49 protein-coding genes and 1 tRNA gene (2 of these 50 running past the window's edge) are annotated in these 57671 nt (G+C 64.7%); 32 read left to right on the top strand and 18 right to left on the bottom strand.

Translation table 11 applies throughout. From position 1 onward, the window contains the following. The 4 genes from AC1DCF_RS01015 to AC1DCF_RS01000 all read left to right on the top strand — a co-directional run. A protein-coding gene (locus AC1DCF_RS01015; protein ID WP_477209392.1) for an HNH endonuclease signature motif containing protein crosses the window boundary here: on the top strand, window positions 1-1519 show its 3' portion. The gene continues 173 nt to the left of window position 1, outside the view; 1519 of the gene's 1692 nt are visible here — the last part of the coding sequence; its start codon lies off the left edge, out of view; its stop codon occupies window positions 1517-1519. 199 nt (window positions 1520-1718) lie between these two features. After that, window positions 1719-1790: transfer RNA gene (locus AC1DCF_RS01010), tRNA-Gln, on the top strand. Between the two features lie 775 nt (window positions 1791-2565). Beyond that, complete coding sequence (locus AC1DCF_RS01005; RefSeq protein ID WP_477209391.1) at window positions 2566-3090, top strand: nitroreductase family deazaflavin-dependent oxidoreductase; 525 nt, start codon at window positions 2566-2568, stop codon at window positions 3088-3090. Between the two features lie 910 nt (window positions 3091-4000). Further along, entirely contained in the window at window positions 4001-4648 is a 648-nt protein-coding gene (locus tag AC1DCF_RS01000) for a trimeric intracellular cation channel family protein (RefSeq protein WP_477209390.1), read from the top strand. Between the two features lie 28 nt (window positions 4649-4676). Here the strand turns inward: AC1DCF_RS01000 and AC1DCF_RS00995 are convergent, their stop codons facing one another. The 3 genes from AC1DCF_RS00995 to pdxR all read right to left on the bottom strand — a co-directional run bounded on the left by AC1DCF_RS00995 (window position 4677) and on the right by pdxR (window position 8459). Further along, window positions 4677-5948: an amidohydrolase gene (locus AC1DCF_RS00995; protein WP_477209389.1), complete on the bottom strand. Its 1272-nt coding sequence runs from the start codon at window positions 5946-5948 to the stop codon at window positions 4677-4679. A 310-nt stretch (window positions 5949-6258) separates the two neighbouring features. Beyond that, entirely contained in the window at window positions 6259-6867 is a 609-nt protein-coding gene (locus tag AC1DCF_RS00990) for a pyridoxamine 5'-phosphate oxidase family protein (RefSeq protein ID WP_477209814.1), read from the bottom strand. A gap of 143 nt (window positions 6868-7010) precedes the next feature. Further along, window positions 7011-8459, bottom strand: a complete 1449-nt coding sequence (gene pdxR / locus AC1DCF_RS00985) for a MocR-like pyridoxine biosynthesis transcription factor PdxR (RefSeq protein WP_477209388.1) — start codon at window positions 8457-8459, stop codon at window positions 7011-7013. A 391-nt stretch (window positions 8460-8850) separates the two neighbouring features. Between pdxR and AC1DCF_RS00980 the strand changes: the two genes are divergently transcribed. Beyond that, window positions 8851-10311, top strand: a complete 1461-nt coding sequence (locus tag AC1DCF_RS00980) for an APC family permease (protein WP_477209387.1) — start codon at window positions 8851-8853, stop codon at window positions 10309-10311. Between the two features lie 268 nt (window positions 10312-10579). Here the strand turns inward: AC1DCF_RS00980 and AC1DCF_RS00975 are convergent, their stop codons facing one another. From AC1DCF_RS00975 to AC1DCF_RS00965, 3 genes are all read right to left on the bottom strand, one after another. Next, window positions 10580-11182, bottom strand: coding sequence for a TetR/AcrR family transcriptional regulator (locus tag AC1DCF_RS00975; protein ID WP_477209386.1), 603 nt, complete (start codon window positions 11180-11182; stop codon window positions 10580-10582). A gap of 193 nt (window positions 11183-11375) precedes the next feature. Then, on the bottom strand, window positions 11376-12236 hold the full coding sequence (locus tag AC1DCF_RS00970; protein WP_477209385.1) for an alpha/beta fold hydrolase: 861 nt from the start codon (window positions 12234-12236) through the stop codon (window positions 11376-11378). Window positions 12237-12294: 58 nt separating this feature from the next. Further along, complete coding sequence (locus AC1DCF_RS00965) at window positions 12295-13290, bottom strand: NADP-dependent oxidoreductase (protein WP_477209384.1); 996 nt, start codon at window positions 13288-13290, stop codon at window positions 12295-12297. Window positions 13291-13723: 433 nt separating this feature from the next. Between AC1DCF_RS00965 and lpdA the strand changes: the two genes are divergently transcribed. The 7 genes from lpdA to AC1DCF_RS00930 all read left to right on the top strand — a co-directional run bounded on the left by lpdA (window position 13724) and on the right by AC1DCF_RS00930 (window position 24280). After that, complete coding sequence (lpdA, locus tag AC1DCF_RS00960) at window positions 13724-15127, top strand: dihydrolipoyl dehydrogenase (RefSeq protein WP_477209813.1); 1404 nt, start codon at window positions 13724-13726, stop codon at window positions 15125-15127. Between the two features lie 185 nt (window positions 15128-15312). Continuing rightward, window positions 15313-15897, top strand: coding sequence for a hypothetical protein (locus tag AC1DCF_RS00955; RefSeq protein WP_477209383.1), 585 nt, complete (start codon window positions 15313-15315; stop codon window positions 15895-15897). A 103-nt stretch (window positions 15898-16000) separates the two neighbouring features. Further along, window positions 16001-19963: a Pls/PosA family non-ribosomal peptide synthetase gene (locus AC1DCF_RS00950; RefSeq protein WP_477209382.1), complete on the top strand. Its 3963-nt coding sequence runs from the start codon at window positions 16001-16003 to the stop codon at window positions 19961-19963. Continuing rightward, complete coding sequence (locus AC1DCF_RS00945) at window positions 19963-21309, top strand: M1 family metallopeptidase (protein ID WP_477209381.1); 1347 nt, start codon at window positions 19963-19965, stop codon at window positions 21307-21309. Before AC1DCF_RS00950 ends, AC1DCF_RS00945 begins: the two co-directional genes overlap by 1 nt. A 64-nt stretch (window positions 21310-21373) precedes the next feature. Further along, window positions 21374-21745 (top strand): hypothetical protein, encoded by a 372-nt coding sequence (locus AC1DCF_RS00940; RefSeq protein ID WP_477209380.1) that lies wholly within the window; start codon window positions 21374-21376, stop codon window positions 21743-21745. Window positions 21746-22012: 267 nt separating this feature from the next. Next, window positions 22013-23191: a peptidoglycan-binding domain-containing protein gene (locus AC1DCF_RS00935; RefSeq protein ID WP_477209379.1), complete on the top strand. Its 1179-nt coding sequence runs from the start codon at window positions 22013-22015 to the stop codon at window positions 23189-23191. A 102-nt stretch (window positions 23192-23293) separates the two neighbouring features. Further along, the gene (locus AC1DCF_RS00930) at window positions 23294-24280 is read left to right on the top strand and encodes a type II asparaginase (RefSeq protein ID WP_477209378.1); all 987 of its coding nucleotides are present in this window, start codon (window positions 23294-23296) and stop codon (window positions 24278-24280) included. Between the two features lie 363 nt (window positions 24281-24643). On the opposite strand, the gene AC1DCF_RS00925 is transcribed toward AC1DCF_RS00930, so the two are convergent. Next, on the bottom strand, window positions 24644-24733 hold the full coding sequence (locus AC1DCF_RS00925; protein WP_477209377.1) for a universal stress protein: 90 nt from the start codon (window positions 24731-24733) through the stop codon (window positions 24644-24646). A 139-nt stretch (window positions 24734-24872) separates the two neighbouring features. Here AC1DCF_RS00925 and mgtA point away from each other — a divergent pair, with 139 nt between their 5' ends. After that, entirely contained in the window at window positions 24873-27569 is a 2697-nt protein-coding gene (gene mgtA / locus AC1DCF_RS00920; protein ID WP_477209376.1) for a magnesium-translocating P-type ATPase, read from the top strand. On the opposite strand, the gene AC1DCF_RS00915 is transcribed toward mgtA, so the two are convergent. The 3 genes from AC1DCF_RS00915 to AC1DCF_RS00905 all read right to left on the bottom strand — a co-directional run bounded on the left by AC1DCF_RS00915 (window position 27546) and on the right by AC1DCF_RS00905 (window position 30621). Beyond that, window positions 27546-28091 carry a flavodoxin family protein gene (locus AC1DCF_RS00915; protein ID WP_477209375.1) on the bottom strand — a complete coding sequence of 182 codons (546 nt, stop codon included), beginning with the start codon at window positions 28089-28091 and terminating at the stop codon, window positions 27546-27548. The two genes, mgtA and AC1DCF_RS00915, sit on opposite strands and share 24 nt — an antisense overlap. 275 nt (window positions 28092-28366) lie before the next feature. Further along, the gene (locus tag AC1DCF_RS00910) at window positions 28367-30022 is read right to left on the bottom strand and encodes an ABC1 kinase family protein (RefSeq protein ID WP_477209374.1); all 1656 of its coding nucleotides are present in this window, start codon (window positions 30020-30022) and stop codon (window positions 28367-28369) included. A gap of 140 nt (window positions 30023-30162) precedes the next feature. Then, window positions 30163-30621 carry a hypothetical protein gene (locus AC1DCF_RS00905; protein WP_477209373.1) on the bottom strand — a complete coding sequence of 153 codons (459 nt, stop codon included), beginning with the start codon at window positions 30619-30621 and terminating at the stop codon, window positions 30163-30165. 214 nt (window positions 30622-30835) lie between these two features. Here AC1DCF_RS00905 and AC1DCF_RS00900 point away from each other — a divergent pair, with 214 nt between their 5' ends. From AC1DCF_RS00900 to AC1DCF_RS00865, 8 genes are all read left to right on the top strand, one after another. Then, a complete protein-coding gene (locus AC1DCF_RS00900; protein WP_477209372.1) occupies window positions 30836-31867 on the top strand; it encodes an alpha/beta fold hydrolase in 1032 nt (343 codons plus the stop codon). 249 nt (window positions 31868-32116) lie between these two features. After that, complete coding sequence (locus tag AC1DCF_RS00895; protein WP_477209371.1) at window positions 32117-32602, top strand: hotdog fold thioesterase; 486 nt, start codon at window positions 32117-32119, stop codon at window positions 32600-32602. A gap of 133 nt (window positions 32603-32735) precedes the next feature. Next, window positions 32736-33140 carry a TOBE domain-containing protein gene (locus AC1DCF_RS00890; protein WP_477209370.1) on the top strand — a complete coding sequence of 135 codons (405 nt, stop codon included), beginning with the start codon at window positions 32736-32738 and terminating at the stop codon, window positions 33138-33140. Beyond that, entirely contained in the window at window positions 33137-33964 is an 828-nt protein-coding gene (gene modA, locus AC1DCF_RS00885; RefSeq protein WP_477209369.1) for a molybdate ABC transporter substrate-binding protein, read from the top strand. The genes AC1DCF_RS00890 and modA overlap by 4 nt, the downstream gene beginning before the upstream one ends. A gap of 155 nt (window positions 33965-34119) precedes the next feature. After that, the gene (locus AC1DCF_RS00880; RefSeq protein ID WP_477209812.1) at window positions 34120-34875 is read left to right on the top strand and encodes an ABC transporter permease; all 756 of its coding nucleotides are present in this window, start codon (window positions 34120-34122) and stop codon (window positions 34873-34875) included. Then, window positions 34872-35972, top strand: coding sequence for a sulfate/molybdate ABC transporter ATP-binding protein (locus tag AC1DCF_RS00875; protein WP_477209368.1), 1101 nt, complete (start codon window positions 34872-34874; stop codon window positions 35970-35972). Before AC1DCF_RS00880 ends, AC1DCF_RS00875 begins: the two co-directional genes overlap by 4 nt. A gap of 55 nt (window positions 35973-36027) precedes the next feature. Next, the gene (gene moaA, locus AC1DCF_RS00870) at window positions 36028-37146 is read left to right on the top strand and encodes a GTP 3',8-cyclase MoaA (protein ID WP_477209367.1); all 1119 of its coding nucleotides are present in this window, start codon (window positions 36028-36030) and stop codon (window positions 37144-37146) included. A 6-nt stretch (window positions 37147-37152) separates the two neighbouring features. After that, window positions 37153-37398, top strand: coding sequence for a MoaD/ThiS family protein (locus AC1DCF_RS00865; RefSeq protein ID WP_477209366.1), 246 nt, complete (start codon window positions 37153-37155; stop codon window positions 37396-37398). A gap of 47 nt (window positions 37399-37445) precedes the next feature. Here AC1DCF_RS00865 and AC1DCF_RS00860 read toward each other — a convergent pair whose 3' ends face one another. The 5 genes from AC1DCF_RS00860 to AC1DCF_RS00840 form a co-directional block, all read right to left on the bottom strand. Continuing rightward, window positions 37446-38669 carry a ThiF family adenylyltransferase gene (locus tag AC1DCF_RS00860; protein WP_477209365.1) on the bottom strand — a complete coding sequence of 408 codons (1224 nt, stop codon included), beginning with the start codon at window positions 38667-38669 and terminating at the stop codon, window positions 37446-37448. 99 nt (window positions 38670-38768) lie between these two features. Continuing rightward, window positions 38769-39197, bottom strand: a complete 429-nt coding sequence (locus AC1DCF_RS00855) for a molybdenum cofactor biosynthesis protein MoaE (RefSeq protein ID WP_477209364.1) — start codon at window positions 39195-39197, stop codon at window positions 38769-38771. Further along, on the bottom strand, window positions 39190-40260 hold the full coding sequence (moaCB, locus tag AC1DCF_RS00850) for a bifunctional molybdenum cofactor biosynthesis protein MoaC/MoaB (protein ID WP_477209363.1): 1071 nt from the start codon (window positions 40258-40260) through the stop codon (window positions 39190-39192). Before moaCB ends, AC1DCF_RS00855 begins: the two co-directional genes overlap by 8 nt. Beyond that, window positions 40257-41513: a molybdopterin molybdotransferase MoeA gene (locus AC1DCF_RS00845; protein WP_477209362.1), complete on the bottom strand. Its 1257-nt coding sequence runs from the start codon at window positions 41511-41513 to the stop codon at window positions 40257-40259. The genes moaCB and AC1DCF_RS00845 overlap by 4 nt, the downstream gene beginning before the upstream one ends. A 57-nt stretch (window positions 41514-41570) precedes the next feature. After that, window positions 41571-42215, bottom strand: a complete 645-nt coding sequence (locus AC1DCF_RS00840) for a hypothetical protein (RefSeq protein WP_477209361.1) — start codon at window positions 42213-42215, stop codon at window positions 41571-41573. 121 nt (window positions 42216-42336) lie between these two features. Between AC1DCF_RS00840 and AC1DCF_RS00835 the strand changes: the two genes are divergently transcribed. Genes AC1DCF_RS00835 through AC1DCF_RS00795 form a run of 9 tightly spaced genes read left to right on the top strand, consistent with a single transcriptional unit; the run spans window position 42337 to window position 51995 of the window. Next, a complete protein-coding gene (locus tag AC1DCF_RS00835; protein WP_477209360.1) occupies window positions 42337-43200 on the top strand; it encodes an FAD binding domain-containing protein in 864 nt (287 codons plus the stop codon). Between the two features lie 49 nt (window positions 43201-43249). Further along, window positions 43250-43822, top strand: coding sequence for a (2Fe-2S)-binding protein (locus AC1DCF_RS00830; protein ID WP_477209359.1), 573 nt, complete (start codon window positions 43250-43252; stop codon window positions 43820-43822). After that, window positions 43819-46212: an aerobic carbon-monoxide dehydrogenase large subunit gene (locus AC1DCF_RS00825; RefSeq protein ID WP_477209358.1), complete on the top strand. Its 2394-nt coding sequence runs from the start codon at window positions 43819-43821 to the stop codon at window positions 46210-46212. The genes AC1DCF_RS00830 and AC1DCF_RS00825 overlap by 4 nt, the downstream gene beginning before the upstream one ends. Before the next feature lie 36 nt (window positions 46213-46248). Further along, on the top strand, window positions 46249-47160 hold the full coding sequence (locus AC1DCF_RS00820) for an XdhC family protein (protein ID WP_477209357.1): 912 nt from the start codon (window positions 46249-46251) through the stop codon (window positions 47158-47160). Beyond that, window positions 47144-47764 (top strand): nucleotidyltransferase family protein, encoded by a 621-nt coding sequence (locus AC1DCF_RS00815; protein ID WP_477209356.1) that lies wholly within the window; start codon window positions 47144-47146, stop codon window positions 47762-47764. Before AC1DCF_RS00820 ends, AC1DCF_RS00815 begins: the two co-directional genes overlap by 17 nt. Continuing rightward, a complete protein-coding gene (locus AC1DCF_RS00810) occupies window positions 47761-48684 on the top strand; it encodes an AAA family ATPase (protein WP_477209355.1) in 924 nt (307 codons plus the stop codon). The genes AC1DCF_RS00815 and AC1DCF_RS00810 overlap by 4 nt, the downstream gene beginning before the upstream one ends. Then, entirely contained in the window at window positions 48623-49996 is a 1374-nt protein-coding gene (locus AC1DCF_RS00805) for a vWA domain-containing protein (RefSeq protein WP_477209354.1), read from the top strand. Before AC1DCF_RS00810 ends, AC1DCF_RS00805 begins: the two co-directional genes overlap by 62 nt. Before the next feature lie 22 nt (window positions 49997-50018). Next, window positions 50019-50828, top strand: a complete 810-nt coding sequence (locus AC1DCF_RS00800) for an SRPBCC family protein (RefSeq protein ID WP_477209353.1) — start codon at window positions 50019-50021, stop codon at window positions 50826-50828. A gap of 21 nt (window positions 50829-50849) precedes the next feature. After that, on the top strand, window positions 50850-51995 hold the full coding sequence (locus AC1DCF_RS00795; protein WP_477209352.1) for an XdhC family protein: 1146 nt from the start codon (window positions 50850-50852) through the stop codon (window positions 51993-51995). Between the two features lie 44 nt (window positions 51996-52039). On the opposite strand, the gene AC1DCF_RS00790 is transcribed toward AC1DCF_RS00795, so the two are convergent. Next, window positions 52040-52336 (bottom strand): putative quinol monooxygenase, encoded by a 297-nt coding sequence (locus AC1DCF_RS00790; protein WP_441790365.1) that lies wholly within the window; start codon window positions 52334-52336, stop codon window positions 52040-52042. Between the two features lie 178 nt (window positions 52337-52514). Beyond that, window positions 52515-52925 (bottom strand): nitroreductase family deazaflavin-dependent oxidoreductase, encoded by a 411-nt coding sequence (locus AC1DCF_RS00785; RefSeq protein ID WP_477209351.1) that lies wholly within the window; start codon window positions 52923-52925, stop codon window positions 52515-52517. A gap of 205 nt (window positions 52926-53130) precedes the next feature. Here AC1DCF_RS00785 and AC1DCF_RS00780 point away from each other — a divergent pair, with 205 nt between their 5' ends. Beyond that, a complete protein-coding gene (locus AC1DCF_RS00780) occupies window positions 53131-56646 on the top strand; it encodes a right-handed parallel beta-helix repeat-containing protein (RefSeq protein ID WP_477209350.1) in 3516 nt (1171 codons plus the stop codon). A gap of 132 nt (window positions 56647-56778) precedes the next feature. On the opposite strand, the gene AC1DCF_RS00775 is transcribed toward AC1DCF_RS00780, so the two are convergent. After that, on the bottom strand, window positions 56779-57177 hold the full coding sequence (locus tag AC1DCF_RS00775) for a protein-tyrosine phosphatase family protein (RefSeq protein WP_477209811.1): 399 nt from the start codon (window positions 57175-57177) through the stop codon (window positions 56779-56781). Between the two features lie 270 nt (window positions 57178-57447). On the opposite strand from AC1DCF_RS00775, the gene AC1DCF_RS00770 reads away from it, so the two are divergent. Continuing rightward, on the top strand, window positions 57448-57671 hold the beginning of the coding sequence (locus AC1DCF_RS00770) for a DUF2254 family protein (protein ID WP_477209349.1). Its footprint extends 976 nt past the window's final position; the window shows 224 of its 1200 coding nt (coding positions 1-224); it begins with the start codon at window positions 57448-57450; its stop codon lies beyond the right edge, outside the window.

Below are 57671 nucleotides of genomic sequence, written 5' to 3'. Positions count from 1 at the left end.
GGAGGCCTGCTACAAGGCCCGGCTGAACCAGTATTTGGATGTCGTCGCGGATGATCAGAAACAGTTGGCAATGCGCACCGCACACCAAGCACGCTCGATCGATGCCGCCCGGATGTGGTCGCTCGTGTCGGACGAGTACGTGCTGTGCAATCCAGGGATGTCCGACACGGAACGGGCTGAGTGGGCACACCGCGCCTTCGTCACGGAGATCGGCGCGCTGCGGCACGAGCCCGATCCGACCGCGGCCCGCCTGATCGACGAGAGTCACTCGCTCGTGCAGGAGCTGCCCGCAACGTTGGCGGCGTTGGAGACGGGGTCAATCAGCTACCGGCACGCGCAGGTCATCCTCAACCAAGCGGGCACGCTGCCGGCCGACGTGCGCGCGGACTTCGAAGAGGCGCTGCTCCCGCACGCGCTCCGGCTGCCGACCACCCAGTTGCGCCGCAAGGCGGTCGCGCTACGGGAACGCCTGCATCCGGACTCGATCCTCGCCCGGAAGCGGGTCGCCATGGCGGAACGCCGATTGGCGTTCGAGGCCGCTCCCGACGGAATGGCCTGGTTGAACCTGTTCGGCCCAGCCGCCGACGTACTGGCGGCAATCACACGGGTCGACGAGGTGGCCAGACTGCGGCAGGATCCGACCGAACCACGCACTCTCGCGCAACTGCGCGCGGATGTCGCCATCGAGCTGCTGCACGACGGGGAATTGTTCGAGCCCGGTGAGCTCACCGCGGAGCTGCAAGGGATCCACGATGATGTCGTCGGCGGTTCCGGTGGAGACCCGGCCGCAACCCGCAAGCCGGCGAGGAAGCGAAGCCGGAAGTCGCTGCGCGGCATCCGGCCGACTGTGATCGTGACGGTGCCGGCATTCACCCTGATGGGCCTCAGTGAAGAACCCGCCAGCCTGGACGGCTACGGGCCAATCGACCCGGACACCGCGCGCACGTTGTGCGCGAAAGCGCCATCGTTTCTGCGGTTGATGGTGCATCCGGAGACCGGTGTGCCGTTGTCGCTCGGAACAGAGCACTACCGGGTACCCAAAGACTTGAAGATCTGGTTGCAGATGCGCGACGGAACCTGCCGCCGACCGAACTGTGGCCAACCGGCCGTGACCTCCGAGATCGATCACACCATCGCTCGAGCCTTCGGCGGCCCGACCGATGCGATCAACCTCGCCCACCTCTGCAAGGCCTGCCACCGGCTCAAACACGCCACCACCTGGCATCCGGTGCAACGTGGTGACGGCGTCATCAACTGGACCTCACCCACCGGACGCGTCTTCACGACCTGGCCCGCGCTCGACCTGCCCGGCACCAGCCTGCCCGAACTCGGCCTTCGAAACACCGAACAGCCCGAATTGAGGTCGATCGATTCCGTGCCTCCCGCTCGATATCGGGCCGATGCAACGCCTCCGGGTGCTCGCCTCAACAAGGGTGCTGCCGGCGTCAGCGCAGCCGAAGTGCCGAACGCCCCGCCTTTTCCCTCTCGGCAATGCGAAGCCGGACTGCCGCCATTCTGAGAGTGGTCATTCTGGTTCGCGCGGGGGGACAAGCCGCCAGCCTCGAGCGCAAGCCATTGCTTCCCGCGATGTTCGAGGCCCGGAATCTGGTTGCCCTCGTGTACATCCCGAACCAAGACACGCCCGAGTGTTCTCGGTTTGTCGACTCCCTGCACCCTGGGATAGAGTTACTCCCGGCCCGATCTTCGGAAAAGGCCATTGGGGTATGGTGTAATTGGCAACACGGCTGATTCTGGTTCAGTTGTTCTTGGTTCGAGTCCAGGTACCCCAGCAGTAAAAGGCGCAGGATTCCGCGGCGAAATCATCTATCGCCCATCCTGGCCACGAGGCCCGTAACAGGCCCGGTGACCAGAAACGACACCAAAAACCCCGGGCGGGGTGGCCGGTGTGTTCTGTTGCCCGGGCTGATACGGAGTCGTCACGAGTCAAGCGGGCTCGGTACGGCTCCGGTCGTGCACCTGGTGGGTATGGACCCGACGACGCAGATCGCTCCGACCTACCTCACGCAGCACGAGCTCGCGGAGATGCTCCGACTGCCCGAGCGTACGCTGGAGGACTGGCGTCTGACGCACACCGGTCCGCCGTATCGGTGTTCGGTGCCAAACCCAGGTCGCTCGCCAACTTGCGCACCGTCGGAAGCCGTGCCTGCGGAGCAAGGTCCCCGCTTCGCACAAGCTCCAGGATTTGGACTCGTATTTGCTCGAAGGGCGGTACGGCGGAACGGGGGTCTACGACGAGCATGGTCAGTTGCTGCCCAGGGCGGGTCTGGATGTGGCCCGGCCAGGTTTGGCCAGAGCCAGCGGCGGAAGTGCGTCTGCGCGCGTCCATAGCCGAAAATGGCGATGACAACGAAGAATCCCACAGTGAACACCTGCGGACCCACGCCGGTGCCCCAGTCGGTTTCGGCAATCGCGTCAAGTCCTTTCAGTATCCCGATCCCGCCTGCGCCCACAGCGAGCCAAGGCCGCAATCGCAGTGGCTCGAGGCCATGGACGTAGACTGTTCGGGAACTTGCTCCTGGTCGTTTCAGAGAGAAGGTGATCGTCATGAAAGATGGTCGTTCTCGACATTCGGAGCCCGATCTGCGCGTACGGTCCGCGCTGCGTATGTTCCGGTTGGTCAACCCGCTGGCCCGACGGATGATCCCCGCCGGAGTGCCCACGGGTGCACCGAACGTTCTTCTGACCGTTCGGGGTCGCCGGTCCGGCATCGAGCGGACCGTGCCCGTCACCCTGCTGGACCTCGACGGAAGCTGGTACGTCCAGGCCACCTACGGTGCAGACGGTTGGGCTCGAAACCTTCGCGCAGCCGGCGAGGCGATCGTGATCCACCCTGGCGGTCGTCGCAGTCCCGTCCGCGCCACCGAAGTCCCGGTCGACGACGCGGCAGCGATTCTTCGTCGCGTGCTCGAGCCGTTCCGCTCGCCGCGACTGCTACGAAGATTACTTGGCCCGAACATGCGGCCACCCGTCGGCCTTCTGCGCCGATACCGAATACGCATCGACAACACACCCGAGGATTACCTCGCCGAAGCAGGACGCCATCCCCTTTTCGAGCTCCAACCCACCTAGAGCAACCAGCCGGCCGCGAAAGGCTCTGACAAGAAACGAACTCCAGATCGTCGAGAATATATGGCTCACAGTGCCTCGGTAGGACTCCTGCCAAGAAAGAACGTGCAACCGAGCCATCGCGTCTGCGCCCGAGGCGCGGGTTGGCAAACGGTGAACACCGAAGTCATCATCCGATCGTACAAGTCGCCCATGCACATCACAGCCCGCAGGCGGTTCCGCTTTTGGGCGGCGGCCGAAGCGATAAACGAGCTCAAATCTGTCGCGGCAAGTGCAGCAAATTGCGGCCCTCTGAACGTCCGGCTTGCGGACGGATCCTCACGGTCTGCGGCCGGGATGCCGGGAGCCACGTGGCCACTTTGTTTCGGTGAGCGAATTCGGTTTGGCTCGGATGCGTCGCTGAGGGCGGCGGGATCCCGCGTTTGTTCGTACTTGCCAGGGCGGCGATTGGCCTGACCGGCGCTGATATTCGAGGCTTCGACGTCGTCGTCGATGCCTTCTCGGGACGCGTTGCTGCTCGCACCCGACGGATCTTCGCAGATGACGACCGGGACGATGGCAGCCGCGATCCGCGACGAGATCGAACATCCCGTCCACGTTCAAGAAGGTTTCACTGTGCGTGACGCATAGCTCTGACTAAGCGAGACGAGATGTCGTTGATGTCGATATTGCTCCGACGCCGGGGTGAACAATCGTTGTCTTGGATACCCGCTCGTCCGAGGGCTGGTCGTTCGTTGCTTCTGCACCGACGGCGCGACAAGAATGGTGTGATGAGCAAGGTGCATCGCCGAGCCGGGGCAGTCATGCGGAATCGACTCATCTGCTGGTCCGGACTCCGTGTTGCTCGCCAGCTGTTCCAGCGCGGGCCCCCCTTGTCGTTGCCGGTTGAGCGCACCTCGCCGGAGGACTGCAGATGAGCGGCGAACTTCGTCTCCTGCTTGTCCTCGATCTGATGGGGACATTCGTGTTCGGCCTCAACGGAGCCTTGACGGCGCTCCGTGCGGCCCGGCTAGACATCGTGGGTGTGATCACGCTCGGGATGATCACCGCGCTGGGTGGTGGCATCATCCGCGACACGCTGTTGGATGACCTGCCCCCGGCCGCGTTCCGCGGCTGGGGGTACCTGGCGGTTGCCGCGACGGGCGCGCTGATCGCGTTTCTGTTCTCGTGGGGCCTCGATCGGCTCGCCGTCCCGATCGAGGTGCTCGACGCTGTGGGGCTGAGCGTGTTTGCCGTCACTGGGGCGGCCAAAGCCATGGAATTTGGGATCGGTCCGGTACAAGCCGTAATTCTCGGCGTCGTCACTGCGGTGGGTGGCGGCACCCTGCGCGATGTACTCGTTGGCCGAGTTCCTTCCGTGCTGCGCGAGGGGCTCTATGCGATCCCGGCACTCGTCGGTGCCGCACTGACCGTCATCGCCATTCTGACCGGAATCTATGGGTTGCCTGCCGCTCTCGTCGCGATCGCCGCCTGCCTGGTCATCCGGCTTCTCGGCCTGCATTTCAAACTCAATGCGCCGAGGCCGCCGGGATCACCGAGCCACACGAATCCGTCGGAGTAACACGGATCTGACGGGGCTTCATCCAGGGTCAGTGGGCGCTACCCAGCCACGCCAGCGCGGCCACGACGGCCGCGGCCGTTCCGGTCTGGATCGTCGGTTCGATGACGGGCGCGAAGTTCGGCGAGTGGTTGGCCGGGATGTCGGTGGAGACGGTTCCGGCGGCCTCCGCTTTGGCATAGATGGCCGGGTCGATACAGCCCACCCCCCAGTAGGTGTACGGCACCCCGAGCGCATGGGGAATCTCGCTGAAGTCTTCGCTGGCCGACTGCCGGTCGATGGTGAACGCCTGGTCGCCGAAATAGCGCTGAAAGGCGTTGGCAACCGTGGCGGTCGCCTCGGGGTTGTTGTCGGTGACCGGATAGTGGTCGTAGAGCTCGAAGCTGGGCGGTGTGGGGGAGCCGGATGCGGCGCATTCACCCTCCACGACGCGATGGATCGCATTGACGATCGTCATGCGCGTCGACTCGCTGAACGTGCGGATGTTCAGCTCGAGCACCGCATGGTCGGAGATGATGTTGCTCTTCGACCCGGCCTGGATGCGCCCAACCGTCAGCACGGCGAACTCCCCGGGTATGATCTCACGGGCGACGATGAACTGCAGCCGCACGACGATCATCGCCGCGAGCACGACCGGATCGACGGCGAGCTGAGGCATCGAGCCGTGGCTGCCGCGGCCCCATACGGTCACGCGCATACTGTCGCCGCTGGAGAGGAACGCGCCCGGCCGCGTGCCGACCCGGCCGGCAGGAAATGGCAATATGTGCTGGGCGAGCGCGACATCGGGTCGGGGGATCAGCGTGGCTAGCCCGGCGCCCAGCATCACGTCGGCGCCATCGGCGAGTTCCTCCGCCGGCTGGAACAGGGCGATGTAGGTGCCGTGCCAGGCATCCGTCTTCTCGGCGAGCAATCGTGCGGCGCCGAGCAGACACGCCACGTGTGCGTCGTGTCCACAGGCGTGCATGACAGGCACATCGTTGCCGGCGCCATCGGTCGCGCGATCGGTGCTCGCATACGGCAGCCCAGTCGTCTCAGCGAGGGGCAACGCGTCCATGTCGGCGCGCATGAGCACAACCGGCCCGTCACCGTTCTTCAGGATGCCGATGACTCCTGTCGTGCCGATCTTCTCCTGCACGTCGTACCCGAAGTCGCGCAGCGCCTGGGCGACCGCGGCAGCGGTCTTGACCTCCTGGTGGCCAAGTTCCGGATGTTGGTGCACGGTCGTGTAGAAATCTTCCTGCCAGGCTGCGATCCCCGGTTGGGCCGCCAGCACGGCAGCCTCGTCGCTGTTGCTCCCGTTCATTGTCGACCTCTCCCATCGGAGCGCCGCGCCCACCTACTTGCCGGAATCTCGTCGATCATGCACAGGCGGCTCCCGGGCCAGCTCCTCGGCCATCGTACGTCCGACGCTGCCTCGCCAGAAGGATCAAGGCACGGACAAGTCTCGGAGCCTTATCTACTTGTAGCCGGGGAGGGTCAGCGTTGTTTCTCTCCACCGGAGGATTCAAGCTGGGTCTTCTCCACGCGTAGACCCCTCCGCGACCGCGACCACGATCTCCAAGTGGCACAGTAGTGCCACATTGGTCTCTTCAACGCCGTACTCTTCCCTGAGGCTAGATGATGCCTCGTGGATCCTCCAAGAATTTGATCACTGAGTCCGGCACCACGATGCCGGGGTTCAAATCAGGGGAAGGCGCCGCTGAGGCGTTCACGTGGTCGAAAGTGACGATGCCTCCCCACGCTGATGAGGCAACATCGTCGACGTCATCGTCCGGCATGCCGTCGGAGATCCGCAGCGACCATTCCGAGATGGGCATCTCCAAAAGCAATGTCGCCGCGAGTTCTTTCCGCTTGGAGGCCCGTGTTTCATGTGACCTACCCGGGAGTATCCGGTCGGTGAAGCTGGCCAGCACCGTCTCATGCTGATCGGGTTCAACGGGTGTGAAACGTCCGAATAGAACCGCGCTCTGATAGAGGATCGATGATTCGAACATGGACCGTGCGACGACGATGCCCGATACACGCGTGATCGCGACCGAGGTTTCCTGTTCTTGAATCGCCCGCATCCATCGCGAACCAGTTGACCCGTGAATCACGATTTTGTCGTTGGCGACCGCGAACGCCGTGGGCATGGCCACAGCACGCCCGCCGACGATGACCCCGACGTGAGCGAGAACCGTTCGAGCGAACAGCTCATCAAGGAGATCTCGGTCTGTCGACATGAGCTCCGGAAGGCGCCGCGGATGAAGCGTCGCAGGATTAAGTTGGTGAGGCATGCTCCACTTTCTTGGCCCGCTGTCTGGAATCGGGTCGCTCCATCGTCGAATGAGTGAGGCACTTGGTGAAGGCCAAAATCTACTGTGGTCTACAGACCAATTTCGTGGGTCGCTTTTCGTATGGTTTTGCAGACCTGCTCAATCCCGGTGACAAGGCGCGGTATCGATTCCGCGCCGTAGCCAATGACGAGCGCCCCGGATGACTCTGTTCCCGTTGTTAGCTCAGCGACTCCCTCCACGTGCACTCCGATTTCGCGCAGATTGGCCACGATTGTGCCCTCCGAGAGTTCACCCGTAAGTGGCACCACGACATGCAGGCCGCCGTCGATTCCCTGAACGTCGATCCCATTCTCATGAAACACACGGAGCACCACATTTCGGCGGTGCCGATACTCGCGACCTATTCGTGCCACAGCCCGCTTGAATCCGCCGCCTTCTAAGAATTCGATGAGCGCGGTTTGGGCGAATCCCGGCACGCTGGATCCCATCGCGTTACGCGCGCCGAGCAATGCCGTGCGCAGTGTGCTCGAGCTCTGCGGAAGAACGATCATGCCGGTCCGGAGCGTGGGCGAGAGCACCTTGTTGAGGCTCGCAATAAACACTGTGTTGCCGTACGGATCCATCGACGCGACCGCAGGAAGCACCGCGCCGGCATGACGGAATTCGCTGTCGTAATCGTCCTCGATGACGATGACGGCATGCGCGTGAGCCCAATCCAGGATTGCGAGTCGCTCGCTCGCAGGAAGCCGTCCGCCGAGCGGAAACTGATGGCTCGGGGTTAGCATCACCGCATCGAGGCGGATGCGAGCGTTCAATTCCTGAAGGTCTCTGCACCTCATTCCGTTCTCGCCGACACTGACTGGGTGGATGCGGGCGCCAGTGGCCACAAGTGAGGCGGCACCCTCCGGGTAGCCCGGGTCTTCGATTGCAACGGTGATCACGCCGGAGGTGCTGAGTTGGCGGAGCGCCAGACCGATGAGGACTAGGGCTTCGGAGGTGCCGGAGGTCAGGATGACGTCGACAGCGGAGCACGGAATCCCACGTGAGATTCGAGTATGCGCGGCGAGGAGTCGCCGAAGCGGCAACTCGCCCTGGGGAGGCGGCGAATCGCTCTGCCACGGCATCCGAGCAGCGCGCGACAGCGCTCGAACCCAATCGTGGTGCGGGGTCCGAGCAACGTACGGTCGACCAGGGCGAAGATCGATGTAGTCGGTGTGTCGTGCGGCAACGGATGCCGAGTTCTCTGTCGGACAATCCGAGTCCGGAACACGACCGAGCCAGGCGGGCAAGTCCGCTGAAACTCGGGTGCCCGATCCTTGCACGCTCTCGAGGAAGCCCTCTCCGATGAGATGTTCGTAGGCGGCCACCACGACGGAACGCGAGACCCCCAACGACGCTGCGAGACGACGCGACGCGGGCAGGCCGTCGCCGGCGAGCAGACGTCCGATGAGGATTGCGGATCGAATCTGGAGGACAAGCTGATCTGTCAGCGAATTCGACGCACTGCGTTGGACCGTCAGGTTCGGCAGCAGTTCCATTCGCAACTCTCATTGTTTCGTCGATTGGTCTGGATGACACTAGTCGATCTCGCCTGAAACGAGGAGCCATTCTGCCGTAAGTGCGGATTCGAGCCCCGCCGAATCCGAACTTGAGCATCATTCTCACTGCCGAAGTGAGGGCGCGACCAAGAGGCGAGTAAATGAGCGATGCGATCAAGACGAGTCGGCGTCTCAATATGTGTCACGGTTTCGCGCCGCATTCGTAAGCCCGCGACACCCATACAACCTTCGGTTTTCGAGGCAAATTTCCCGATAGGCGACGCATTCCGGTGAATAGTTGAGGCTTGTCAACGGAATTCGTATTCTTATCTTCGGTCGCACGTGCTAACGTCCATCTGTCGTATTCCCTCGAACGACACTTGGAGATGCAATGACGCATGAAAACCTCGAGACCGAGACCTCGCACCTGCGAGCGGTCGAATACGAACAGCACCAGCTGCAGGCCGATGGCGTGAGCCCGGCTGGATCGATTGTGATGGCCGTAGCCGGCAGTGCGCCCGCCTACTCGATCGCCGCCACCACCGCGACCCTCGTGGGTGTCGCGGGTCTCGGTGCCCCGGGTGCCCTGCTCTGGTGCGGGTTGCCAATGCTCGGTATCGCGTGGGCATTCCTTTACCTCGGCCGTGTTGACGTCCACGCGGGCGCCTCCTACTCGTGGGTTGCCCGCGGCCTGCACCCGATCCTCGGATTCCTCTCGGGTTGGGCGCTCGTGGTCTCGGCAACGATCTTCATGGTCGCCGGCGCTCTTCCTGCCGGGGCCATGACCGTGTCGCTCTTTGCGCCCGAGCAGGCGAACAATGTGCCCCTCATCACCGGCGTCGGCGCGCTCTGGTTCCTCGTCATGGCCGCCTGCGTGATCTTCGGCGTGACCGTCACAGCACGCGCGCAGTGGATTATGTCGATCGCTGAGGTCGGCATCCTTGTCGTCTTCGCCGCCATCGCAATTTTCCGCGCATCGACGAGCCCACATGCCGGTCCGAATTTCTCGTGGGATTGGCTTGGCTTCTCGCACCTCTCGGGAGCCGGCGTCTTCGTCGCAGCCGCCCTGATCGCCGCCTTCTACTACTGGGGGTGGGATGTTGCCGCCAACCTGAACGAAGAGACCAAGGATGGCCACAAGTCGGCCGGCTCGGCGGGGATCATCGGTGTTGTGATCGTGTTCCTCCTCTTCGAAATCTTCACGATCGCGACCCTTGTCATGCTCCCGACCAAGACCATCGAAGACAACAGTGCCAATATTCTCTCTGTGCTCGGCGACGTCGTCTGGCCGGGCATCGGCGGCAAGCTGCTGATCATCGCAGTCGCCCTGTCGACCATCGCAACCCTCGAGACCACGCTTATCCAGGTCACTCGTACCCTGTTCGCGATGGGCCGCGACCGCACCATCCCGTTCGCCTTCGGCAAAATCAACCGTCGCTGGAAGACGCCGGTCTTCGCGACCGTCGTCATCATTGGCGTTTCGCTCGTGCTGTTCATCGGCTCGAATTTTCTCGGTAGCGTCGGCGAAATCCTCTCGAATGCGATCCTCTCGATCGGGCTCCAGATTGCCTTCTACTACGCGTTGGCCGGACTCGCGGTGGTCATTGGATTCCGAAAGGTGATTTTCAAGTCGGTGAAGAACTTCATCTTCATCGGACTGTGGCCGTTGATTGGCGCAGGCTTCATGATTTTCATCTTCTTCAGCTCGATCCCGAACAATTCCCAGATCGTCAACATCCTGGGGATCGGCCTGATCGCGCTCGGCATCGTGCCGATGGTGGTCTATTACCCCAAGGCGCGCGCGTATTACACGCGCCGCCCACTCGAGGTTCCCGAGGACTTCGAGGCGTAGTCCTCGGCTCGTGACCCTCGGCAGCGGCGCTGCTGAGGGTCACGTTTCTCCTCGTCAGCTTCCCTTCGACATCGCGCTAGTTGTCCGCCCACACCTCGTCGATCGGGATGTCTCGCTGCAGGATTTTCGATGCCGCGCGGTGGCCGGAGTCAGGCACATGCCCCAGCAATAGCCCCTGAGCTACTTCGGAAGTCGGGGGGTCTCCGCCTCCCTCACCTACGAAGTGTGAACCCGACTAGGGCCGCGTGTGCGGACGGTCCCACTGGGATCAGCGGGGCAAGATCACGCTGATCTGGCCGCGGATGTTCTCGATAATCTCTTCGGCTCCGGTGTGCGCGGTCACGGCGCTGGCCATGGTCACGTACGTGATCGACGAGACAACACGGGCAAGGGTGGCGGCATCGAGTTCGGTGATGCCCTCGTCGCGCCTGAGAATGTCGGTGACGGCTTGTTCTGTCTGAGAGACAATGTTCAGGGCTTCGGCGTGATGCGGCTCATTGGGATCTCCGAAGACCATCTCGCGCAGGTAGGTGCGCCCGTTGTCGACCTGGACCCGGTTGCACTCCACGATTGGCCTGACGATCGCAAGTATGGCGTCGGGAACACCGGGCGTCGTCTCGGCATCAGCCTGGCCTTTGGCAAGCGCCGCGGCGTAGTGAGTGTTCTGTACGAGCAGCAAAAGCTCGCCCTTGGTTTTGGCATACAAGAACAAGGTGCCGGCGCCGATGTCGGCCTTGTCGGCGATCTGCTGGGTGGTGACCTCATCGACGCCCTGTTCGGCGAAGAGTTCACTGGCTGCTGCAATGATGCGTTCGAGCTTGGCCCGCTTGTTCCGCTCGCGCCGACCGAGTGACTGGGCTGCGAGTGACATGGTGACTCTCCTCGAATGAACTCTGACTGTACTTAGTTATGAGTGAAGTCGCTGTCGTTTGGGCTCGGATGTGCCTGGACTCATTCTCTCACGGTGGCTCGAGATGAGTTCAAGGCCGGCCTAGGTGCGCGTCTTTCGTCGTGATGGTTGTTTCGCTCATGATCGATCCTTCCTCGCGTGACGGTGAGAGTGGCTACCGGGCGAGGAACTTCACGGCGATAGGGGCGAACTTTTCGTGGAACTGGAAGATGCCGCCGTGGCCGGAGTCGGGGTAGATGATCAGCTCACTGCCTGTGATCCGCTGGTGCAGGTCTTCGGAGAGAATCGAGGGAACCATACGGTCGTTGTCGCCGTTGGCGACGAGCGTCGGCTGGGTGATGATCGACAGATCCGACGGCGTGGCGCGGCCGAACCGTTGGATGGCTTTCAATTGGGTCTGGAATGCCTTGGTCTTGATCGGCTTGTCCCGGTCGACAGGGCGTTCTTTGAGACGTTCGATGAACGCCTTCCCCGCCGCTTTACCCGTGGCATTCCGGTTGAAGAAGAGAAACTGCTTCGGGTCCGACCGAGTCAGAGCGGCGCGCAGAATGTCGTAATAGGTGGTGCCGACGACTTTGTCCATGTCCTTCCCGCCGCGCGGCCCGGTGCCGGTGAGGACGAGCTTGCGGACCAGCTCCGGATGTTTCACGGTGAGGTCCTGGGCGATCATGCCGCCCATGGAGAAGGAGAAGATGTCGATCAGGTTGTAGCCAAGGGCTCTGATGAATGTGTAGGCCTGGTCCGCGGCTTGTTCCAGGGTGTCGGGGAAGGTGCCGGAGGATGCCCCGACGCCGGGCTGGTCGAACGTGATCACGTGACGGTTCGCGGCGATCGGGTCGATGATGCGGGGGTCCCAGTTGTCCAGGGTGGCGGCGAGGTGGACGAAGAATACGACTGGAATACCGCCCTTCGGCCCCAGCTCGCGGTAAGCGTAGGTGACGCCGCCGGCGGTAATGGTTTTGGCGGGGGCTTTCGCGTAGGACGTGATGACAGGTTCGTTGTCGGTGGTGCTCATGATGGGTGTCCTTTGTGGTTGTTGTTGATGAGGACGTTCGTGAAGCGGCGGGAGCTGCTCAGGTGTTGGTGACGACGACTTTGCCGCGGAACCCGCCCCGAGCCAGGGCAGTTAGCGCTTGCGGGGTCTGATCGAAGGGAAAAGACTTTCCGACGAGAGGACGGATGGCTCCGGCGTCGACGAGCGCGGTGATCTCCCGCAACTGGTCGCCGCTGGCGCTCATGAACAGGAACTCGTAGCTGACGCCCAGTTTTTTCGCGTGCTTGCGGATTTTGCTGCTCAGGGCCGTGACGGCCACGCGCAGTACCGGGTTCAAGCCGGCCTTGCGGGCGAATGCGGGGTCTGGGGGGCCGGAGACTCCGATGGCTGTCCCTCCGGGCTTCAAGGTGCGGAGGGATTTCTCGAGGTTCACCCCGCCGAGGCTGTCGAGCACGAGATCGTAGCCGGAGAGTTCCTGTTCGAAGTCCTGGGTGCGGTAGTCGATCACGATGTCGGCACCGAGCTCGCGCAGGAAATCCGCGTTAGAACCACTGGCGGTGGTCGAGACGTGTGCGCCGAGGTGTTTGGCGAGCTGGATGGCGATCGAGCCGAGTCCACCGGCGCCGGCGTGAATGAGTACTTTCTGTCCGGGTTGCACGTCGCCGCGTTCGACGAGCGCCTGCCATGCCGTCAAGGCGACCAAAGGGAGCGAAGCGGCCTCCACTGCATCGATGGTTTCGGGCTGCGGTGCAAGGTCCGACTCGTCGACCGCGATGCGTTCGGCGAAGGTGCCGGTTCGGCCGTCGCGGGTTCGCCCATAGACCTGGTCGCCGGGCTTGAAGGCGCGCACTTGTGCCCCGACCTGCATGACGATGCCTGCGACGTCGTGGCCGAGAGTGAGGGGGAGCTTGTAGGGGAGAATCTGTTTGAACTCGCCGGCCCGCAGCTTCTCATCCAACTGATTCAGACCCGCAGCGACCACCCGCACGAGGACATCCCGGTCGCCGACGGTCGGCTCAGGGATATCCGCTTCGTGGAGCGGACCGGTGTACTTCTCGAGGACAAATGCTCGCATGGTGTTGTTCTTCCCTATCTAGCTGTTGTGGCAAAAGTGTGGGTGTCAGCGACCCAGAAAGTCGCGGGCGGAATCGACATACGCGTCGTCGCAGGTCTCGCCCATCCATTCAATCCGACTATGCTCAATTCTGAGTGGACTCATAATATTTGTCAAGGGAGGTCGACATGAATGAAATACGAATCTCCACGGGCGGCGCGAATGCGCCAGAAAGGACAAGCGGGACCGCATCATGACGGCCGCTCGGGAACTGATCACGGCCTGAGGCGTCGGGGGAGTGGCTACCCAGCAGATCGCCGACGTCGCCGACGTGGCCAACGGCACCCTTTACCTGCACGCGTCAACGAAGGCAGAGTTGTTGATCATGGTGCAGAACGAAACGGCTCAGCCATCCGCCCCGCAGAGGCGCGAACACTCAGAACGGAGCACCACAATGAGCACCACCCACTTTGACATCGTCATCCTCGGCGCCGGCCCCGGCGGCTATGTTGCCGCTATCCGCGCAGCCCAACTCGGCAAGACCGTTGCCGTGATCGAAAAGCAATATTGGGGCGGAGTGTGCTTGAACGTCGGCTGCATCCCTTCCAAAGCACTGTTGCGCAACGCAGAACTCGCCCACATCTTCCAGCATGAGGCCGACCTGTTCGGTATCCGCGGCGACGTCACTTTCGACTATGGAGCCGCCTTCGAACGCAGCCGCACCGTCGCCGACGGGCGAGTCAAAGGCGTGCATTTCCTGATGAAGAAGAATGCCATCACCGAGATCGACGGCCACGGTACCTTCACCGACCCTCAGACCATCGAGGTGACCCTCACCAGTGGCGGCACGCAGGCCGTTACCTTCGACGACGCCATCATCGCCACCGGATCCACCGTCCGCCTCCTGCCCGGCGTCGAAGTCAGCGAGAACATCGTGACCTATGAGGAGCAGATCCTCTCCAGGGAACTACCGGAATCCATCGTGATCGTGGGTGCCGGTGCGATCGGCATGGAGTTCGCATACGTCCTGGTGAACTATGGCGTCAAGGTCGCCATCATCGAATACCTCGACCGGGCACTGCCCAACGAGGATGCCGAGGTATCGAAAGAGATCACCCGCCAGTACAAGAAGCTCGGCATCGACATCCTCACCTCCACCAAGGTCGAATCCATCGAGGACGACGGCACATCCGTCACCGTCGCTTACGCCGACGCGAATGGCGTGCGCTCGAGCATCCGTACCGACAAGGTGCTCATGTCAGTCGGATTCGCCCCCCGCACGGCCGGCTTCGGGCTCGAAACCACTGGCGTCGACCTCACCGAACATGGAGCGATCGGCATCGATGAATACATGCGCACGAACGTGCCGCACCTCTATGCCATCGGCGACGTCACCGCGAAACTCCAGCTCGCACACGTCGCCGAAGCCCAGGGCGTCGTCGCCGCCGAGGCCATCGCGGGAGCTGAAACAATGCCCTTGGGCGACTACCGGATGATGCCGCGCGCCACCTTCAGCCAGCCCCAGGTCGCCTCCTTCGGCCTGACCGAACAGCAAGCCCGCGACGAAGGACACACCATCACGGTCGCCAAGTTCCCCTTTACCGCCAACGGCAAAGCCCAGGGACTCGGGGAGCCGGGCGGTTTCGTCAAGCTCATCGCGGACGCCCAGTATGGGGAACTCCTTGGCGCGCACATGATCGGTGCCGATGTCGCCGAACTCCTCCCTGAGCTCACCCTCGCACAGAAGTGGGACCTCACTGCAACCGAACTCGCCCGCAATGTGCACACCCATCCCACCCTCGGTGAAGCGCTTCAAGAAGGATTCCACGGCCTGATCGGACACATGATCAACCTCTGATGTCGCTGCTAGCACAACCGGCTTTTCGCGAGTAATCGCACCTCGTCGCGGTCGTCTCGCACGAACATCTTCACATCACCGCGTTGATCCCGTGGCGAAATATGCCGGTGAAGTCGCACTTTGTCACCACGCGGATGCCATGATCGGGTTACAGACCCGTCATCGTGACGAAGAGGAGAGACGACATGGCAAACCGGGCGAAGCACGAGAAGCACGCACAGGCTGCAATTGCCCAGGCCCGCACGGCAATCGAGGCCGCCGTCAAGGCGGCGAAGAAGGCGGACAAGTTCACCCGCAAGGAAGCCGCCGCTCTTGAGCGTACGTTGCAGAAGGGCGTGGAGAAATCTCGTACTGTGCTTAAGCCGGGCGAGAGCGGGAAAACCGTCAAGGAAAGCAAGCCGGCGAAGGTGGCCAAGCCGGCGAAGGTGGCCAAGCCGTCGAAGGTGGCCAAGCCGTCAAAGGTGGCCAAGTCGTCTGAGGTGGCCAAGCCATCGAAGAAGGTTAAGCCCACGACGCCAGCGAAGAAAGACAGGGCCGCGAACAAAACCACCCGATCCGTGACTGCCAGTGGCACGGTCAGCTCCGCTGTATCGCTCACAGCCGCGGAACCCGCAGCGGCCGACTCCCCGTCGCCGGTGGGCGCGCCCTCCACGCCGGTGATACCTGAACCCACATTGGCGCAGCTGCGCGACCAGGCGAAGGCGGCCGGCCTGTCTGGCTTCTCGAGGCTGAACAAGGCAGACCTGAGCGCTTTCCTCGCCAAGCACTAGGCCTCATCCCTTCTATTCACCCGCCCGTTACCCGGCCGGGCTATCGTGGCGGATTCGTCCGGCGAGCTATCGCCCGGAAGAGGGCCCAGAGACAGGAAGCAATGTGACGCATGTGGATACGCGGCAACTCGTGTTGCTGCGCGGCGATCAGGCTGCGCCGCCGCGTACCTTGCTCGACATCCTGCGTGACACGACCGCGCGACATCCGGAAGCCTCTGCCATCGAAGATGCGAACGGCTCTCTCAGCTACCGCGAACTCATGGCGCGGGTCGTGCACGCCGCGGGTCGTCTCCTCGCCGAAGGCGTGCGCCGCGGTGACCGGGTGGGTATTCGAATGCCGTCAGGATCGTCCGAGCTGTACATCTCAATCCTTGCGGTTCTCGCTGCCGGGGCAGCCTACGTGCCCGTCGACGCAGACGACCCTCAGGAACGAGCCGACCTGGTCTTCGGAGACGCAGGCGTCAGCGGTGTGATCACTACGGGCGGCACCTTCGTTGCAGTGAGAAGTGGCGAAGAACGAGGCGCGAACGACCCACTCTTCGACTCGCACCCGCCGCATGCGAGCACCCACAGTCATCCAATTGTCGACCCGCCCCGGCCGGAGGACGACGCCTGGATCATCTTCACGTCCGGGTCAACCGGGCGCCCCAAGGGCGTCGCCGTCAGCCACCGATCCGCGGCGGCGTTCGTCGATGCTGAAAGCCGGCTGTTCCTCCGAGACGAACCGCTCGGTCCGGGCGACCGACTGATGGCCGGTCTGTCGGTCGCATTCGATGCCTCGTGTGAAGAGATGTGGCTGGCGTGGGGGAGCGGCGCCTGTCTCGTGCCTGCCCCGCGCGCCTTGGTGCGCACGGGAATGGACCTCGGGCCTTGGCTCACGGCCCGAGGCATCACCGTCGTCTCGACGGTGCCGACGCTCGCGGCGCTGTGGCCGCAGGAGTCCCTCGAGAACGTGCGCCTGCTGATCTTCGGCGGGGAAGCCTGCCCGCCCGAACTCGTCGAGCGGCTCGCCGTGGACGGACGAGAGGTGTGGAACACCTACGGTCCGACCGAGGCAACGGTCGTTGCCTGCGCTGCTCTGCTCGATGGACGCGCGCCGATTCGAATCGGACTACCTCTCGACGGCTGGGACCTCGCCGTCGTGGACCCCGACGGGGAGCAGGTGGCGGAAGGCATGGTGGGGGAACTCATCATCGGCGGGGTCGGGTTGGGGCGATACCTCGACCCAGTGAAGGACGCGGAGAAGTACGCCCCGCACCCGGAACTGGGCTGGACCAGGGCTTACCGGAGCGGCGACCTCGTTCGCAACGAAGCCGAGGGCCTCATCTTTCAGGGGCGCGTCGACGACCAGGTGAAAGTCGGCGGCCGAAGGATCGAACTCGGCGAGATCGAGTCGGCCCTTCAGCTGCTCGACGGCGTGGCAGCTGCGGCTGTCGCGCTGCGCGACACGCAGGCCGGGAACCAGGTTCTTGTCGGCTACGTCGCGATGGCGGACGGTGCCGTTCTGCACCGTGGACTGGCTTTGGCCCGACTGCGCGAGGAGCTTCCCGCTGCCCTCATTCCCTTGCTGGCCGAGGTCGACCAATTGCCGACCCGCACGTCAGGCAAGGTCGACAAGAGCGCGCTACCGTGGCCGCTGCCCGGTGTCGACGCCGACGGCGAGAAATCGGAACTCACCCCGATGCAGGCCCGGCTTTCTGCGCAGTGGGAGACCGTCCTCGGCGTCCCGGTGACCGACGTCGACGCGAATTTTTTCGACCTTGGCGGCGGTTCCCTCGCCGCGGCCCAGCTGGTGAGCAGCATCCGACAGCACGATCCCGGATTCACCGTCGCCGACATCTACTCGCACCCGCGGCTCGGAGCTATGGCCGATGAACTCGACGCGCGTCTCCCGGAGATTCCGGTCGCGCCTCGGGAGTACCACCGGGTGACGCCGACGCCGCGCCGCATGCAGGTTCTGCAGACAGTTCTGTCGATCCCACTTCAGATGCTCGCCGGGGTGCGCTGGCTGCTCTACGTCTTGGTCGTGGGAACCGTCTTGCACGGGGTGGGCGGATTCGAGGTGCTGCCGACGGCGCCGTGGTGGGCGCTGATTCCCGCGCTCATCGTCTGTGCCACGCCGTTCGGACGCATGGCCATCTCCGTCGTGGCTGCACGGATGCTGCTGGCTGGGCTGCGCCCCGGCGACTATCCACGCGGGGGCGGGGTGCATCTTCGCCTGTGGCTGGCGGAACAGGTCGCCGAACAGATCGGGGCGGTGAATCTGTCCGGTGCGCCGTGGATCAGCTACTACGCCAAGGCGCTCGGCGCCACGATCGGACCGGATGTCGACCTTCACACCCTCCCGCCGGTCACAGGGATGCTCCGGATCGGAGCGGGGGCGGCGATCGAACCGGAGGTGGATCTCGCCGGATACTGGATCGACGGCGACGCCGTGCGGATCGGCGAGATCCGGATCGGAGCGAACAGCACAGTCGGAGCACGCAGCACCCTGCTTCCCGGCACCAAAATCGGTCGCGGTGCGGAGATCGCGCCCGGCTCTGCCGTCTTCGGCCGCGTGCCCTCCGCACAATTGTGGGCGGGATCGCCGGCGCAACGCATCGGCAAAGTCCGGGCATGGTGGCCGGGGGAGCGCCCCCCTCGCAAGACCCGGTGGGTCGCGGCCTTCGGCCTCTCAGCGGTCGCCATCGCAGCAATTCCCGTGCTGTCATTTCTGGCGGGGTTCGTGCTCATCGCTGTAGCGATCCGCGATTCGGCGTCGCTGGCCGAGGCTGCAATCCGCGCCTTCGGGATGCTCGTGCCGGCCACGCTGCTGTCCGGCGTCGTCATGGCCGGGCTCGTCGTCATTCTCGTGCGGCTCCTCGGACTCGCCGTGCGCGAGGGCACCTACCCGGTGCGCAGCCGCACGGGATGGCAGGTCTGGACGATCGAACGCCTGCTTGACCTGAGCCGGACACTGCTGTTCCCGCTCTACTCCAGCCTGTTCACACCGGTCTGGTTGCGGATGCTCGGAGCGAAAGTCGGCCGCGATGTCGAAGCATCCACGGTGCTCCTTGTCCCATCGATGACGACCGTGCGCGACGGCACTTTCCTCGCCGACGACACAATGATCGCGCCGTACGAGCTTGGCGGCGGATGGTTGCGGATCGCCGCGATCGACATCGGCGAACGCGCCTTCATCGGAAACTCCGGCATCGTGCCTGCAGGCCACAAGGTGCCGAGGGACGGCCTCATCGCGGTGCTCTCGTCGGCGCCGCCGAAATCCAAGCCTGGTTCGTCGTGGCTGGGATCGCCGGCGGTGCGACTGCGTCGAACGGTGGCGGCATCAGACGACAGTCTCACGTTCCACCCGCCTGCGCGCCTGCGTGTCGCACGCAGCCTCTGGGAGCTCACCCGGATCATCCCGGTGCTCGTCACGGCCGGGATCGGCCTGGGTGTGCTCGTCGGCATCGCGGCGCTGATCGACCTGGCCGGCATTTGGCCGACCATATTGCTAGGTGGTTTCGTCATGCTCGTGGCGGGCGCCGCCGCCGCGGCAACCACCACGATCGCGAAGTGGGCGCTGGTGGGTCGCATGAAAGCCGTGGAGCATCCGCTCTGGTCTTCATTCGTGTGGCGCACCGAAGTCTCCGACGTGTTCGTCGAAATGGTCGCCGCGCCGTGGTTTGCGAACGCGACCGTGGGCACGCCCGCCCTGGTCTGGTGGCTGAGGAGCATGGGAACCACGATCGGGCGTGGCGTCTGGTGCGAAACCTACTGGTTGCCCGAACCAGATCTCGCGACATTGCACGACGGCGCCACGGTGAATCGGGGCTGTGTTGTGCAGACTCACCTTTTTCATGATCGAATCATGAGCATGGACACCGTCACCCTCGATGAGGGCGCCACTCTCGGCCCGCACAGCGTCATCCTTCCCGCCGCGCGCATCGGGGCGCATGCCACGATCGGCCCGGCATCCCTTGTCATGCGCGGAGAAGTCGTTCCGCAGGGGAGCCGCTGGAGCGGCAATCCGATCGGCCCGTGGCGGGATGTGACCACGCGCGACTACCACGCCGCGGCCATCTGATGACGACGGTCGGCATCGGTGCGAGCACGGCGCATGACCCCTATGTTCCGGCCAGCGGCAACCGCGGCTACCAGGTAGACCACTACGGGCTCGATCTGCAGTACAAAACGGCGACGAACCGGCTGGAGGCCGTGGCGACGATCAGTGCCGTCAGCAATCAGGAGCTGAGCCGGTTCACCCTGGACCTGAGCCGGTTGCAGGTATCCCGGGTGTCGGTCGACGGCCAACGGGCGGTTCGGGCTCAGTCCACTGGCAAACTGACCGTCGTGCCGCTACTGCCCATCCCCGCCGGTACGGCTTTCACGGTTGTCGTCGAGTATTCCGGCTCACCGGCGCCACGGCGAAGCAAATGGGGGCTCGTCGGCTGGGAGGAACTCACCGACGGTGTGATCGTCGCCTCCCAACCCACCGGGTCGCCGAGCTGGTTCCCCTGCAACGATCACCCGGCCGACAGGGCGCGATACAGCATCCGGGTAACCACCGAGCAGGCATACACCGTGATCTGCAACGGCGTGCTCACCGCCCACACCGTGGCATCGGGTCGGGGCACCTGGCTGTACGAACAGGTCGAACCAACGTCGACCTACTTGGCGACCGTGCAGATCGGCCGCTACACGGTCGACGAGGTGCAACTCGGCGCCGTGCCTGCTCGGCTCGCCTACCCGAAACAGCTGCAGGCCCGTGTGCGCACCGACTTCGCCCTTTTGCCCGCGATGATGGGCTATTTCGAGAGCGTCTTCGGGGCGTATCCCTTTGGCACCTACACCGCCGTCGTCACCTCCGATGATCTCGAAATCCCGCTCGAAGCGCAGTCGATGGCGATCTTCGGCGCTAACCACGTCGACGGTTTCGGTGGCGAGGAGCGGCTCTTCGCGCACGAGCTCGCCCACCAATGGTTCGGCAACAGCGTGGGCCTCGCTGGCTGGCAGCACATCTGGCTCAATGAGGGTTTCGCGTGCTACGCCGAATGGCTCTGGTCTGAGCACTCCGGCAAAGAAACTGCGGAGGTGCTTGCCCGGGGATTCCACGCACAGCTCATGACTGGGCCGCAGGACATCCTGCTCGGTGATCCCGGACCGGTCAACATGTTCGACGACCGCATCTACAAACGGGGCGCGCTCACTCTCCATGCACTGCGTACCATGCTCGGCGAGCAACCGTTCTTCACGATGCTGCGCGAGTGGGCGACGAAGAACGGTTCCGCAACCCCGGTCAATTCGGATGACTTCCGTGCGCATGCGGGCCGGTACAGCGATCGACCGCTCGACGGGTTGTTCGACGCCTGGCTGTTGAGCCGGGCGCTGCCCCCACTCCCGGAGCGTATGCCGGGCCAAAGGCCGAGCTGAGAACGAATCGTGGATCGAAGTCTGGTTCGGCGAAACGATACAGCGTGCCTTCCAGCTCAGCTCCGTGTGTGGTCACCCGTACCTGCCGGGGGTCGACCCGCAGGGCGCGGCCATCCGCTTTCAGCACAGCCTCGATGCGGGTCCAATGGCGAAGCGGATGCTCGGTGTCACCGGCAACCTGACGGATCCCCTGGAGTTGACCGGCGCTGACTGCGCATGGCTCGACGTCGATGCCGATCGGTCTGCCCAGGCTTGTCGCCACGAGCACCATTCCGGCGCACGCGGAGACGCTGAGCGACAGCGCACGTGCTTCGTCGCTCGGCCCGGTCGCGACGGGTCGCCCGTGAGGGCCGCCGCAGTCGGTGCAGCGTGCGTCGATCGTGACCTCGGCGGGACGACACCCGATCTGCTCGGCGACCAGTTCGCGCAGGAGTAGACGGCCCCAGAGCAAGCGCTCTCTGGCCGATGCCGAGAGCGTGGTTGCATATCGCGACCGCTCGTCGGCCGAGAGAAGCCCGATCGCTCGCGTCTCATCACCGACCAGGGCAGCGGGCTCAGCCCAGCGCATCCAGCTGTCGGTGCTGAGTTGAAGGGTGCCCACCCACCTATTCTCGCGCCATCGCACGGAACCCGCGGCTTGGTGGCGCAACGTGCGCGAAGCGACCATGATGGGCCGTGACGCGGTTTGCATTGGAGGCTACGGATGATGATCGTCTCTGAGTCGGCGTGGGGGCTTCGGGCAGCCGCTGCGGTGGGGATCGCCTTCGCGGTGGTCGGGCTCGCTGGTTGCACAGGTGAAGTCAGCAGTGTTGATCGCGCCCAGGCGCAGGTCTCCCTCAAGGAGAAGGCGGTGAATGACGCCGAGGCGGAGTTCGCAGCTGCGTCGGAGACGTTCTGTGAGGCGAGCAAAACCTACGTAGTCGCCCTCGATCGGTATGGCGACGTGCTGAACGACACCGCGCCCACCGTCGGCGATGTCAGGGAGGCAGGCACCGACCTCGCCAAGCCCCGCGATAGTGCCCTCGATGGTGCCGAACAAGCCGTCGCAGCCCACCAGGATCTCGTCCTTGCGGAACAGGAATTGACTGAGGCTCGCGCGGCACTGGAACAGGCCACGGCGGGCCCGTCGGGCTCGCCGAGTGACGCCGGTGCTGGCACGACACAACCGACAACGAGCCCACTTCCGCCCAGCGCGACCGTCGACCGGGTCAAACAGGCTGAGTCGGAGTTCGCTACTGCACAAGGCTCGATCACCGAGCAGACAGCGTTGGCGGTCGCGTCCGAGCAGTTTAACGCCGCGGCCGTCGCCCTGGAGTTGGCCTGGTTGCGTCTCGTTGTCGATGCCGGATGCGTCACCGATCAGCAGGCGCTGGAGGCCGAGGCAGCCGCAAGTACATATACGGCAGCGCTGCAACAGGACCTTGCCGACACCGGATATTACGACGGTGAGGTCGACGGCGTGTATGGGCCGGCGACGGTCGCATCGGTCGAAGCGCTGCAACAGGCGAACGGGCTACCGGTGACGGGGACGGTCGACAAGGCGACCGCCGACGCTCTGCATGTCGAACTCCTCGCGCTCGGCGGGGCGGCCGCTCAAGAATCCCTGGTATCGACAGCCGCCGTCCAGCAGTCTCTGAAGCTCGTCGGCTTCTGGCCCGGAGCGGTGGACGGCATCTGGACATCCGAGCTGACTGAGGCAGTCAAGGCGTTCCAGTCAAAGTTGGGTGTCGAGCCGACCGGCGCTGTGGATGCGGCCACGATCAGCGCGTTTCAGAAGGCGATCGCGGAGCTCAACCAGCCGGAATCGCCCGCAAGCCCAGTGCCCGAGAGCCCAGTGCCCGAGAGCCCAGCGCCGACGCCGTCGAGCTCCGAGGAACCGTAGAACCGTGCCTGCCAGGCTTGAAAATCAGGCGCTACGGCTCTCCGCGTTCGATGTCCGGATAGCGGGGGAGATCAAGTCGCCCGCGAGTTGACAGGAGTTTCGATGTCCAGAGTGCACATTCTTGCGACGGGCGGAACGATAGCGGGCACGGCTCCGTCCCCTGTCGATCCGGGATACCGCTCGGGCGGACTGGGCGTCAACGCGTTGATCGATGGCGTGCACGGCCTCCGGAGTGTGGCCGCACTGACGGGCGAACAGTTTTCCCAAGTGGGCAGTCAGGACATGAATGACGGTCTGTGGCTCAAGCTCGCAGCGAGAATTAACGCGCTCTTCTCGGCGAATGAGGCCGACGGTATTGTCATCACCCATGGCACGGATACCGCCGAGGAGACGGGGTTCTTTCTCCATCTGGTCGTGAAGTCGGAGCGCCCGGTTGTGCTCACAGGGTCGATGCGTCCTGCCACTTCGTTGAGTCCGGATGGTCCACTCAATTTGTTCAACGCGGTGAGCGTGGCGGCGGATCCACAAGCTCGGGGGCGCGGCGCTATCGTCGCCATCAATGACGATCTCCATAGCGCGCGGGACGTCACGAAGTCGAGCACCACCGATGTGCAGACGTTCGTTTCTCCTGGCCCGGGATTACTGGGGACCGCAAGCTATGGTCGCATTCGCTATTTCCGTTACCCCATGCATCCACATACCACCGACTCTGAGTTCTCCGTGGACGGCGGAGTCGCCCTGCCTCGCGTGGATATTTTGCACGCTCACGCCAACATGCCGGCGGATCTGGTGCGTGCAAGCGCCTCTCTCGGTGCCCAGGGAATTGTCGTCGCGGGGGTGGGGAACGGAAACGTCCCCACGGATGTGGCGCAGGCCCTGGCCGACGTTGCCAGCAGTGGCGTGATCGTTGTTCGCAGTTCGCGCGTCAGCAGCGGCGATGTCGGGCGCAACATCGAGCTGGACGATGACGGTTTGGGGCTCGTGGCGTCGGACCAGCTCAATCCACAGAAGAGCCGCGTGCTTCTCCAGCTCTGTCTAGCGCGTGGCTTACAGCGCGGTCATATTCAAGACGCGTTCTACCGTTACTAGGCAGGAATCCGAGGGGCAAGTTGGAGCCTCGGATGATCGCGGGCGTGTGCGAGGCGGTTCGATGGACCAGCTCACTGAGTTCTTCGGACGCGCATTGTGAAAGGCACCGCAGGATTCCCTGTCGGGGGACTCGGGCTAGTCCTGGCTGCGGTGGGCAGTGGCTTCGGCCGGTCAGCCGGGGGTGCCTGTGGCTGCGGTCACCCTGGGCCTTCAAAACCAGGATGCTCGCGCCGGGAGAAGATGCCGCAATCCTCCTCGGTGCAGTGATCACTGTGGTGATCTCGGCAATAGCGACCGGTTTCGCTGCCCGTAGTGCTGCACTTCGGGCTCACTAGTCGTCAACCGCTCCGGACCGTGGTGGAGCTATGACCGGACGACGAGAGTGGGCGCGGGAATGTCCCGGAGCACTGCATGGCTGGTCGATCCGAGTGCGAATCGGCCGATTCCGCGCAATCCGTGGTTTCCCGATAACCAACTCAGTCGCGTTCTTCGCGGCGTCGATCAGGGCTTCGGAGATCAGCGAATGTGACGGTCAGAATCATCGGCACGGCGTACGATCAGTGTTCCTACCTTGGGACGGAGGCTTCACCTGTTGCCTGACGCGCAGATTCAAGGTTCGATCGCTGCCGCGGCGCGGCAACCCGTGGAGCAGGTCGTGCACCAACTGGAATCGGGGGAGGGTGGCCTCAGCCAATCGGTCGCCGCGGAACGGCTTGCCACGTTCGGCCCGAACGCAGTTCGCACGCACAAGGCCAAGGCATTGTCGGTATTGGGCCGTCAACTCAAGAGTCCCATACTGATCCTTTTGATCATCACCGCCGGGTTGTCGCTGTTTCTGGGGGACGTGGCGAACTCGATCGTGATCGGCGTGATCCTCATCGCCAGCATCGGGCTTGGGTTCGTCAATGAGTTCCGCGCGGAACGGGCGGCAGAATCACTGCATTCGCGGGTGACACACCGGGTGGTGGTGGTCCGGGATGCCGTCCCGGTCGAGATCAACATCGTTGAACTTGTCCCGGGCGATGTCGTGCGCGTAAGTCTGGGCGCCATCGTTCCCGCAGACATCCGCCTGGTGCACAGCGACGATCTGCAGTGTGACGAGAGCATCCTGACCGGCGAAGCGCTGCCGGTGAGCAAGAGTCCTGAGCCCGTTGCCGAGGATTCGTCGCTGGGCGACTTGACCTCCTGTCTCCTGATGGGCACTGTCGTGCAATCCGGTTCGGGCACCGGTGTTGTGGTTGCCACCGCCGGGTTTGCCGAATTCGGTCGGATTGCATTGGGACTCGGCGAACGCCAACCGGAGACCGAATTCCAACTCGGGCTGAAGAAATTCTCGGTGCTCCTTCTCCAGGTGGCGATCGCTTTGACCTCCCTGATTTTCATCGCCAATCTGTTGCTTCACCGGCCGCTGATCGAATCGTTGCTGTTCTCCCTCGCAATCGCAGTCGGGATCACACCGCAGCTGCTTCCAGCCATCGTCAGCACGAGTCTCGCAACCGGTGCCCGCCAGTTGGCGCGCCACAAGGTGCTGGTGAAGCGACTGGTCTGCATCGAAGACCTGGGTGACATGGATGTGCTGGTCACCGACAAGACCGGCACCCTCACTGAGGGGCGCATCAGCTATACATCTGCTGAACCGATCAGCCCCGACCTGACCGGTGACGATCTTGCTCGTCTGGGACTCTTGGCCACGGAGATCGACTTCTCCCAGGGCGTCGTGTCGACGGTCGGCTCCAATCCGCTAGACGCCGCGCTGTGGGACTCGCCGGCGGGCGTTGCTTTCGTCGCCTCCGACTTCGAACGACTCGATATGATCCCCTTCGATCACCAACGCCGCATGACCAGTGCCCTGGTGCGCGAGAAAGGGGGAGCAGCCCGCCTGATCACCAAAGGCTCACCCGAAGACGTCCTGAGACGGTGCGTCGGCACGCCGCCCGAGGCGCAATCACTGCTCGACGCACAGTTCGATGCCGGTTCTCGCGTCATCGCCGTCGCGACGAGGGCGGCACCCGATCTCTCGGCCATCACACCAGCCGACGAACGAGACTTGGTTCTGGCCGGTTTTCTGATCTTTCTCGACCGGCCGAAGGCAGATGCGCGGACCTCGCTCGAGCGACTGTCTTCACTCGGCATCACGGTGAAGATCGCCACCGGCGACAACGCTCGCGTGGCCGAAAAAGTGTGTGTCGACCTCGGACTGGTGTCGGGCGGCACGCTGACGGGCACCGAGATCGACGCATTGTCAGATGTCGAACTCGGCATCGCCGCGCGCAACGCGAGCATTTTCGCCCGGGTCACACCCGAGCAGAAGGCGCGGCTCATTAGGCTCTTGCGTCAAAACGGCGGGGCCGTCGGCTTTCTCGGAGACGGTGTCAACGATGCCCTGGCGCTGCACTCTGCCGATATCGGAATCTCGGTGGACAGCGCCACCGATATCGCGAAGGATGCAGCGGACGTCGTACTCCTCGACAAAGATCTCGGAGTTCTCGCCGATGGAGTGATGGAGGGGCGCCGCATCTTCGCGAACACCATTAAGTACGTGCTGATGGGCACCTCGAGCAACTTCGGCAACATGTTCAGCGCGGCGGTGGCATCCGTCTTCTTGAGCTTCTTGCCCATGCTGCCCGGACAGATTCTCTTGAACAATCTGCTCTACGACGCCGGACAACTGGCGATTCCCGGCGACCGGGTCGACCCCGAGCAGCTCCGTGCGCCCTCGCATTGGGATATCGGGTTCATTCGGCGTTTCATGCTTCTGTTCGGACCGATCAGTTCCATCTTCGATTTTGCGACCTTCGGTTTGATGATCTTCGTCTTCGACGCCGTCCCCGGAGAGTTTCGGGCTGGCTGGTTCATCGAGTCGATCGCGACGCAGACCCTCATCATTTTCGCGATCAGAACCCGGCGCGTGCCTTTCTTTCGCAGCCGCCCGTCCACCGGCCTGATCGCGGCGTCGCTCGGCGTTGTGGCAATCGGGGTCTATCTTCCGCTCTCACCGCTGGCCGGGGTGCTGGGTTTCGACCCCCTTCCCGCGCCCTTCTTCCTGGCCGTGCTGGGGATGATCGTCATCTACCTGGTCGTCGTTGAGTTTGCGAAGCAGTGGTTCTTTGCCCAGGCCGCCCAGCAGCCGGCAGCGCTGCCGCGGCCGCGCAGTCACGTTCATCATGTCAGCCGGCGCGCGGCGCGATTTAGCGCAGCGCAGGCCGTCCGTTCCGCCGGGCAGGGCAGTAAGAGCGACGGTGTGGGCCGCGGAATACGAACCGGTTCAATGCGGAGGCCCCATCAGTGACGAAGCAATCCGTTGCCCCCACGCCTGAGCCCGGGCTCGCTCGCCTTCTTCGAGCGGCTCGTCTTTGGTTACGAGAAAACTCTCGCTGGGAACGACCTCGGTGTAGCCGTGCTTACTGAGCGCCTTGTGGATGGCATTCGACGCCGCGCCGCTGAGGATACGGGGGAAATCCGCGCGGGTATCGAATGCTGCACCACGCGCGCCAGTCGATTCCGCTAGCGACTCCAGCCACTCGCGCACGCCGATGCCCGGCGCCTCCGGCTCCAGAGTGAGGGTGCGATCGGCATCATCTGCCCATGTCACTGCTTCGGCCCGTGATTCTGGGCGGCTCATGCCGTGAATGTGGGTGGGGCCGCCAACGATCAGAACGTCGGCGCCCGCGGCGATGCTTTCGCCCGCCTCGTTGACATTGATCACCGTGACGGTGGTACCGGATGCTGCAGAGCGCAGCCCGTCGGCCAGCGCCTGGGCTACTTCGCGGGTCGTACCGAACATCGACTCGTAGACAATGACGGCTTTCATAATGCTGTCCTCTCTATCCTCTCTATCCTGCACTCATCTGTGCTGTCCTCTCTATCCTGCGCTCATCTGTGCTGTCCTCGGGAGCGGTGTCGCGAGTCGAAGCTGCCGCGTGCGCTCCATTCACATGTTGATCTCCAGCCTCTGCTTTGAGGATTGCGCGCGACAGGGCCAGAAGTCCCCCCACAGGGGCCAGGGCGACAGCGGCACCGATCTCCGACGGGCGCAGTGGGTGCCCCAGGTACACCGGTGCGCAGCTCCACCGGTACCTTCGTTCACTACGGGCGGCGTCGGTGGCGGCGTGCAGTTAGTGCGAGGTAAGCGCCGAGGGTGCTGACTGCGCCGAGTCCCGCGCTCATCAGCGGGCCGCCCCAGGCGCGCCACCGTGAATCGGATCTGGTGGTGAGTTGCCCGATTCCTCCGATGAGCGCGGAAACAATAGTCGCGGCGACCAATCTGTTCCCAATTCTTTCAAGCCGACCCACCAGCGGATCAAGCTCCGCGGCGTCGATATGGATCTCGATGCCATTCGGTCCGATCGAGTCGACCAAGGTTCGAAGTTTCTCGGGTAGGTCCAGCCCGATCGCGGCAAACTGACGGCCGACCTGGGCAGCTCTGGCCGCAATCGCCCGCGCTGAGAATTGCTCGGAAGCGAAACGTATTGCATACGGCCGGATCGCTACCCCGAGATTGAATGTGGGGTCCAGTCGCGCCCCCATGCCTTCGACCATGGACAGCATCCGCACGAGCATGACAAGCTGCGGGTCGAGCTGGAGTCTGTGGCGGCGTAGAACGGCCAGCAGCTCGACGATCAAAGGACCGATTTCCAGATCTCCCAACTCCTTTCCCTGGTACAGGGTCATGAAATGGGCAACGTCTCTCCGCAGCCGAGGGCGGTCGATTCGCGTGCCCGTCGATGTGAGCGGGATGAGGGCGAACGCGATCTGTTCCGGATCGTCCTTCGACAGAGCTGCTAAGAGGGCGACAAGGTGATCACGCAGCTCATTTCCGATTTCGCCAACCATGCCAAAATCGATCAGGCCGATCCGTCCATCGGCTTCGATGAACAGATTCCCCGGGTGAGGGTCTGCATGGAAGAAGCCGTCAACGAAGACCATTTGGGCGATGGCATCCACCGCCCGCGTGACGATCTGCGATCGAGAGATCCCTGCGCCATCGATCGCAGGGAGGTCGTCGACCTTGACCCCAGTGATCCGCTGCAAAGTGAGCACCCTCGACGTGGTGGTACTCCAGAAGACCCGGGGGATATGGATCTCGCTGCCGCGGAAGTTCTCGGCGAAACGTTCGGCGTTCCTCGCTTCCTTCAGATAATCGAGTTCGGCACGGATGGACGCGGCAAACTGGTCGACAAGACCGATGAGGTCATAGTCGGCGGCGTATTCCCATCGAGCTGTTGCCTGGGATGCGAGGTTCTGGAGGATCTCCAAGTCCTCGTGAATCTGCCCCAGTGCACCCGGTCGACGTACTTTCACCACAACCCTGGTTCCGTCGTTCAATACCGCGGCATGAGCCTGGCCGATCGAGGCGCTGGCCAGGGGTTTCTCATCGAACTCAGCGAACAACTCCCCGGCGGAGGCCCCGAGCTCCGCTCTAATCACCTCAAGCACGACCGCGCTGGGCACCGGTGGGGCACCATCCTGCAGCTTGGAGAGCTCGACGACATACTCAGGCGGGAGCAGGTCGGACCTGGTCGACAGCAGTTGTCCCAGCTTGATGAACGTCGGACCGAGTTCCTCGAGCGCTGCGCGCACGTGCTCGGGATGCGCCACGTGGGTTGCGGCGTGGCCGGGAGCTGCGTCCACCGCAGCAATCCACCTCTCAAGCCCCAGCCCGCCGATGAGGAAACTCAGCCCATGCTTTGCCAGGATCCGAGCGACCTGACGATACCGGTCCATGTGGTTGAACGATGCCACGGACGTCCCCTCTCGTTGGACGGTTCGCTTCTGGCCACAGCCTATTCGGCTCGGAGGCGACCGTCACCAAAGCTCCTGAGCAGCCGTCACGGGCGTGCTGGACAGATCGTCGCGTCGCGATGAACGGCGGCTCTGGGGAATCAAGCGTTCTCGCGCCCGTGGTCCCGCCGCTGTCTGGGGTGCCAGGGGGAGACAAGTGCCGGCGCGATGCCCAGTAGCGCCAGCACGAGGACCAGCTCCAGCAGGCCGAGGCCGAAGTAGAGGCTCTGCAGCCACGAGTACGTCTCGATGATTGCCATTTCGACGAAAATCCAAATCAGCATCCCGAACCCGGCGACGGCACCCCACAGCATCGCCGAAGGGCGACGCGTCGACAGCGCGATCGCGGCCGTCAACTGCGTTCCACCGACGATGATTCCCAAAATGAGACCGGGCACGATGAAAGAGGTGAGCGGCGTCTTCGCCAGAAATTCCAGAGGGACGCCGATGCTCTCGGCGTTGAAGGCCAACACCGCACCGGCGAACGATGAGACCGCGCCGAAGAGCAACAACCCGAAGAGGACGCCGGACATGAGCCGAGTGGAGACGGAGGCAGCCATGGTCGCGGTCCTTCCTGTTAAGACGCAGTTTCGAATGGATGATTGCACTCTCCCACCAAATCGGGCCTGCGTAGAGTCGAGGGGGCGGAATGGCGGTCCAGTTGCGTCCCGGTGAAACGCGCGAGTTTGCATACGGCGATTCCTAGGACGAACTGGACAACGGACTTCGAACGGGTATCTGCAGATCCGCGGGACTTGCGATCAGAATGGAGGCGTGCAGCAGGACATCGCCCGAGTGACGACGACCGACGGCACCGACGTCGCGTATGCCTCGATCGGCGTTGGCCGGCCGGTCGTGTACGTCGCGGGCTGGCTCAGTCATCTGCAGCTGAGCTGGGATCTGCCTGAAGAGCGGGGGTTCTACGAGAGCCTGGCGCAGGGCTGCCGGCTCGTGCGCTACGACCGCGCCGGATGTGGGTTGTCGGCACCATTGACCCGGCCGCCGTCGATGGAATACGAGCTCGATCAGCTTGCCGCTGTCGTGGCGACGCTCGGTTCAGAGCCCTTCGACCTGGTCGGCACGTCTATGGGTGCGCTGGTCGCAGTGGCGTGGGCAGCGGCGCATCCGGACACCGTGCGTCGGCTGGTGCTTTACGGCGGCTGGGTGTCCGGCGCAGACATTTCCCCGCCCAGCGCGCGGGAACACGTCCTCGGACTGATCGAGTCGCATTGGGGGCTCGGCTCCGACGTGCTCACCGACATCTTCGCGCCCGACGCGGATGCCACGTCGCGCAAGGAATTCGGTCGCTACCAACGGGCCTGCTCGACCGCCGCCACGGCGCGGGCACTACTGGCGCTGAGCTACGAGCTCGACATCAGAGACCTTCTTCCTCAGGTGCACACCCCGACCTTGGTGGTGCACCGGGACCACGATCGAGCCGCTCCCCTCGAGCAGGCCACAGCGCTCGCGGACGGTATCGCCGGTGCGCAGCTCGTGGTGCTGCCCGGCCGCTCCCACCTGCCTTACGAGGGCGATGCGCACGTGCTCGTGGCGACGGTCCGGCGGTTCCTCGGCCTGCGCGCGGCGCGGCGCGGCGCCCGAATGCTGACGGCCCGCCAAGGCGAGGTTGCGGCGTTAGTAAGTGAGGGATGCACGAACCGCGAGATTGCCGCGCGTCTGGGCATCGACGAACGGTCCGCTGAAGGTCATGTCGAGCGGATCCGTCTGCGCCTGGGCTTTCGGTCGCGGGCCCAGATTGCTGCGTGGTATGCCGCCGAGCGGGATCGGCCAGGAGCGGCGAACTGAGGTAGTTCTACGCCTGACCGCGCGGATGGCGTCGTGCACGCTGGTGACATGAACAAAATCTTCACCAGTACCTCCTCCTCTGCGACCGGGTTCGAGCTGCACGCCGGCCGCGGCCGGTTCAACGCCGCGTTCTTCCGGGTGATGGACCAACACATATAGACCCATACATCGAGTGGCAAAGCACCCGCCGTCGCCATCACGATTCCCCAGAGCTACCGCCGCAAAATCGCTACACGAAAGGATTTCACAATGTCCACCCCATCGATCTGGAACGGCCAGGTGCCGCTGAGCGTTCTCAAGAACATGAGCAGAGGCAGCCTCATCGAGACGCTCGGAATTGAAGTCACCGAGATCATGCCCGATTCCCTGCATGGCCGGATGCCCGTCGATGCACGCACGACGCAGCCCGCCGGTGTGCTCCACGGCGGTGCGTCCGTCGCATTCGCGGAGACGCTCACGTCGACAGCAGGATTTCTCTCCGTCGATCGAGACCGTTTCCATGTAGTCGGAATGGAGATCAACGCCAACCACCTCCGTCCGGTGGCGGACGGATGGGTGACGGGAGTCGCTCGTCCGATCCATCGCGGCGAACGAGTCCACGTCTGGGAGGTGCGGATCTCCGACGGGCAGGAGCGACTTGTTTCCATCTCGCGGTGCACGCTCGCGGTGATTGAGAAACCGAGCGCATACACGACACCCGAGTCGCGGTCGCGAACCCCTCACGGCTCAGCGTGAGGTCGCGCCCGATCATCCCTCACCAGGGCTACTTGTCCTGACGCGGCGCACCCTCCAGGCGAGGGTGTGCGTCCGGCAGATACGGTCTTCTTGACCCTATTGCAACCGCGAATGCGGTGCTACCGTGCGTCCTATGACGCAGTTCAGAGTCAGTGAAGCCGCTCGGTTGCTCGGAGTCAGCGACGACACCGTTCGTCGTTGGGTGACCGCTGGCACGCTCGAGTCGGTCAGAGACGGGGCCGGCCGCCAGGTCATCGCCGGCGCAGAGCTGGCGGCCCGTGCGCGGGCCATCGCCGTGCTGCCCGAGGACCCGGGCGGCACGGAGAGCAGTGCTCGCAACCGTTTCGTCGGGCTGGTGACTGAGATCATCCTCGACACCGTCATGGCACAAGTCGAACTTCAATGCGGGCCCCACCGGATCGTCTCCTTGATGTCCAGCGAAGCGGTGCGGGACCTCGGGCTGGAGGTCGGTTCACTCGCCGTCGCTGTCGTGAAGGCCACGATGGTCATCGTCGAGGTACCGCGGGAGCAGCAGTGATCCGCGGCCTGAAATCTCGGAGCCTGAAACAGCGAAGCCTCGCCGGACTCGCCGCGATCTCGGTACTCGTTCTGATCAGCGGCTGCAGCAGCACCGCGGCGGATTCCGGGGCTGCAGCACCGTCGATGCCAGCCGCCGAAGCGCTCAGCGGGGACCTGGTGATATTCGCCGCCGCCTCCCTCACCGCCTCCTTCAACGAACTCGCTGCGGAATTCGCCGCCGAGAACCCGGCCGTGACCATCACGCCGATCGTCTATGACGGTTCGTCCACCCTGGCCACCCAGCTGAAAGAGGGCGCGAGCGCCGACGTCTTCGCTTCCGCCGACGAGCAGACGATGGCGGATGTCGCCGCGGCCGGCTTGATCACGGGCACGTCATCAAGCTTCGCCACGAACACCTTGCAAATTGCGGTGCAACCGGGCAACCCACGGGGTGTCACCGGCCTCGCCGATCTGGCGCGTCCAGGTCTCCTTGTTGTGCTCTGTGCGCCGGAGGTTCCCTGTGGTGCGGCATCGCAGAAACTTCTCGGTCTTGAGGGCATCGCTGTGACGCCGGTGAGTGAGGAGCAAAACGTGAAGGCCGTGCTGACCAATGTCAGTACCGGAGAAGCCGATGCTGGGCTCGTTTACACCACCGATGTCAAGGCAGCGGCCGGTTCAGTGGACGGTGTCGTGATCGACGGCGCCGACCGCGCGATCAACAGCTACGCAATCGGGGTGCCGTCGAGCGCAGAGAATCCGGCCGTGGCAAAGGCCTTCGTCAGCTGGGTGTTATCAGCGCCAGCACAGGCGATCCTGGCGCGCTTCGGTTTCGGGCCCCCGTGACCCGCACCGAGTCCGGCGCTGTGACCGGCGCTGCGACCAGCGCTGTGCCCCCCACGCCGGGGCCCCGCGCTCAGCGGTCCCGCACGCAGCGGCCCCGCTCACCGAGGCCTCGCACTCCGAGCGGGAGGATCCCGAGGTCGTTGAGCGTCATCGCGATGATTGGCCTGGTTCTGCTCATCCTCCCGATCATTGGGCTGTTCAGTCGAGTCGACTGGGCGGGGTTTCCGGCCGCGGTCACCTCACCTGATGCCCTCGAAGCCCTCGGGTTGTCCCTGCGCACGGCAACTGCTGCAACAGTGGTTTGCCTGGTTCTGGGGATTCCGCTTGCGTTGCTCATTGCACGCAGCGGGCCCCTGCTCGCCGGGGTGCTCCGGGCTCTGACGACCCTCCCGCTCGTCCTGCCGCCACTGGTCGGCGGTATTGCCCTGCTCTATCTCCTGGGGCGCAACGGCCTGATCGGGAGCTCCCTGGCCCTCGGGCTGGGCATCCGCATTCCCTTTACCACGAGTGCGGTCGTGATCGCACAGTCATTCGTCGCGCTGCCGTTTCTCGTGATCACCCTGGAAGCGACGCTGCGCGCAATCGGAACCCGATTTGAAACCGTGGGTGCGACGCTCGGCGCCTCCCGGTGGATGGTGTTCTGGCGGATTACGCTTCCGTTGGCAATGCCGGGGCTCGTCGCCGGAACCGTGCTGTGCTTCGCCAGAGCGTTGGGCGAGTTCGGCGCGACGGCATTGTTCGCGGGCAACGCGGCCGGGGTCACGCGCACCATGCCGCTGGCGATTTACACAGCGTTCAACGGCGCCGGCGTCACACAGGAGTCGGCCATCGCTCTGTCGGTTCTCCTCGTGGCCGTCGCCATCGTCATCCTGTTCTTCATGCGCAGTTGGCGAACGGATGCGCCCCGGTGAGCGTCGTGCTCGAGGCTCAGCTCCTCGTGCGGCGCGGTGATTTCATCCTCGACGCGGCAATTCACGTCGAATCAGGGGAAGTCCTTGCGCTCCTCGGACCGAACGGGTCGGGAAAAACGACATTGCTCGCCGCACTTGCCGGGCTGATTCTTCCGGACGCCGGCACTGTGACGGTCTCGGGGCGTCTCCTGACCCGGGTCAGCGAAGGGACCCGGCCGGTGTCGGTCGTTCCTGAACGCCGAGCAGTCGGGCTGCTCGGCCAGGAGGCGCTGCTCTTCCCGCACTTGGATGCGCGAGACAACGTCGCATTCGGTCAGCGGGCGCACGGCCAAACTCGCTCCATAGCCCGGCAGGATGCAATCGACTGGCTGGCTGCGGTGGGATTGAAGGGACTGGAGGAGAAGAAGCCGACCGAACTCTCCGGCGGGCAACAGCAACGCGTCGCGCTCGCGCGCGCTTTGGCTGCGCGTCCCGACCTACTGCTTCTGGACGAACCGATGGCCGCCCTCGATGTGCAAACGGCGGCCCGCATGCGTCAGCTGTTGGCTGAGCGGCTGGCCGAACGCACGATCGCGACTCTGCTGGTCACCCACGATGTGCTCGACGCGATCGTGTTGGCCGACCGCATTGCCATCCTCCACGATGGAAAGATCATCGACGCCGGTCCGACGGCACGGGTGCTGGGCGAGCCGCGCAACCAGTTCACGGCGGCGTTGGCCGGGATCAATTTGCTGAACGGTGTCGCAGAGCCTCCCGGCGTTCGGCTGCCGGACGGCCGCTGCTTCATCGGATCTGCCGACGCAGCTGTGTTGCCTGCCGCCGGCGCGGACGTTGCGCTCGTTTTCCGCCCGGCGGCGGTCAGTGCGTCGCTCACCGAGCCGCATCCGTTCGACTCAACCGGTCAGCACACCAACTGCTGGGAGGCGACCATCTTCTCGCTGGAGTCCGGCATCGGGGGAGTCCGGATCCGCATGGTTGAAGACCCGCACCTCGTCGTGGAGTTGACACCAGCCAGAGTGGCCGAACTCGGCCTGCGCGCGGGGGTGCACGTCTGGCTGTCCGTTGCGGCCGACGATGTCGTGCTTTTCTCCCGCTGAGGTTGTCGACGAACTCAAAGCTCGCATTTTCGGGCAGCGGGGTTAGGGTGAGGCCATGACGGACACCCGAGTGCGTGTATCGACACCGTTCTTCTTCCGCGACGTGTCGGAAATCCCGGTTGAGAGGGACCAGCCGACCGGAACGGTCGTTGATGCCCGGAACCGTCCGCTCCGGGACCTCCGTATCTCTGTCACCGATCGCTGCAACTTTCGTTGCGTCTATTGCATGCCGAAAGAGATCTTCGGTCGGGATTTTGCTTTTCTGGAGCGGGACGAACTCCTGTCGTTCGAGGAGATCACCCGGCTCGCCCGAATCGCCGTCGCACACGGGGTTCAGAAGATCCGTCTCACCGGCGGCGAACCCCTCTTGCGCAAGGGGATTGAGGAACTGATCGGCATGCTCGCCGCGGTGAAGACGCCGGATGGCGGTGCGCTCGACATCGCACTGACGACCAATGGAGCGGCCCTCGCCGTCAAAGCACAGGCATTGAAGGACGCGGGTTTGACGCGAATCACCGTTTCACTGGACTCGCTCGACGACGCGACCTTTCGAACGATGAACGACGTGAATTTTCCCATCTCCCGAGTTCTCCGCGGCATCGAGGCCGCGCACGAGGTCGGCCTCGGACCGATCAAGATCAACATGGTGGTCAAGCGCGGCCTGAACGATCAGGACGTGGTGGCGATGGCGCGTCATTTCAAAGGCTCACCGTACATTCTGCGTTTCATCGAATTCATGGATGTGGGCAGCAGCAACGGGTGGAAGATGGCTGAGGTGGTTCCCTCGAGCGAAGTCATCAGCCGCATCGCCGCCGAGTTTCCGCTCGCCGAGGTCGCCCCGAACTATGGCGGGGAGACATCGGCGAGATGGCGCTATCGTGACGGGTCCGGTGAGATCGGTGTGATTTCAAGTGTCACGGCGTCGTTCTGTGGGTCCTGCACGCGGGCGCGCGTCTCGGCCGAGGGGAAACTGTTCACCTGCCTGTTCGCGACGGACGGCCATGATCTCCGTGCATTGATGCGTGCGGGCTGTTCGGACGACCAGCTGTCGGCCGTCCTGGCGCAGATCTGGCGGGACCGGTCCGATCGCTACTCCGACTTGCGGAGTGCGACCACGCGTCACACCGAAGCGAAGGGGCGGAAGAAGATTGAGATGTCTTACATCGGCGGGTGAACGAACATGATCGTGCAAATCAGATACTTCGCGGCTGCTGCCGATGCTGCGGGCTGTGAGGAGGAAGGGCTCGTCGTTGCGGATGAGGCCACGCTGGGCGCACTGATGACGCTCCTGGGCGAGCGTTACGGCCCGGACATGCAGAAGGTCGTGACGTCCGGATCATTCCTGATCGACCGTGTGGTTCGCCGGGATCCTGACTTTCCACTGTCGGACCGGATTGACGTGCTGCCTCCGTTCGCCGGAGGGTGACGAACTCAGTCGTACGAGCTCAGCCGTGCCGGCTCAGTACCGGGTCCTCAGTACCGGGTCATCGAGGGGTCGACCGTCGCCGCGAAAGCATCGATGCCGCCTTCCAGCTCCTGCACGTTCTGCACCCCATGGGCGCGCAAGACAGAGGATGCGCGTGTGGACCTGCTGCCGTGATGGCAGTAAACGACGACCGGGACATCCTTGCGAATACGTGCAAGTGATGCCTCGATCGTGGCGAGGGGGATGAGCTCGGAACCGGCGATTCTGACGATCTCGGACTCGAACGGCTCACGAACGTCGACGAGTTGCAAGGGCTCGGAACCGGCCATCCGCAGCGACAGCTCGAGCGGAGTGATCATCTGCGTTGTCGCCCGCCCATCGGTTGCGAGCGCGACATCCGTCTGAACGATGTGGCAGAAAAGGTCGTAATCGATCAATTCGGTGATCGGCTCGGCGTCCGGGGCCGAGCTATAGCTCAGCTCCCGGTAGCGACCGGTGAGTGCGTCGTAGGTGGTGATCCTGCCGAGCAACGGTTCACCGAGTCCGGTGAGCAGCTTGATCGTCTCGGTCGCCATGATCGAGCCGATCGCGGCACAGACGCTCGGCAGCACCCCGCCGTCTGAGCAGGACAGCACATCGCCGGCGTCGGGCGGCGTGGGAAACAGATCGCGATAGTTCGGTCCGAAGCCGGCGAACGCAACCCCGGCTTGGCCGCTGTACCGCAATATCGCGCCCCAGACCAATGGCTTCTGGGCGATCGCCGCAGCGTCGTTGGTGAGATAGCGTGTGGCGAAATTGTCGCTGCCGTCCATGATCAGGTCATAGCCGGAGATGATCTCCAGCGCGTTGCCGGCCTCCAGACGCATCCGATGCCGGTTCACCGTGACGGCCGGGTCGATCGCAGAAATGGCGTCGGCGATCGAGTCGACTTTGCTACGACCGATGTCCGTGACCCCGTGCACAACCTGGCGGTGCAAATTGGAGAGCTCGACGACATCCGTGTCGATGACACCGATCGTGCCGACCCCGGCGGAGGCGAGGTAGGGGATGCTCGCGCTTCCGAGGCCGCCGGCGCCGACGACGAGTACCCGGGCGTGTGCAAGCCGACGTTGTGCGATTTCTCCAAAACCAGGCAGGAGCAGCTGACGGCTGAATCGCGCCAGGCGGTCCGCGGCCAACGGGGGGCCGGGTTCCACGACGGCGGGCGGTCGTATCGCGGGTGCCGCCGCCGCAGCTGTGCCTTCCCGTGAACGCAGGGTTCTTGAATCCACAGAGACCTCCAGAGAGTCACCAACGTCGCCATCCTAGGCTCATCGCCTGTTTCAAGCAGGTCACTGAGTCGGAGACGGAGCGACCCCGCTCGCCGTGACCTATTCCGCGGACGCGTCGAGCCCGACCCACTCCGGAGCGCCGGAGGGGAAGTGCTGGCGCTTCCAAATCGGAACGGACTGCTTGATCAGCTCGACGAGCTCGGCGCAGGCAGCGAAGGCCTCGGCTCGGTGCGGTGCGGCGACCGCGGCGACCAGCGCGATATCACCGATCAGGAGGGAACCGGTGCGGTGGATGGCGGCGACGCGCAGACCGGTCTGGCCGGCAATGCGCTCGCAGCATTCGCGGAGCACGCGTTCGGCTTCGGGATGCGACTGGTAGTCGAGCGCGGTGACCTCGCGCTCCTGGTCGTGGTTGCGCACAATCCCCTGGAACGAAACGACGGCACCGTTTTCGGGTGAGAGCACGAAGTCATCAACCACGGCCGGATCAATGGGCGTGGCCGAGATCGCCGCGAAGACCTCAATCATGTGCCGACTCCTCGTGCGCTGGGCCCTCGTGCGCTGAACCTTCGTGCGCTGGCTCCCCGTGGCGTGCCGATCCGGACACCTGGTCGACCAGATGGTCGAGCACCGGATCGAGCACCTCAAGACCGTCGCGCACCCCGCCGGGCGAACCGGGCAGATTGATCACGACCGTGCGCCCGGCCGTACCGGCCAGCCCGCGGCTGAGCGCCGCCATCGGCGTGGCCTCGGATCCCCGACGACGCAGCGCCTCTGCGAGGCCCGGCAGCTCGCGGTCGAGCAGGTCCGCGGTCGCCTCTGGCGTCGCATCCATGGGGGAGACACCTGTGCCCCCGGTCGTGATGATCACGGCCGGCTGGGCGTCCACCGCCTCGGCGAGAGCGCCGGCGATGTCGGCATCCGCCACCACGGACACGGCCGCGGTGTCGTATCCGTGCCGGCGCAGCCACCCGGCGATGACCGGCCCGGTCGTGTCTTCGCGCTCGCCGGCTGCGCCACGGGTCGACGCGACGATGACGCGCGCGGTGCGCCCAGCGGCGGCACGGGTGCGGGCCGAGACCGGAGCATCGGCGGCAGCGTGCCCGGTACTGCGCTGCCACAGACTGCGCTGCCAGTTGCCGCGCTTGCCGCCGCTCTTCTGCTCCAGACGCACATCGGTGAGCATCGCGGCCGGGTCGACCGCCTTGACCATATCGTGCAGAGTGAGCCCGGCAACGGTCACCGCGGTCAGCGCCTCCATCTCGACACCGGTCTGTCCGCGCGTTCGCGCCACCGCTTCGATCTCGATCGAGTCCTCGCCGAGTTCGAAGTCGACCGTCACCGAGGACAGTGCCACCTGGTGGCACAACGGGATGAGCTCTGAGGTCTTCTTGGCGCCCGAAATACCGGCGATGCGTGCGGTGGCGAGCACGTCGGCCTTGGGCAGGCCCTCGGCGCGCACCAGCGCGAGCACCTCGGCGGTCGTCACGAACCGGGCCCTGGCCACCGCCGTCCGGGCCGTCTCGGCTTTCTTGCCCACATCGATCATGCGCGCCCGCCCGTCGCCGTCCAGATGAGTCAAGTCGGTCATAGTGCCCACACTCCCACATCCTGCCCCGCGGCAAGGTCGGTGATCCCCCGGGGGATGTCCAGGAGTACGTCCGCACGGGCCATTGCGGCCACGAGGTGTGAGCCAGCCCCGGCCACGATCTCGACCGTGCCGTCGTCGAGCATGCGCCCGCGCAGGAACTGCCGTTTTCCGACGACGGATGCCACCGGCCCCGCGAGCCGCCGGGTTGTCGGCGGTAGGGCGGTCAGGCCGGCCGCCCGGCGGAGGATCGGCCGGAGGAACACGACGAACGAGACCTGGGTGCTCACCGGGTTTCCCGGAAAGCAGACGACCGGCACCCCGTCGACGACCGCGGTCGCCTGGGGTCCGCCCGGCTGCATGTCGACGTGGCCGACGACCGCACCGAGCGGTTCGAGCGCCTCGCGCACAACCTCGTATGCGCCCTGGGAGACGCCGCCCGACGTGACAACGAGGTCCGCCGCTCGGGTCGCGCGCGTGAGAATGCTCAGGAATTCGCCGGTATCGTCACTGCTCGACACCGCGAGCACCAGCTCGGCTCCGGCCTCCGTGACGGCGGCGGACAGCGCGACGAGGTTGGCGTCGAAAATCTGGCCCGATGCCAGGGCGGCACCGGCCGGCGCGAGTTCGGCGCCGGTCGTGATGACGGCGACCCGCACCCGTCGAAGCACCAGGACTGAATTCTGCCCGCCCGCCGCGAGCGCGGCCAGATGCCGGGGTGCCAGACGCAGCCCGGCCGGCACGAGCAATTCACCGCGGCGCAAGTCGCTGCCGCGTTCCCGCACGAAGTCTCCGGCGCCACGCGGAGTCGTGATGGTGACGGATGCGCCGACGAGCGTTGCAAAAGAGCCCCGGTCGGTCGAGCCCGGGTCGGCGAAGCCTGGATCAGCACTGGGTCGGGTGTCTTCGACCGGAACCACGCAATCGGCGCCGTCTGGCACGATCGCGCCGGTCATGATCCGGGTCACGGTGCCGGGCTCCAGCGCCGGCGGCTGCACATGGCCGGCCGGAATGTCTCCGTTGACCGGCAGGGTCACCGGCGCGCCGATCAGATCGGCTGCCCAGGCGGCAAAACCGTCCATCTGCGAGTTTCGGAACAGAGGCAGGTCGACAGCTGCCAACACGTCGATCGCCGTAATCCGGCCGAGCGCGTCGGAGAGCGGCACGGTCTCAGTGCCAGTTCCGGTACCGGCGAGACCAAGCGGCCCCGTCAGCATCCGTTCGATCGCGCGGGCATGCTCATCGACGCTTGTCATTGTCACCTGCTCGGTCTGCGTAAGCGGATCATCCTGTCAGAGTAGACCAACGCCGAATCAGACGGCCATCGCGGCCATGGCCGTGATCATGCAACCGGAGCACGCAAGCTGGAACGCTCCGTCCGGCGAGTGACGCCGTATCCCCGGCACACTCAGCACCGCAGTGCAGAACGCCCACGCCACGAGGACCAGCCAGATCATCACGCCTCCGGCCAGGGCGAGGTGGGATCCGCCCGAGTGAACCCCTCCGAGCTGTGCCGCCGAAGTGAGCTGCGCCGAACTGAGCTGCACTGAACCGAGCTGAACTGAGGTGAGCTGCGCCGCCGCACTGTGCACCGGCATGAGCAGTACCGCCGCTGCCATGAAGGCGATATCGATGACGGTCGCGGCCACGGTCGTCCTCTGAGCGTGCGCCAGGGGCCGTCGGCGTCTGATCCGCACCGCGACAACGCCGGTCACGACCAGAAGCAGAACGGCAATCGTCAGCGAAGCCGCAGTGAAGGGGGAGAAATCGGGCAAGAGCAGCGCCCCGAGCATGATCGCACCCGTCCCGAGCATGCCGGTCGTACCAACCGTCCCGATCGTGCCCAGCCCACCGGAGACGCGCAGGGGAGAACTCCGATGTCGTCCGACGGCCGCAGCCATGCCCCCGACGACGAGCGTCACCGCAATAATCATCGGGAGTGCGCTGTCCGCTGCCATTCGCGACATCCTTCGCTCAGAGGCATGTTGACATCCCGGATGCCTCGAGGCAAGCTGTGCCATAATTGAGGGAACCTCAGTTACTGGCGGTGCTCACCGAGGAGCCGCCGAGGAGGTCACTGTGCAAATTCCGGCTCCATTCGACTACGCCAGAGCGACCACCGTCGCTGATGCTCTCGCTCTCCTCGAACGTCACGGCCCCGAGTCACGCGTCATTGCCGGCGGGCACAGCCTGCTGCCGATGATGAAGCTCAGACTGGCCAGACCAGAGTGGCTGATCGACATCAACGACCTGTTCGAGCTCGATTTCATCCTGCGCGACGGCAATCAGTTGCGCGTGGGCGCGATGACCCGCCACGCGACGCTCTTGGAGTCCGCGGAGATTGCCGGGCTCTTCCCGATCTTCGCCGATGCCGAACGCGTGATCGCGGACCCCGTGGTGCGCAACCGCGGAACCATCGGAGGGTCGCTCTGTCAGGGGGACCCGGCGGAGGACCTCTCAACCGTCTGTGACGTCCTGCGTGGGGAGGCGGTGATCCAGGGGCCCGGCGGGGAACGAATCCTCACGATGAGCGAGTTCCACAAGGGACCCTATGAAACCGCGGTGGGGCAGAACGAATTGCTGCGTGAGATCCGCTTCCCGATCCGTTCCCGGTCCGGAAGCGCCTACGAGAAGGTCGAGCGTCGTGTCGGCGACTGGGCGATTGTGGCGGCCGGAGCGGCGGTCTCGCTCGCGGAGGACGGCACGATCGACGACGTCGCCATCGGCCTCACCGCGGTCGGAGTCGAGGGAACCATTGCCCCGGCCGAAACCGTACTGCGAGGCGAAAAGCCGCATGAAGAACTGTTCGTCGAGGCCGGCCGCCTCGCTGCCCTCGCCAGCAATCCGGTCGCAGACCAGCGGGGGCCGATCGAGTACAAGCGTCACTTGTCTGACGAACTGGTCCGCCGGGTGCTGCGCCGTGCGTGCGAGCGCGCGGCCTGATCCCCGTCACCGACATCCCCGTCACCGATAACCCAGGAAGGCTAAGCCGATGCAGATCAGCATGACCGTGAACGGCTCCGACGTCACGAGCGAGATCGAGCCTCGCGTGTTGCTCGTTCATTACATTCGCGACGTACTCGGGATGACCGGCACACATTGGGGATGTGACACCACCAACTGCGGAACCTGCGTTGTGCTGATGGACGGTCAACCCGTGAAGTCGTGCACCGTGCTTGCGGCCATGGCCGACGGGCATGCGATCACCACCGTCGAGGGACTGGCAATCGGAGGCACCCTCGATCCTGTGCAGCAGGGGTTCATGGAGGAACACGGCCTGCAATGCGGGTTCTGCACGCCAGGCATGATGCTGACGTCCCGTGCCCTGCTCGACGCCAACCCGCATCCGACCGACGCCGAGATCCGTGAGGCCATTTCCGGTCAGATGTGTCGGTGCACCGGTTACGCCACCATCGTTCGCTCCGTGCAGTGGGCGGCCGAACATCCCCAGAGAATTCCCGAAACGGATGAGATGGCCGAGACGGTCGAGATGGCCGTGACAGACGAAATGGTCGAGATACACGAACGCATCGCGGACGCTACCGGAGAAGAAGTAGGCGCATGACTATTGCAATGGATCATCCAGCCAACCCGGCGGCCGGTGATGCGGACCGCCCGATCGGGTATGGCCGCATCCAACGTAAGGAAGACCCACGGTTCGTTCGCGGCAAGGGTCACTATGTCGATGACATCGTGCTTCCCGGCATGCTGCACGGCGTCATCCTGCGTTCGCCCGTCGCACACGCCCGCCTGGTCTCGATCGACACGAGCCGGGCGCTGGCCCACCCGGGTGTGAAGGCTGTCATCACCGGCCAAGATCTGCTCGGCCTGAACCTCGCCTGGGCGCCCACGCTGTCCGCCGATGTGCAGGCCGTGCTCGTCACCGACAAGGTGCGGTTCCAGGGGCAGGAGGTCGCCTTCGTCATCGCTGACGACCGTTACGCCGCCCGCGACGCTGTCGAGCTCATCGATGTCGAATACGACGTGTTGCAGCCGATGACGGATGCCCGGCGAGCGTTGGACCCCGACGCGCCCGTCATCCGGGACGAAATCGAGGGCAGAACCGACAACAAGATCTTCGAGTGGGAAGCGGGAGACGCGGCCGCGACCGACGCGGTCTTCGCCTCGGCGGATGTCATCGTGTCCCAGGAACTCGTCTACCCGCGCGTGCACCCGGCGCCGATGGAGACCTGCGGCGCCGTCGCAGACTTCGAACCGATCGACGGCACGTTGACCCTGTACGAGACGTCGCAGGCCCCGCACGCCCACCGCACGTTGTTCGCGATTGTCGCCGGTATCCCCGAGCACAAGATCCGCATCGTTTCACCGGATATCGGGGGCGGCTTCGGCAACAAGGTGGGCATCTACCCGGGGTACGTTCTCGCAGTCGTCGGCTCGATCGTCACGGGCAAACCGGTGAAGTGGGTCGAAGACCGGTCAGAGAACCTGATGTCCACGTCGTTCGCCCGCGATTACATCATGCAGGGCGAGATCGCGGCCACGAAAGAGGGAAAGATCCTCGCGGTGAGAACGAATGTGCTCGCCGACCATGGCGCTTTCAACGCCACGGCCCAGCCCTCGAAGTATCCGGCCGGCTTCTTCCACATCTTCACCGGCAGCTACGACCTGCAAGCGGCACACTGCACGGTGACGGGCGTGTACACGAACAAGGCGCCGGGCGGTGTCGCTTACGCCTGCTCGTTCCGGGTCACGGAAGCCGTGTACCTCGTCGAACGGCTGGTTGACATGCTCGCCCACAAGCTTGAGATGGACCCCGCGGAGTTGCGGCTGAAGAACTTCATCAAGCCGGAACAGTTCCCGTACCCGAACAAGACCGGGTGGGAGTACGACTCCGGCAACTATGAGCGGGCGATGCGCCTGTCGATGGAGATCGCCGGATACGACGAACTCCGGCGGGAGCAGAAGGAGAAGCGCGAGCGCGGTGAACTGATGGGCATCGGCATCTCGTTCTTCACCGAAACCGTCGGAGCCGGCCCGCGCAAACATATGGATATTGTCGGCCTCGGTATGGCGGACGGCGCCGAACTCCGCATCCATCCCACCGGCAAGGCCGTTGTGCGCATCTCCGTTCAGTCCCAGGGGCAGGGGCATGAGACCACATTCGCCCAGATCGTTGCCGAGGAGATCGGCATCCCGCCAGAGGACATCGACGTCGTGCACGGTGACACCGACCAGACGCCGTTCGGGCTGGGCACCTACGGGAGCCGGTCGACCCCCGTAAGCGGTGGCGCCGTCGCCCTCGTCGCCCGCAAAGTGCGGGAGAAGGCGAAGTTCATCGCCGCGGCCATGCTCGAGACACGCCCGGAAGACCTGGAATGGGAGAAGGGCCGCTGGTTCGTTAAGGGGGACCCAAGCGTCGGAAAGACCATCGCTGAGATCGCGATGGGAGCACACGGAACGGTGACGCTGCCCGAAGGCATCGACGGAAATCTGGACGCCGAGGTGACCTACGACCCGCCGAATCTGACCTTCCCGTTCGGGGCCTACATTTGCGTCGTCGACGTCGACCCGGGGACCGGCCACGTGAAAGTGCGGCGATTCATCGCGGTCGACGACTGCGGAACCCGGATCAACCCGATGATCATCGAAGGCCAGGTGCACGGCGGCCTGACCGACGGCGTGGGCATGGCGTTGATGCAGATCATCGAGTTCGACGAAGCGGGCAACAATCTCGGCGGCTCGTTCATGGACTACCTCATCCCGACCGCGACGGAGGTGCCGAACTGGGAAACCGGCTTCACCGTGACCCCCTCACCGCACCACCCGATCGGAGCCAAGGGCATCGGCGAGTCGGCCACGGTCGGCTCACCTCCGGCCATCGTCAATGCAATAGTCGATGCCCTGTCGCCCCTCGGCGTCACGCACATCGACATGCCCTGCACACCGGCCAGAGTCTGGGAGGCCATGCAGGGCCGAGCACGGCCGCCGGTCTGACATGGCGTTTCTGACAGGGCTGTGTGGGGAGGAACAATGACGGGAGTAGCGGCAACGAGAGAAACTCTCACCGAGAGGGCACAGGAACTCGCCGCACGCCGCGAGCCTTTCGTGCGCGCCACTGTGGTTCGCGCGCAGCATCCGACGAGCGCGCAGGCCGGCGATACCGCCCTAGTGAGTGCGAACGGGGACATCGACGGGTTTGTCGGCGGCAATTGCGTCGAAGCCTCGGTGCGTGTGTACGCGCTGCAGACACTCTCCACTGCGGAGCCGCTCCTGCTCCGCGTTGTGCCTGGGGAACCGTCCGACCGTGAGGAAGAGGGTGCCGTGGAAGTCTCGAACCCCTGCCTCAGCGGAGGCGCGATCGAGATATTCCTGGAACCCCGGCTACCGGCGCCCCGGGTGCTCGTCGTGGGGGAGACCCCCATCGCGCAGGCCCTGGCGACATTGGGGTTGGGCCTGGGGCTCGACATCGAACTCACCACGGGCACTGCCGCAGCGCCTCAGGCCGACGACGCCGCCATCATCGTCGCCTCGCACGGCAAAGACGAGGAGCCGGCATTGACTGCGGCGCTCGCCGCGGGGGTTCCCTACGTCGCGCTCGTGGCGAGCGAGGTCAGAGGGGCCGCCGTGCTGGCCTCCCTCGACGTCGACGAGGAGCAGCGCGCTCGCGTATTCAGCCCGGCCGGGCTGGAGTTGGGCGCCCGCACGCCGGGCGAGATCGCACTGTCGATCCTGGCCCAGCTGGTCTCCGAGCGGGCCAGGAACCGACCGGCGAAGCCGGCACCGACGGTTCCCACCGCGATCGACCCGGTCTGCGGAATGACCGTCGCGGCTGTGGAGTCGACCATCCACATCGAACGGGACGGCGTCACGACGTATTTCTGTTCAGAAGGATGCCGCATAAGCTTCCTCGCCCATCCGGAGCAGTATGCCGTCGCGTCCTGAACTGAGGGTGGCCGGACTCGTCCTGGCCGCCGGGGCGTCCCGCCGATTCGGCAGCCCGAAGCAACTTCTTCCCTATGGCGACGGGGTTCTCCTCGACGCCGCGCTGGAGACCGCCAGAAACAGCGGTTTCGACCAAATCGTCCTCGCGCTCGGCGGGGCCGCGGCCGAGGTGCGGCAGACAGTCGACACCCACGACGTCGATGTGGTCGAGAATCTCGACTACGACACCGGATGCTCGTCATCGATCGCTACGGCTATCCCGGCCCTGCATCCGCAGACCGATGTCCTCGTGCTCCTGCTCGGCGACCAACCCGGGGTACGCCCGGAAAACGTGCGCCACCTACTCGACGGGCGAGGGGAGTCGAGCATTGCGGTGTGCCGCTACGAGAACGGTGTCGGGCATCCGTTCGCGTTCGCTCGCTCCGAACTGCCGACACTGGCCGCGCTGCACGGTGACAAGGCCGTGTGGAAACTTCTCGAGCAGCGAGCAGCCGAAGTCACCGAGGTGCCCATCGACGGGGCGGTCCCGCTGGACGTCAACACCCAGGAGGATTACGAGCTGGTTCTCGCACTGCGGGCCGGAGCAGAGCGGAGCCCCCGATGAGCGGCCCGGCGCGCGTGGGCGCCGAAGACGACGTGCGTCGACTCATCCCCGACGTCGCCACCCTCCAGGAGGCGCTGGCTGCGGGCGACTACCTGGCCGACGTCGGGCTGGCAACGGCGTTGTTCCTGGCTGTGCGCCTGCCGCAGCCGATCCTGCTCGAGGGCGAACCCGGGGTCGGCAAGACCGAGGCGGCGAAGGCACTGGCCCGGGTACTCGACACGCCACTGTTCCGGCTGCAGTGCTACGAGGGAATCGACGCCGGGGAGGCGCTCTACGAATGGAACTACCCCCGCCAGATGCTGGGGATCCGGCTGGCCGAGGTGCGGGACATTCAACTAGAGGAAACCGAACTGTTCGGGCCGGAGTATCTGCTGCGCCGGCCGCTGCTTCAGGCGATCGAGCATCAAGGTCCGCGCCCGGCCGTTTTGCTGCTGGACGAGATCGATCGGGCCGACGCCGAATTCGAGGCCTTCACATTCGAGCTGTTGGCCGAGGCGGCCGTGACGATTCCCGAGCTGGGGACTGTTCGGGCGGCGCATCCGCCGATTATGATCCTCACCAGCAATCGCACCCGGGATCTGCATGACGCGCTGACCCGTCGTTGCCTGTACCACTGGATCGATTACCCCGGGCCCGAACGGATCGCCGAGATCGTGCGGAGGCGGGTGCCGAGCAGCGCCGAGTCCATCGCACTCGAGGCCGCGTCGGCCATCACGAAGCTGCGCTCCCTTGACCTGGTCAAACCTCCAGGGATCGCCGAGGCCATCGACTGGGTGTCGGCGCTCACGGTGCTCGGCGTCGACCGCCTTGACGCGCAGACCGTCGACCAGACCTGGGGGACCGTTGTGAAGAACCGTGATGACCTCGACCTGGCCGTGGCGCGCGGGGCCGACTGGCTCGTGGGGGCTGGCCGTGAGTGAGACAGCCACGGGCGAGACGGCACGAAGTGTGCGCTCCGATTCGCGACCGGGCGTGGAGGTGGCCGCGCTCGCCGCAGGGTTCGCGACGGCGTTGCGCCGGGCGGGGTTGTCGTCGTCCCCTGACCGTGCGGCGCGGCTGGCCGAGGCGCTCCGGCTCGTTCCGCCCGAGTCCCGTGAGCCGCTGTACTGGGCGTGCAGGGTGGTGTTCGTTACTAGCAGAGAGCAGTTGCCGCTTTTCGACGCGGTCTTCTCCGCCGTGTTCGATGGGCTGCAGGACCCCGCGGAGTACCGAGGCGAACAGAACGCACCGCCGGCGATCGGGTCGGAACCAATCACGCCCGAACCGATCAATCCGGAGCTGCGGACTCGTCCGGCGGCGGCAGACAACCGCCCCTTCGGAGAGGCGGAGGAGGAAGTGAAATCGCGCCCTCCCGCCCCGATGCCCGGCAGGGAGGAATCGGGGGACCGTCCTGCACCCCCGCGGGAGACGATCCTGATGTTGGCCTCGACCGACGAGCAGCCGCACGACATGTCGTTCGCTGAACTCGGACCGGACGAGATCGTCCAGATGCGGTCCCTGGTGCGGCAGATCGTGTTGTCGACACCGGAACGTCGCACCCGTCGTACCCGTCGGTCGCCGAACAACCGGGAGCGGTTAGACATCCGGCGCACTGTTCGTGCGGCGCAGAGCACGGGCGGCGACGCGACGCGGCTGGTCTATGCGCGTCGACGCCCACGCCCGAGACGGCTGGTGTTGTTGTGTGATGTGTCTGGGTCGATGGAGCCCTTCACCCGGGTGTTCCTTTCCTTCCTGCAGGGGGCAGTGAGCGGGGCGCAAGCGGAGGCGTTCGTGTTTTCCACCCGGCTCACCAGGCTCACCCGCCAGCTGGCGGTCCGCGACCCGGACCAGGCGCTCGCGCAAGCCGCAGCGAGCGCCTCCGACTGGGCGGGCGGAACCCGGCTCGCGGAGAGTATCCGTCGTTTCTTGGACGATTTCGGGCGCCGTGGCCTCGCCAGAGGCGCCGTTGTCGTGGTGTTCTCCGATGGCTGGGCGCAGGACGATCCGGCGTTCGTGGATGCCCAAATGGCACGCCTGAGGCGGTTGGCCTACCGAATCATCTGGGTCAATCCGCGCAAGGTGGCTCGCGGCTATCAGCCGCTGGTCGGCGGAATGGCTGCGGCGCTGCCCTACTGCGACGCCTTCGTCAGCGGACACAGTTATACGGCCCTGGCCGAAGTGGCGGCGGCGATTCACGCCGATCGCACCAGTGCACAGTTCAACCAGAGGCGTCTCAATCAGAGGCCGCGATGATGCTCAACCAGAGGACTACATAATGCAACTCGAAAGCACGTTCTCCGTCGTCGCACCGATCGACGAGGTATGGGAAACCCTGATGGACTTCGAGCGGGTCGCCGGCTGCGTTCCGGGCGCGCAGGTACTCAACAAGTTGTCAGAGGACGCCTACCAGGTCGGTCTGAAAGTGAAGCTGGGACCGGTGAGTATGCAATACCGAGGGCAGCTGACCGTCGTTGACCGCGACGCTACGGCACACCGGGCGGCGTTCGAGGGGAAGGCGCAGGAGATCCGCGGGCAGGGAACGGCGCAGGGAACGGCGACCCTGGTGCTGGTCGAGTCAGCAGGCACGACGACCGGCACCGTCAGTGCTGACGTGGACCTCTCCGGCAAGGTCGCGGCCATGGGGAAGAGCATCATTGGCGGCGTCACCGACCAGATGATGGCCCTCTTCGCCGAGAACCTGCAGAAGATGGTGGGGGAGGCGCGGGAGGAGACCGCCGGGGAACCGCGCGAGAGCATTCGCGAAGACGCATCCGGGGAGCGGCCGACGGAACCGGGGGAGCCGAGCGTGGAGCCGGCGGGGTCACCCCAGGTGCGGTCAGCGTCGTCGCGGCCGTCGCAGTCTCCTTCTCCGAGCACCGGGACGCCGAACACCGGCCCGAGTCTGAACGCGGTCGCGCTGGTCACGGGGATGATGATGGACCGGCTCACGCCCACCAAACTGCTGTACCTCGTCGCCGCGGTCGCATACGTCGGCTACCGTCTCGGCCGACGTTCGGTGAGCCGCACGCCTTCGAGCCGCGTAGTTTCGAGCCGCACGCCTTCGTGCCGCACGGTCTCGAGATAAGACACTGGAGGTCAGATCGACATGCGTGACGTGCTGGGAGCGCTGACGCAAAGCTGGCAGAAGGGCGACACTGCAGGGCTGGCCACTGTCGTGCGCACCTTCGAATCGGCGCCGCGGTCCGCTGGCGCGTCAATGCTGGTGACCGCCGACGGGAGCGTCGTCGGTTCGGTGTCCGGTGGCTGTGTCGAGGGAGCGGTCTACGACCTCGCCACCGAGGTGATCGCTTCTGGGTCGCCGGTGCTCGTGCGGTACGGAATCAGCGACGATGACGCGTTCTCGGTCGGGCTGACCTGCGGCGGCATCCTGGACGTTTTCGTCGAACCGGTCTCTCCGCGCACCTTCGGAGAGCTGGACGCGGTGCGGCAGGACATCGAAGACTCCCGACCGGTTGCGGTCGCGACGGTGATTGAGCATCCGGATGCCGGCTGGCTCGGTCGCCACCTCGTCGTGAGGCCGCACGGATTCGAAGGCGATCTGGGGTCCGAGCAGTCCAATCGCGCCATCAGCGATGACGCCCAGGGGTTACTCGCGGCCGGCCGCAACACGACCCTGACCTACGGGCCAGACGGTGAGCGGCAGGGCGAGGGAATGCGGGTCTTCTTCTCCAGCTTCGCGCCCCGGCCGCGGATGCTTGTCTTCGGTGCTATCGACTTTGCCGCCGCGCTGACCAGATTGGCGAAATTCCTCGGATATCGGGTCACCGTCTGTGACGCTCGGGAGGTGTTTGCGACGAAGGCGCGGTTTCCAGACGCCGACGAGGTGATCGTCTCGTGGCCGCACAACTATCTCACCGAACAGTTCGCCGCCGGACTGCTCGATGCGCGCACCGTGATCTGCGTGCTCACCCACGACCCGAAATTCGATGTGCCGCTGCTCGAGGTGGCACTGCGCGGTCCGCAGATCGCTTACATCGGCGCGATGGGCTCCCGTCGCACGCACGATGACCGACTGAGGCGACTGCGCGAGGCCGGGGTCAGTGACGCTGAACTCTCACAGCTGCACAGCCCGATCGGCTTGGATCTCGGGTCGAGAACCCCGGAAGAGACGGCGGTTTCGATTGCGGCGGAGATCCTGGCGCTGCAGTGGGGTGGCAGTCGGGAACCGCTCAGACAGCTCGCTGACCGGATCCATCACGACGAGCAGCACGAGCCGTACACGGCTGGGTAGCGACTGCGACTACTTCGCTGCAGCACCCACTTCACTTGCTGCGCCTATTTGACGGCGATGAGCTCGATCATCCGGATGTCCGGATCTTTCGCGAGGAGATTCGGTCCCTGCTCGCCGAGTGCGGCCGGAATCGCGCCATTCAGGTGAGCCTGACGGCCCTCCTCCGTCTCGAATGTGTCAAAGATGCCGAAGGTCTTTTCATCGACACGGAAGGCGTACCAGGTTTTTGTGTCCGGCTCGTTGAGCACAATGTCTCGGCCGCTGTTGAGGAAACTCCACACTTCCTGCTCTTTTCCGGGCTTGGCTTCCACCAGCGCCAGTAGCCCAAATTTGAGTGCCATCGCAGTCTCCTCGTCCTCGTCGGAATCGGCCTTGCGGTCGTGTCCTGAGTCTAAGAAGATGCTCGGGCCTGAACAAGGGGACCGGCTGTTCGGGACGACGGGACCGGTCCGGACTTCTCGGTGACAGCCACGTGGCGGCGCGGCCGCGCCGCATTCGGACGGATGTGTGGCAAACGCCCTACGCGCTACCCGGCGTCCGCCGCGTCAGCGCGATGGCCGCGGGGAATCGGCCGACCACCCGCCTGAAGGCCGGTTTCGACAGGGCTGCAGCCTCCTTCCCCCCGATCAGACGAGGTGCGATCGCCTCATATTCGCGGCCTTTCCACGTGATGCTCGCGCCGCCGGCCGCCAGTACGTTTCTCGCCCAGTTGGTCTGTGCGCCCCACGGCAGGCCGATGAGGAAGTCTGTGGACGACACCGTCGGCACGAGCGCGATCGGAGTCGCGTACAGGGTTCCGCTTCGTCGCCCGCGGTGATGCACGATCGCCCACAGGGGCACCCACCGTCGCCCGGCGAGCGCCCGCGCAAACGGTTCGCTCGCCCGTACGGCCCACCGGGGCGGCCCCTCCGCACGGCTCGATTCGCCCATGGTTCAATCATCCGCTCTTTCCATTGAATTGGAGCGGCGGCGAGGCGTGCTCGTGTACATGACCCGGGGAACATCGGAGGTGTTCTTCGCAGGTTGCCCCCCAAAAGGTTGACGCGTGTCGAGAAGTCCCACTAGCCTCGGCACGATAGATCGGATGTTTCCGCCGATTCACAGTTTTCGGCACACGATGAACAAAGGAGTTCCAGTGTCAGTTCAGGTCACCCTCAAGAACGGCGCGGCCCCCGGGCCGCGTCATCGACTTCGGGCCATCGCCGCTGCGGGTATCGCTGCCGTCGCCCTGTCCACGCTCACCGCCCTCCCTGCGCACGCCGCCGAGGCCGTCACCGTCTTCGTTGCCACGAACGGGAGCGATGACAATGCCGGCACGTCCGCGGAAACACCCGTCAAGACTGTGGCGAAGGCACAGGAGCTCGTCCGCAACGCCCTCCCCGATGGAGTCCCCGTTACCGTGCAGCTCGCTGAAGGCGACTACTACCTCGACTCCACCCTCGCGCTGACCAACGCCGACTCGGGCACCGATGCCGCGCCGGTCCGCTGGGTCGGCGCGGGCGAGGGCGCCACGATCAACGGCGGCCGCGAACTCACCGGCGCCTGGACGCCCACCGAGGCGGATCCGAGCGTCATGGTGACCGATGTCCCCACCGGCATCGACTTCGATGAGCTCTTCGTCGACGACTCCCGCCAGGTCATGGCGCGCTACCCGAACTGGGACGACAGCGCATCTCGTCTCGAGGGCACGACATCGATGGCGACGCTGAACTCCCGTTCGGCCAACTGGTCTAAGCCGTCGACCGGCTACGTCCGCGCCATGCACTGCCACGACTGGGGCAGCGTTTCGTTCACGATCGCCGGGCGGAGCGACAACGCCCTCCAGTTGACGTTCGTCGGCGACAACAACCGCCCGCAGGACTGCAATGCCGCCCTGCCGATGAACGCAAACGCGGTCATGGTCGAGAACATCCGGGAGGAACTCGACGCCACGAACGAATGGTTCCTCGATCGCGACGCGAACAAGCTCTACCTCAAGACTGCTCCGGGTGTGGACCTCTCCACCGCTACCGTCGAAGTCGGCGAACTCGACCAACTCGTCACTCTGACCGGCGCCTCCTCCGCAGACCCGATCCACGACATCACCTTCGAGAACCTCAGCTTCAAGCGCACCCACCGCACGCTCTTCAACAGCCCCTTCGTCAACCTGTCGCGGGGCGACTGGTCCGTCGTTGCCAAGGGCGCGGCCTCTGTCAAGAACAGCCGGAACGTCACGTTCACGTCGTCATCTTTCACGGACCTCGGCGGCAACGGCATCTTCCTTGAGGGATACAACAGCGGCACCGAGATCACCGCGAGCCGGTTCGAGAACAACGGCGCCACCGACATCCAGGTCGTCGGGTCACCGAACGCCGTCCGCAACTACGCCGACAACTACTTCACCACCCCACGGATCAGCGATCTCGGCAGCGGACCGAAAACCGAAGACTACCCGCGCGATGTCCTCATCGAGGGCAACGTCATGAGGAACAACGGGCGCTACGAGAAGCAGACCTCGTCTGTGAACATCGCCATGGCGCTCGACATCACCGTTCGCGGAAACTCGCTCTCGGACAGCCCACGCGCATGCCTCAATTTCTCCGACAACACGTGGGGAGGGCACCTTATTCAGGACAACGACATTTTCGACTGCGTACGGGAGACGGGTGACAACGGCTCGATCAACTCGTGGGGTCGCAGTCGATTCTGGAAGACGGGCGCTGCGAATGACGCCTTCGCGAGCCTCGCCGACGGAGTCACGTTCATGGGGAACACCGGAGGGCCGCTGACGGCCGAACAGGCCAGAGCCATGATGAAGCTCGACGTCGTCAAGCCGATCACGATCGACCACAACCGGTTCTGGCACAGCGGCGACTGGGCGATCGACCTCGACGACGGCTCATCCAATTTCGTGATGACGAACAACGTGCTTCTCAAAGGCGGCGTCAAACTCCGCGACGGCTTCGATCGAACTCTGCGCAACAACCTCCTCCTCGATGGGGCGACGTTCGAGCAAGTGAGCTACATGCCCGGTGGTGACGTCATCGAGAAGAACATCACTCTCGGCCGGCTTCCCTACGACAACGTGCTCAACGACACCGCTCGCGCGCAGTACGCGATCGGCAAGAACCTCTTCTGGAATGCCGGAGCCGCGATCGACGTGAAGCCGAGAGGCGGTACCACCGAGAAGCTGTCTGCCGACGGCGCGACGATCAACACGGCGTCGAGCTGGTACACGGCCGGGATGGACCGGGACTCGAAGGTCGGCGACCCGGCATTCTCCGCTGCCGACCCGACCGGGGACTACGACTTCACCGTCGCCGGCACGTCACCGGCATTGGTGCTCGGCTACCAGAACATCCCGATGACGGGCTTCGGCGCCGCCGACGGCGCGCTCCCGCCGAAGGCAGTGCTCCCGACCGGCACGACCGGCCCCGACCCGATCGAACTTGCCCACCGCAAGTATGTCGAGAAGCTCTGGGGTGGCAATATCGCCAATATCACCACCACGGCGGAGCAGTCGTCGTATGCGATCAGCGACTTCAAGGGCGTCAAGTTCGTCTCCGTCCCGGACGGCAGCCTCGCTGCGACGGCAGGTCTACGCACCGACGACCTGATCCGCACGGTCAACGGGACCGAGGTCACGGAACAACGCAACTCGTTCTGGCAGGCCTACAACGCTCTACCGGCCGGTTCGTCGATCACCCTCGGCGTACGCCGGGCTTCGACGAACGTGACGGTGGAGCTCTCGAAGCCGACAGACGCCGAGACCCTCAACAACACCTCCGGCGTCATCTACCGGACCGCTCAAGCACCCACTCAGGAGTCGTGGATCTGGCGCGACGCATCGCGGGGCGGGGCGGGCGCCTGGCTGGACGACATCGACGCGACGCAGAATCTCGGCGACTCGTGGGAGCTGACGTTCAACGGGACCGGAATCGACCTCATCTCTCAGATCAACAGCGACCTCGGCGACGTCGACATCACGCTCGACGGCGCGTTCCGCACGACGCAGTCCTTCTACAGCGACACCCGGATGCACCAGCAGACGGTGCTCTCGATCAGCGGCCTGGCTCCAGGCGTTCACACGATCACCGGCACAATGAAATCGGGCAGCTACATGATCGTCGATGCGTTCACCATCCACCCGGCGGGCGAGGACGCCGAAGCGCCGACGATCACGCTCACGGCATCGCCGGCCAAGCCGGCGACCGGTTGGTTCACGGGCGACGTTATTGTCACCGCGGAAGCGACCGACGCCCTCGATGATGCGCCATCAATCGAGATCTCGACTGGTTCGGGATGGAAGCCGTACGCCGCGCCGCTCGCCATCACCACCGACGGCACAACGATCGTGAAGGCACGAGCCACCGACGCCTCCGGCAATGTCTCCGAGGAAGCCACAGTCACTGTCAAGCGCGACACGACCGCTCCGCTCACCTCGGCGAAGGTCGATACCAAGAAGCGGATCGTCACACTGACGGCGACGGACGCGACGTCGGGTGTCGCTGTCATCGAGTACCGGATCGGAACCGGGAAGTTCCAGCCGTACACCGGGCCGATTCAGGTTGGCAAGGGCGCGACGACCATCGAGTACCGCGCCGTCGACGTCGCCGGTCGCACCGAGTCGTTACGGACGCTCGAACTCGCTCGGAAGGCCGGACCGAAGTAGGGCGCGGCGAAGGATCCAGCAACGACCGAGTTCGAGTCACGTGAGTCACGCGGGTGGGCGCGCATCAGCGCCCGCCCGCGTCTTTCGTTCCCCTGACCCGCTGCCGGGCCGTGCCTGGCCCAGGCGTTTCGATCAGCCCGCGGAAAAGTGGGCGACGTAACGGCGTTGCCACAGTGTTTCGACTGCGCGGGGGTTGTAGTGTTCGCGAACGAACTTCACTGCCTTGTCAGCGGGCACACCGTCGAGCACGGCAATACACGCCAGTGCGGTGCCGGTGCGCCCCTGACCGCCATCACAGGCGATCTCGACGCGCTCCGTCTCCGATCGGAGCCACGCTTCACGCAGTGCATCGTTTGCATCGTTGCGATCCCTCGGCAGCCCAAAGTCGGGCCATCGCACCCATCGTGTTTCCCATTCGAAGGCTGCTGGAATCTGTGCCAGAAGATAGATCGCGAAATCGGGGATCGCACCACTGGGTATCGGTTGACTGAGCCCACGTCCGCGCAGAAGTCGACCCGACGGCAAACGCATCACACCGAATCCGTCAGCATTCCAACTATTGAGCACGATCCCAAGATACCTGCCGGCCGAAGACAAGACCGTCCTCTATGGCCGGGCGCCGGCTGTTGCAGCGGCCGACGTCGCCACCCACGTGCCAGAGCGCGGCTGACATCGCGCGGGAGACGGCCAAGACCGGCAGTTCCTGACGTGGGACACTGGGGGAGAGTCCCTGCATTCCCGTCGGATGACGCGATCCGCGTGCCAGCCGATCGGTCTGAGTTGATGCCCTGGGAGGTTGTGATGCCCGTCCTACCCCGGCGATTGCTGCGTGCACGGCGCCGATTGCGTGCCGACCTTGCGCAGATGTTCTGCGCACTGATCGGACTGGCCCTTGGTGTCGCACTGCCCCGTGTGTCCGTCGGGCCAACCGTGCAGGGCGACCGACTCTCAGAGCTGCTGTTCACACTCGGCATCGGGGTGATCGGTGTGGTCAGCATCGTCTTCTCACTGCTCTTCGGGGTGGT

This window comes from Leifsonia sp. 10L418, assembly GCF_056395445.1.
This window is presented reverse-complemented; position numbering and strand designations above follow the sequence as displayed.

Coding starts and splice junctions, on each gene's coding strand:
- AC1DCF_RS00930 (WP_477209378.1), top strand. CDS start 23,294: ATGTCCAGAGTGCACATTCTTGCGACGGGCGGAACGATAGCGGGCACG.
- AC1DCF_RS00825 (WP_477209358.1), top strand. CDS start 43,819: ATGACTATTGCAATGGATCATCCAGCCAACCCGGCGGCCGGTGATGCG.
- AC1DCF_RS00800 (WP_477209353.1), top strand. CDS start 50,019: ATGCAACTCGAAAGCACGTTCTCCGTCGTCGCACCGATCGACGAGGTA.
- AC1DCF_RS00830 (WP_477209359.1), top strand. CDS start 43,250: ATGCAGATCAGCATGACCGTGAACGGCTCCGACGTCACGAGCGAGATC.
- AC1DCF_RS00840 (WP_477209361.1), bottom strand. CDS start 42,215: ATGGCAGCGGACAGCGCACTCCCGATGATTATTGCGGTGACGCTCGTC.
- AC1DCF_RS00890 (WP_477209370.1), top strand. CDS start 32,736: ATGACGCAGTTCAGAGTCAGTGAAGCCGCTCGGTTGCTCGGAGTCAGC.
- AC1DCF_RS00775 (WP_477209811.1), bottom strand. CDS start 57,177: ATGCGTTTGCCGTCGGGTCGACTTCTGCGCGGACGTGGGCTCAGTCAA.
- AC1DCF_RS00820 (WP_477209357.1), top strand. CDS start 46,249: ATGACGGGAGTAGCGGCAACGAGAGAAACTCTCACCGAGAGGGCACAG.
- AC1DCF_RS00845 (WP_477209362.1), bottom strand. CDS start 41,513: ATGACAAGCGTCGATGAGCATGCCCGCGCGATCGAACGGATGCTGACG.
- lpdA (WP_477209813.1), top strand. CDS start 13,724: ATGAGCACCACCCACTTTGACATCGTCATCCTCGGCGCCGGCCCCGGC.
- AC1DCF_RS00965 (WP_477209384.1), bottom strand. CDS start 13,290: ATGCGAGCATTTGTCCTCGAGAAGTACACCGGTCCGCTCCACGAAGCG.
- moaA (WP_477209367.1), top strand. CDS start 36,028: ATGACGGACACCCGAGTGCGTGTATCGACACCGTTCTTCTTCCGCGAC.
- AC1DCF_RS00810 (WP_477209355.1), top strand. CDS start 47,761: ATGAGCGGCCCGGCGCGCGTGGGCGCCGAAGACGACGTGCGTCGACTC.
- AC1DCF_RS00880 (WP_477209812.1), top strand. CDS start 34,120: ATGATTGGCCTGGTTCTGCTCATCCTCCCGATCATTGGGCTGTTCAGT.
- AC1DCF_RS00815 (WP_477209356.1), top strand. CDS start 47,144: ATGCCGTCGCGTCCTGAACTGAGGGTGGCCGGACTCGTCCTGGCCGCC.
- AC1DCF_RS00970 (WP_477209385.1), bottom strand. CDS start 12,236: ATGAGCACCACCGACAACGAACCTGTCATCACGTCCTACGCGAAAGCC.
- AC1DCF_RS00915 (WP_477209375.1), bottom strand. CDS start 28,091: ATGAAAGCCGTCATTGTCTACGAGTCGATGTTCGGTACGACCCGCGAA.
- AC1DCF_RS00935 (WP_477209379.1), top strand. CDS start 22,013: ATGATGATCGTCTCTGAGTCGGCGTGGGGGCTTCGGGCAGCCGCTGCG.
- moaCB (WP_477209363.1), bottom strand. CDS start 40,260: ATGACCGACTTGACTCATCTGGACGGCGACGGGCGGGCGCGCATGATC.
- AC1DCF_RS00865 (WP_477209366.1), top strand. CDS start 37,153: ATGATCGTGCAAATCAGATACTTCGCGGCTGCTGCCGATGCTGCGGGC.
- AC1DCF_RS00995 (WP_477209389.1), bottom strand. CDS start 5,948: ATGAACGGGAGCAACAGCGACGAGGCTGCCGTGCTGGCGGCCCAACCG.
- AC1DCF_RS00805 (WP_477209354.1), top strand. CDS start 48,623: ATGACCTCGACCTGGCCGTGGCGCGCGGGGCCGACTGGCTCGTGGGGG.
- AC1DCF_RS00990 (WP_477209814.1), bottom strand. CDS start 6,867: ATGTCGACAGACCGAGATCTCCTTGATGAGCTGTTCGCTCGAACGGTT.
- AC1DCF_RS00945 (WP_477209381.1), top strand. CDS start 19,963: ATGACGACGGTCGGCATCGGTGCGAGCACGGCGCATGACCCCTATGTT.
- AC1DCF_RS00975 (WP_477209386.1), bottom strand. CDS start 11,182: ATGTCACTCGCAGCCCAGTCACTCGGTCGGCGCGAGCGGAACAAGCGG.
- AC1DCF_RS00895 (WP_477209371.1), top strand. CDS start 32,117: ATGTCCACCCCATCGATCTGGAACGGCCAGGTGCCGCTGAGCGTTCTC.
- AC1DCF_RS00955 (WP_477209383.1), top strand. CDS start 15,313: ATGGCAAACCGGGCGAAGCACGAGAAGCACGCACAGGCTGCAATTGCC.
- AC1DCF_RS00790 (WP_441790365.1), bottom strand. CDS start 52,336: ATGGCACTCAAATTTGGGCTACTGGCGCTGGTGGAAGCCAAGCCCGGA.
- AC1DCF_RS00795 (WP_477209352.1), top strand. CDS start 50,850: ATGCGTGACGTGCTGGGAGCGCTGACGCAAAGCTGGCAGAAGGGCGAC.
- pdxR (WP_477209388.1), bottom strand. CDS start 8,459: ATGGAACTGCTGCCGAACCTGACGGTCCAACGCAGTGCGTCGAATTCG.
- AC1DCF_RS01000 (WP_477209390.1), top strand. CDS start 4,001: ATGAGCGGCGAACTTCGTCTCCTGCTTGTCCTCGATCTGATGGGGACA.
- AC1DCF_RS00855 (WP_477209364.1), bottom strand. CDS start 39,197: ATGATTGAGGTCTTCGCGGCGATCTCGGCCACGCCCATTGATCCGGCC.
- AC1DCF_RS00980 (WP_477209387.1), top strand. CDS start 8,851: ATGACGCATGAAAACCTCGAGACCGAGACCTCGCACCTGCGAGCGGTC.
- AC1DCF_RS00785 (WP_477209351.1), bottom strand. CDS start 52,925: ATGGGCGAATCGAGCCGTGCGGAGGGGCCGCCCCGGTGGGCCGTACGG.
- AC1DCF_RS00905 (WP_477209373.1), bottom strand. CDS start 30,621: ATGGCTGCCTCCGTCTCCACTCGGCTCATGTCCGGCGTCCTCTTCGGG.
- AC1DCF_RS01005 (WP_477209391.1), top strand. CDS start 2,566: ATGAAAGATGGTCGTTCTCGACATTCGGAGCCCGATCTGCGCGTACGG.